Below are 56,065 nucleotides of genomic sequence, written 5' to 3' on the forward strand. Positions count from 1 at the left end.
TCAAGTCATCTCTGTCTTGAAACCCCGTCCAGATTCCCCTCCACAAGCATCTGTTTAACGTCCACTGACTGCCCGACAGCAGACAACCAAAAACTTACTACAGAGTATTTTGCTCTGTTGCTATCATTCCAACTGTTCTTTTTTTGATGAAGCATTAACTGCCTCAATTCCCAACTTACTACTACTTAGAAATCTGTTGCGAAATTGCAAACAAACTTTACGAACTGTTGAGCGATCGCCGCAAAAAACATGAAAAAAGTTAATTTAGGAACGATGGGAAGAACGATAAAAAGGCTTCTTCACCACCGTTGCAGGGTGGGTTTTGCCGCGAATTTCCACTTCGAGAAGCGTGCCTTTTTTAGCAAGCTGTTTGGGAACATAAGCCAAAGCGATCGCCTTCCCCAAAGTTGGCGAAAGAGTGCCACTGGTGACTTCTCCCACCTTTTCCCCTTCAGCAATAATAGGATAGCCGTGACGGGCAATGTAACGTCCCTGCATTGCCAAACCCACTAACTTGCGATCGAGTCCCCCTTGTTTTTGTTGTTCTAAGGCTTCCCTCCCGATAAATGCGCCCTTTTTATCCAAATGTACCAACCAACCCAAACCCGCTTCTAAAGGAGTTGTTTCCTCAGTGATATCTTGCCCATAGAGTGCCATTGCTGCCTCTAATCGTAAAGTATCCCGCGCCCCCAAACCGCAAGGAGTTACTCCAACAGCGAGAAGCGATCGCCATAACTGTCGTCCTGTTTCGGGATCCAGCATAATCTCAAAACCATCTTCTCCGGTGTAGCCAGTACGGGCAATAAATACCGACTCTCCCGCGATCGATGCGTGCAAATGTTCAAACGCCTTCAGTGCCTCGATATCCCCTGTAATTAAAGGCTTTAACACCGCTACAGCTTCAGGTCCCTGTACTGCCAGCAAGACCTTATCCGGAGAGATATCTTGCAAAATAATCCCCGATCCTTGCAAATGTTCTAACAACCAGGCCTTATCGCGCGATCGCGTCGCAGCATTGACGATCGCCACCCCAGATTGTATTCCCGTCGCATCTTCCCCTTGGTAATAGATAATGACATCATCAATGATTCCCCCTCGGGCATTTAGCAGTACAGTATATTGAGCCTGTCCTGGTTGCAAGGATTCCAAATCAGAAGGAAAGAGGGGTTGAAGATGGGACAATAACTTTGCACCCTTGAGGGTAAACTTGCCCATGTGGGAAATATCGAACATCCCCACCGCCTCTCTTACAGCTTCATGTTCCAGCTTGAGTCCCGCAAATTGTACCGGCATTTCCCAGCCCGCAAAATCCGTAAAACGCGCCCCCAGGTCGGAAATTTCCTGAAAAAGAGGAGTTCTCGCACAGTTTGAAGTCTTTCTAGTAGCCACAAGTATTGATATTTCTCTCGTAAATAAACTATCTCTATCCTACCGAGATCCGTCGCAAGCACATCTACTCATCGGTTAACCGTACCAGACAAAGAGGCGATCGCCAGGACAAAATAAAAACAGGACGAAGTTAACAAAAATTAACATTCCTCCGTAAATGTGCGTAATTTAAACAAACAATGGCTATAAAAAACAATCCCAACCCCTCATGGGGTCGCCTCATCGGTAATATTCTTTTAATTACCGGGGTCGGACTGCTGTTAATCAATATCTTATTTCCCCAGATTTTTGCTCCTAGCATTCCCCGCGTTCCCTACAGTATGTTTATCGATCAAATTGGCGCTGGAACCGTTACCCGCGCTTATGTCGGTCAAGACCAAATTCGCTATCAACTGAAAGGAGAAGGCGAAAAACCGGGACAAATTTTAGAAACTACGCCAGTTTTCGATCTACAACTTCCCCAACGTTTAGAAAATAATGGGGTTGAATTTGCCGCAGCACCCCCCAAGGGCAATAATTGGTTTGGAACCCTCCTGAGTTGGGTCATTCCCCCGTTAATTTTTGTGGGTATTTTCCAGTTTTTTATGAGACGGGGTGGAGGGGGTCCACAAGGGGCGCTTTCCTTGAGTAAAAGCAAGGCCAAAGTTTATGTTGAGGATAATGATACCAAAGTAACATTTGAGGATGTTGCCGGAGTTGAAGAAGCGAAAACAGAACTCGAGGAAATTGTCGAATTCCTCAAAAATCCCGATCGCTACACCCAGATCGGGGCGCGTATTCCCAAAGGAGTATTACTCGTCGGACCCCCAGGGACCGGTAAAACTTTAATGGCCAAAGCCGTTGCAGGAGAAGCAGGTGTTTCCTTTTTCAGCATCTCTGGATCGGAATTCGTAGAACTTTTTGTTGGTGCCGGTGCCGCCCGAGTGCGAGACTTATTTGAACAGGCCAAAAAGAAAGCACCCTGTATTATTTTCATCGATGAATTGGATGCGATCGGCAAATCCCGCGCCAGTGGCGGCTTTATGGGGGGAAATGACGAACGAGAACAAACCCTCAATCAATTATTAACCGAGATGGATGGTTTTGCCGCAGGAGGTGCCACAGTCATCGTCCTCGCCGCCACCAACCGCCCCGAAACCCTTGATTCTGCCCTGTTACGCCCTGGACGCTTCGATCGCCAAGTCCTCGTAGATCGCCCCGATCTCCCTGGACGCTTGAAGATTTTGGAAATCTACGCGGGTAAGGTGAAAATTGATACTGAGGTTGATTTGAGGGCGATCGCGACTCGAACTCCTGGTTTTGCGGGGGCTGACTTAGCCAACTTAGTTAACGAAGCTGCATTATTGGCCGCACGAAATCAACGCACAAAAGTAACCCAAGCGGACTTTAACGAGGCGATCGAACGGGTTGTCGCCGGGTTAGAGAAGAAAAGCCGCGTCCTCAACGAGAAGGAAAAGAAAATCGTGGCTTATCACGAAGTGGGTCACGCTTTAGTCGGTGCTTTGATGCCTGGAGGAGGTAAAGTTGCCAAAATATCCATTGTGCCTCGAGGCATGGCTGCTTTAGGTTATACCTTACAAATGCCCACAGAAGACCGTTTTTTAATGTCCGAAGCAGAATTGCGAGATCAAATTGCCACACTTTTAGGAGGGCGAGCAGCAGAAGAGGTTGTTTTTGGTAGCATTACAACAGGTGCAGCCAATGACCTACAACGCGCCACAGACCTCGCAGAACGCATGGTAACAACCTATGGCATGAGTAAAGTCCTGGGACCCCTCGCCTACGAGAAAGGGCCGCAAAACAGCTTCCTGGGAGAAGGAGGAATGATGAACCCTCGCCGTAATGTGAGCGATTCTACCGCCAAGGCGATCGATGCGGAAGTGAAGGAAATTGTCGAAAAAGGTCATCACCAGGCGATCGCCATTCTGGAAAACAATCGGGAATTATTAGAAGCGATCGCCCAAGAAATCCTCGCTGAAGAGGTAATTGAAGGGAAGAAATTGCAGGAGTTCTTGGATCGCGCAAATGCCGTTGAACCTGTAGCTGTTTAATATTTTCTCATCCTTTATCGTTCCCGTACAGAAAGCGGGAACGATTTTTTTGGCGATATTTTTTGGGTTAACCCCTAAAGATTAACCTCATGAAGAAGATTTACTTGAAGCCAGCATTCAATTAAAATAGAAAAGATATTTTGCTCGGGATTGAGTATTTTTGCGAAGTCGTCAAAATTCGGTCAACTTATCTTGAGAAACTGGCAAATTAAACTTATTATCTTTGATGAAGAAAAAAGGAGCATGATTCAATGGATACCTTAGAACACTATCGCGAACTGACTCGTAATATTATTCTCAAATATGCTCAATATAAGCCCTCTCACGGAGAAATAGAACCTGGAGTTATTATCGATTTAGAACGCGATCGCTACGAACTCATGCACGTCGGTTGGGACAAACAACGGCGCGTACATGGTTCTGTTATTCATATTGATATTATCGCTGGAAAAATATGGATTCAACACGACGGGACAAATGTTTCTATTGCAGAGGAATTGGTTGAACTGGGCGTTCCTCCAGAGGATATAATTTTGGGATTTCATCCTCATAATGTACGTCAATATACCGATTTTGGTGTTGCTTAACAACTTCAATAATTTTGGATAGTCATGGAACTAACGTCCTATAGTCTGTTGAATGCCTTCTGCTTGTTCGATCGCTTTTTTCAGTTCGCTAATAACGATCTTGAGGTGTTAGCAATAGCTGCGAGAGAGAGACGGGTTTTAGTGTCTAGCGATCGCCAGACCATTGAATAATTACTTTAATTGAACCGAAGGTGTATCGGGATTGCTGAGATCGATATAATCAATTTGACTGGTGTGAATGCGATCGGGAAGTTGTCGCATCTTAGCTAAAACCAACAATTGTTGGCGAAAATGAAACGAAGAATAGCTACCAAAATGAACATTACCCAATTCTGTTTTCAAAATAAGATTGTTCGGGGATTGTAAATCAATTTCAAAAACCTTCACCCCTGAACGACTCACCTCACGATAAATCTCCGGCCAGTAAGGTTGAAATTGTTCCGTTAAGCCAATCACAATTAATTCAGGAAGTTCGAGAGTATTTTCGAGATCCGCATAACTATTTTTGGGAATCCAAAATCCTTGTGCGTCCACAATACCAACTTCAGGATTATTAGAATTCGGCGAAGAAAAAGCAGGTAAAGCGATCGCCACAGGATTGCGTTCGGTCACTTCAATAGTTAAACTGGGAGGTAATAACCTGCGAATCACCGTTGCTTTGGCGATCGGTGCCTTAGCTTCAATTGCGCGGCTGAGTTTTTCCGGTTCAATCTCGAGAATCGATTGGGGATAAGACAACGGTAACAAGGAACGAATCGCTGTAATAGAGAGAAGTTTATTCCCCTTAATTTTGACCCTTTCCGGCGTATCAATCGTCCAATCCGGTAAAGACACACCCCAGACTATCATCGCCGTTAAACCCACGATGGAGAGCGATCGCCACATCCCCTGCCAAAATCTTATCTGCCGACGGCGCTTGAGTTGCGCTCGGCGATTTTGTAAATCCGTTGGGGAAACAGAAGACATATCTGTCATATCCTTAAAACTTCCCGCTTTCATTGGGATTTGACTGTGATGTTGTCGTTAACTTTTCTGATAATGAGAGTAAAATTGTAATTGTACCATGTCCCATAACTTAAGGCAGCCATTTGGGATTAAAACCAATAAAAGGTAATTCCTCCAATTGAGGTGCTGTATCCATTTCATCAAGAGAAGTGGGAGGAATCAATAACCAAATTGTTCCCGTGGCGATCGTCTCCCCAGAATTGGTTCTGAGAATATTTTCTTCAGTTAGTTGCGGATCGACAATGGTTTGATCGAAAAGTAAGCCCACGGTATCCGGGGAAAGGCTAAGATGAGTATCTTGGTATTGCGGTAATGTCGTCAACGGAATCACTTTTTTGCTGTCAAGATCGATCGTTGCAATATAGGGCTGTTCCACATAGTTAACATCCTCAATTAAGTTAGTCAGCAAACAATAAAGGCGATCGCCGACAGCATCAAATTGACAGTTAAGAATCGAACCTTTGGTATCAAAAATCTTTTCTTCTCGCCCTTGATTATTGACCAAATAGAGCGATCGCGTATAGAGCAAGTCAGGATTATTGCGATTAAAATCCACCATTACCGCCGATGTTCCATCGGGGGTAAAAGCTAAAACCATACCAAATTGGGCGAAAAAGCCTAGGGGTTCCGCATCAGGTTGCGTAGAAAGTAGGGCAATGCCCTCTCCTTGGGCGCTGGCAATGGTTTGATTGTCTGGGGCGATGAGAAAAACACCCCCAGGAGGGTTATTTAAAGCCAAGGGCGCATTATCATCGCGAATTACCCATAACCCGGCATCTTTAGGCTCTTCTCGTTTGACGCGCTGCACCACTAGCATACTCCCATCCGCAGAGAGGTCGAATTTGAGGATTTGATACTCCTTATTGTCCAACACTAAATCAATTTGTCCGGCAATTTCTTTGTCACCCCCATAGAGTCCCGTGGTAACGCGATAGAGTTGTTGTTCGAGGAATCCATCTTTGGTGACTTGGCGATCGGCGGCACCAAAAAGAATGGATTTTCCGTCGGGATAAGGTTCAAATTCTGTAATGACAAGATGGGGGGGAGTGAGGGAAATTTTCTCTTGTTGGGTGAAATTATAGAGAATCAGTCTCCCTCTCTCTTTACCTTCTAAACCGATATAGGCAAAAACACGGTCAGGGGTTTTAAACTCTGCTGTAAAGGGTTGCAGGGTTTTTCCAGGGTGATCGCTGCCTTGAAACTTTTCCGTGGCCCGTTGTAGTTCCACGCGGTAATTATTGCCGTAAGGGGCGGGAAAATCGAGGGTATAAGCCATTCTCCGCCCTGCCCAGCTAATTTTTCCAGGTAAGGGATCTTCTGCCTCTGGTCGCTCGGTAATGGTAATTTTGAGATTATTTTCAACACTTTCCCGAGACATGGGACGATTAAATTTCAACACGAAGGCGGTATCTTCGGCATTGACTATGCGATCTTGCCAACTAAATTCGCGCACTTTCGGACCTGTTTCGATCAAGCACCGATCGCCCCAACAGAACCAACCTCCCAAAATCAATAAAATTGTGATGAGACTGAGAGTTAGTATCGCAATAATAGCAGCGCGATCGATCGCATATAGATCGATAAATTGTTTTTTCATCGGTTATTGATTGCTTATTGTTGGCAGAGAACAAATAATTAGAACTCGTAGGGATTAGAAGGAGTATCGATTTTGTTGGCATCGATCGCATTAATTACTAATCTTCGTTCCCCATTTAGTTCTTCCGTGGTCATAACTCCTTCAATTTTCAACCAAGTATCGGGAGGAAATTGATCTCGAGTTGAGGGCAATTTTACGGGAAGTCCGACGGGATAAGCATCGACGGCACAACAAGTAATCACAAAGCGAGAAATCATGAGATAATCCTCTGGCAGACTGTCTATATGAACGACAAAACCGGTTACATTTGCCGGAAGATCGGTATAGGCATCGGGTTCGGGATACGCATTAAGGGTGCGAATCCAATCCATAAGGCTGCGATCTTCGGGTTTAATGCGGGAGGTAAATGATTGTACTTGGGTGCGGGTAAAGGGCAAGGATTCTGTGATTCCCCGTTGTAGGGCGGTATCGCTGGCGAGAACTTTGGGAGGGACGATCAACCCTGCGATCGCCGCGATCGCCAGCAGTGCCGTAGCGACTCCAGGGGGGAAAATGGTGATATGACGGACTTCTGGTTCCCTCGATCCCCCGCGTCGGAGTTGTTTGAGTAATTGCCAGGTTCTAATTCCACTGAGGGCAATCAGAACTATTCCCGTAATTAACACTAACGTAAAATAATTGGGATGAATGAGTAATTGTAGTTGACCGGTGAAGCGATATTTCACCATCAATAAGCCCCAGTTGAGTAGGGCAAAGACATCGAACCAGGGTAAGATTTTGGTGTAAAAGTCTTTGAAACTAAAGGCTTTTTTGCTTTTCCCTTGGGGACGGGGATTTTTTTGCTTTAGCCTGAGAATGAATTGTTTGAGTTGCTCTAATTTTTTCATGTCCAGTCTCCATTAAAATTTCTCGATTCTCGATTCTCTCTTTCAGAAAAAATAACTATAAGAAAGTGTTAAAACAAAGGTTAATTGTGCTGCGATCGCAAACAAATAAATGATAATACGCGGCTTAAAAATGGAGAGCATCAGCCCGATCGCTTTAATATCGATCATCGGTCCGAAAACCAAAAATGCTAACAGAGAACCTGTTGTAAAAGCGGAGGAAAAAGCCAGCACAAAAAAGGCATCTACGGTGGAACAAATCGAAACCACGGCAGCTAAAACCATCATAGCCAGAATCGAGGTGATCGGGTCTTGTCCCCAGTTTAAAATCAGTTCTCGCGGTGCTAAAACTTGAATGCTGGCGGCGATCGCGCTTCCCAAGACTAACATTCCTCCCAATTCTCGGACTTCCTGGATGACAGTATCGAGAAATAAACGCAGTTTGTTGCGATCGAAGGTTTTTGGTTTATTTTTCGTTAAGGTTGCGGCCAGGGCTTGCTCTTCCATGAGGACGGGAGTTCCCGATTTAGCTAATAGAAAGGTCCCCGATCGCAATAAAGCGGGGGTATTTTCGCTATCTCTGTTGGAGGAAGCCGTTAAACGATTAATCACTCGCTTGGCCAATTCCGTCTGCATCAGGGGTCTGGGGTCTTTCTGAAAGCTAAAAATCCAACCGATGGTTGTGGCGATGAAAAGCGAGAAAATTATCCGAAAAACGACAATTTCCGGTTGATCGCGAAAGGCAACCCATGTCGCCCAGATCACAATCGGGTTAATGGTAGGTGCCGCCAGCAAAAAGCCGATCGCTACAGAAGTGGGTGCGCCCTGGGTCAGCAAACGCCTTGCCACGGGGACATTACCGCATTCGCAGACGGGAAATAAAAATCCGACACAACTGCCAACAAATGACCCCAAAAGGGGATTGCGGGGCATTTTAGAGATTAATTGCCGTTCGTCCACAAAAAACAGCAAGGCACTGGAAAGCAATACCCCCAGTAAGAGAAAGGGTATAGCTTCCACAAGCAAGCTGAGAAAGAGCGTAAAGGCGTTATACAGTTGACTCATCGAGAAAGGTTTAGGTGTGAGGTTGCCTGCGATCGGCGCGTGAGAGCGAATCTAATCTAAGGAGATCTGGTTAGGCGTGTTTTTCATTTTACAGATGCAGGCGCAATTTATGGAATCTTAATCGATTGCCAATGCGTACCGATGAGAGTAAATCTACACTAATAAGCGGAAAATAAGCGGAAAATTCGCGATCGCCCTGCAACTTCCCCCGATCTAAACTCTTAATCATGTTATAAGGCGAGGCGATCGAACTACCAGTAGAATAATGGAGAACATTCGGAGAAGTTTCATGCCGAACGATCGCATTGCTTGGTTAATTCCTTCCGTCGAGTTAGGGGCATACTGGCAGCCTGTTTTACAACATTTTACAAAAGCATTTGAGAACACTATCTTTTACACTGGACAAGTTTGGCCGAATTTCGATGCTAAAATGCCTGGTGCATCGGCAATTCAAATTGTCGGTAAAGCTGATTTTGTGGAGACACAGAAAGTCGAAACGGGATATGGACGAGGATTTATTATTGTTTCTCCCCAGATTATTTTTTATCTCCTCAAATATAAGCCCCGCGTTGTTCTTCCTCAAGCCTTCTCTTTATGGACATTATTAAGTGTTCTTTTTAAGACTATTGGCGGTTGGAAAATTGTTCTCATTTACGATGGAAGTTCCCCCAATACGGATTTCCGCGATTCTACATTTCGCACTTTTGCCCGTCGTTGGTTGGCTCAATTTGCTGATGCTTTTGTCGCCAATAGTCACGCGGGAGAAAGATATTTATTAGAAGCGCTAAAAGTCCCCAAAAATAAGATTTTTGTTAAAACTTACCTCGTTCCCGATGCAGATGCCTTACAGAAGCAATTAACAACCGCAGAACGACCAAACTTAGAAGGGGTACAGCAGCCTATTTTCCTTTATGTAGGGCGAATTACTCAAAGGAAAGGACTAAAAACACTTCTTAAGGCTTGCGGAAAATTGCGATCGCGGGGATATGATAATTACACTCTCTTAATTGTGGGTACGGGAGATCAAAAAGTAGAACTAGAACAACTCATTGCAGAAGAGAAAATCAAAGACAGAATACGCTGGGAAGGTTGGGTGGAATACGGTCGTTTAGGGGCGTATTTTCAACAGTCGGATGTGTTTGTTTTTCCCACTTATGAGGATGTTTGGGGTATGGTTGTTCCTGAAGCAATGGTATTTGGTAAACCTATTCTTTGCTCAAAAGGTGCGGCTGCTGCGGAGTTAATTGTAGAAGGAGAAAATGGTTATATTTTCGATCCTCTCGATCCTGAAGAATTAGCGGAGAAAATGCAATATTTTCTCGATCGCCCAGATTTAATTGACTCGATGGGAAGGCGATCGCAGGAAATTATCGCCCATACTACTCCCGAAACAGCAGCCCAAGGATTTGTTGATGTGATTTCCCAGGTATTGAAACAATGAAAATTTTACTCTCTGCTTTTGCCTGCGAACCTGGACAAGGCTCCGAAGAAGGAGTAGGCTGGAATAATGCAATAGAAACGGCCAAATCTCACGAAGTTTGGGTTATTACTCGCGTGTTTTATCAAGCTGCGATCGAGGCAGAATTAAAACAAAATCCCATTCCCAATCTCCATTTTATCTATGTTGAACCTTTTGACTGGAAAGAGAATTTTAAAGGCAGACAAGGAGGATTACAACTGCATTATTATCTCTGGCAAATTCTAGCCTATTTAGCTGCTCGTAAGCTCCATCAACAAGTTAAACTAGATTTAACTCGCCATGTTACCTATGTTAAATTTTGGTCGCCAAGTTTAGTTTGTTTGCTTCCCATACCGTTTATTTGGGGACCTATTGGGGGTGGAGAAGCTGCCCCAAAATCTTTTTGGCAAGACTTTAGTTTTAAAGCTAAACTATACGAAACTGCGCGAGATATTGCTCAAAAAATGGGGGAATTCGATCCTTTTACTCGTCTCACTGCAAAGCGGAGTGTATTTACTCCTGTTACTACAGAAGATACTGCCAAACGAGTGCGTAAAATGGGGGCAAAAAATGTACAAATTTTCTCAGAAGCAGGTTTATCAGAAGTAGAAATCGAGACTTTAGGGCAATCTCCTTCTCCTCCAGAATCTCCCATTCGTTTTATTAGTATGGGGCGTTTTTTGCACTGGAAAGGCTATCATTTATCTGTGCGGGCATTTGCTTGCGCGAATCTTCCTGATGCTGAATACTGGATGTTAGGAGATGGACCCGAACGAGATAATCTAGAAACAATGGCACAAGAATTGGGCATTGCATCGCAAATTAAGTTTTGGGGAAGAGTACCGCGATCGCAGAGTTTACAACTTCTCGGTCAATCTCATGTTTTGGTGCATCCCAGTTTACACGATTCTGGGGGTTGGACTTGCTTGGAAGGGATGGCATCCGGTCGTCCTATTCTCTGTTTAGCTTTAGGGGGTCCTGATACTCAAGTTACTCCCGAAACAGGCATCAAAGTCCCCGCGATCGACCCCGATCGCACTGTAGAAGGATTAGCAAAAGCTATGACTAACTTAGCCCATGACAAAGAGTTGCGCGATCGCCTCGGTCAAGGTGGCAAAAAACATATTCGAGATGTTTTTACCTGGTCGGTTAAAAGCAAATTTCTCAATCAAGTGTATCAAGATGCTGTTATCAATAAGTAACGAGTAAAAATAAACAACAAATAATTAATTATGTCTATTGCAATTATTACAGGTTCTGCGGGTTTAATCGGTTCGGAAGCCTCTCGATTTTTCGCTTCTCAAGGATTAGAAATTGTCGGCATTGATAACGATATGCGACGGGTTTTCTTTGGCGATGATGCTTCGACGACATGGAATCGCCAACGTTTGGAAAAAGACTTAGGAGAAAAATATACTCACGTTGCCATAGATATCCGCGATCGCGAGGCTATTGAAAATCTTTTTAAACAATACGGAAAAGAGATAATTCTGGTTATTCATACTGCCGCACAACCCTCCCATGATTGGGCAGCCCGCGATCCGCATACGGATTTTAGCGTTAATGCTAACGGAACTTTGAACTTATTAGAAGCGACGCGCAACTATTGTCCGGAAGCTGCTTTTATTTTCACTTCTACCAATAAAGTTTATGGCGATACTCCCAACCGTTTGCCGCTAATAGAACAAGAAACACGCTGGGAAATTGACTCCAATCATACTTATGTAAACGGCATTCGGGAGGATATGTCTATCGATCGCACAACTCATAGTTTATTTGGTGCATCTAAGGTTGCAGCCGATGTTTTAGTGCAAGAATACGGGCGTTATTTCGAGATGAAAACTGCTTGTTTTCGCGGTGGATGTCTCACGGGTCCTAATCACTCTGGGACGCAACTACACGGCTTTTTAGCGTATTTGATGAAATGCGCGGCAACGGGTAAACCTTATACAATTTTTGGTTATAAAGGAAAACAGGTGCGAGACAATATTCATAGTGCAGATTTGATTAATGCTTTTTATGAATTCTTTAAAGCCCCGCGCATTTCAGAAGTTTATAATACAGGAGGAGGACGATATAGTAACTGTTCTATGTTAGAAGCGGTGCAGTTGTGTCAAGAAATTACAGGAAAGGAATTTAAACCTGAGTATTCTGAGACAAATCGTATCGGCGATCATATTTGGTGGGTTAGTGATAATAGTCGCTTTTGCGAACATTATCCGAATTGGAAAATGCAATATAATGTTCCTAAAATTCTGCAAGAAATTTATGAGTTTAACAAAGAAAGGTGGGCAAACGATACAGATTAAATTTCGGTCATAATTGACATCTCCTAATTATTTTCTCGTGTTACATCCGTCACATTTAACCCAAAACTTCCTCGCGCAGCCGCGATCGCCTCTTTGGTTTGTTCCCCCCAAACTCCATCGATCGCCCCATCATAAAAACCTGCTGTTTTTAAGCGTTGTTGTAGGGCGCGAATTTGTTGAGGACTCAAGGAACGTTCTAGGGCGATAATGGTCTGGGATCCGACAATTCCATCGACAGTTAAAGCGCGATCGCGCTGAAATTGCATGATGGCTTGTTGGGTGGTTTCGTCATAGTTTCCCGTGGGAGAAGCGGGGAAATAACCGAGAACTTGCAAGCGTTGTTGAATTTGTCTCACGGCATCTCCCTGACTGCCTAGGGTGAAGGGTGGGGAAGATGGGGAAGCGGGAGAGGGTGGGGGAGAACTGGAACCGGTCTGAGATCGCGCTACAGCAGAGATGGCGGCACGAGTTTGCACTCCCGCGATACCATCTTCAATTAAACCGCGATCGCGCTGGAAACGGCGTATTGCTAGTTCGGTTTGCTGTCCGTAAACGCCGCTAATGGGTCCATTAAATACGCCGATCGCTTTTAATACTTTTTGTAGTTCGCTGACGGCTTCACCGCGATCGCCTGGCCGTAAAATATTAGTTTGGGCGTACAAATATTCTAGGCGATCGCTTTGGGTTGTAAGGGCGATCGCGCCATCGCTTACACCGATAATACTGATAGTAATGCCCAAAACTAACAAACTATTCTGCTTTATCATAATTATTGTCCCTATTTGCGATCGCGACTTCTTCCCATTTTTACACTTGGGGCTGGCGATCGGACAATTTTATTTAGGAGGTGCGATCGCTTTTTGGTTTGATTAATTTTTCTTTTCTGAGGGGTATTTTGGGAACAGTGCGATCGGGCAAAACGTCTAAACCCAAACATTTGTGCATAAAAACTCCTTCTGTAGAGAAATTTCTTGGGGAAAATAGTTTATGCAACTGGAATTTGTAACAAAATATTACAGAGAGCCGAAATTTTGCATAAAAATGGCAATTTTTCCCAGAACACACTATAGATAATTAATATCGCAGGGTTTTTCAGGGTCTATCTTGCAGATACGAATTAAATCAAAGCAGGAGGTTTATCCGCGCAAGGTTTTTGTATAGTTGTAGTGTAAGGAAACTAATGAGAGACATGAAACACTGGAGTAGATCGTTTGCACTTTTAGCAGTGCTGTTGGGGATTGTTGGACAAAGTGCCGCGATCGCAAGTTCCACAGGAAATCGAGGGGAAGGTACGCTACAAACTTCGCCGTCAATTTCTTCTAAAAGACAAAGCACTAACTTCGAGTTAGCGCAAGTTTTAGGTCGTAGTGGAGATTGTCGCCGAACAACAAAAGAAACTCCTTTATTTGAAAGACGGATACCAACAAATATAAGAGACACTGTACGCGAAGGAACAGAAGTAAATCTACTAGAAAATAATGGTGGAGGAATCGATTATATTGAAGTTCAACTCAGACGTTCTCCTCGCATCCAAGGGTATATCAACACAAGCGATCTTGTTCCCTGTTCTTCATCTTCGGTGCAAGCTATACCTCAAGGAACTCCTATTCCAGGAAATTGTCTCAAAATTACAAGTGCTAAAATTGATTTCCGCAGCGGTCCAGGATTCAATTATCCTCTAGTTGACCCTTTCTCTCTTTATGTAAATGAAGAGGTGACAATTACCGGAATAGAAATACAAGATTCGGGTGGACTTGTTTGGGTTCCCGTCTTGACTCGGTTTGGAACTCCCCCAGGCTGGATTGTTCTGGGAATCCCTCGCGAGGGTCGCTATAACGCTATTAGTTGTTCCTAGGTAAATATTTTAAGATAAACAATGAAACTCATGAAACACTGGACAAAAAGATTTTCGCTTTTTATATTAATGCTGGGAATTGTAGGAGAAGGAGGCGCGATCGCGCAAACTTCAACTAATGCCCAGTTAGCACGGGTTAGCCTATCGGCAAGAAGGGGGGATTGTTATGTTGTTGAAACGAGATCGACCCCTGTATTGACTAGACCCGATACCACTGATAGACCTCGCTTTAATTTGCGTGAAGGTGACACTGTTTATCTTTTGGAGGATAATAAAGATTACACCTTCATCAATGTTGAGATACCTGGAGAAAGAAGAGACGGAGGTGACGAAGGTTATGTCAGGGCTGATGATTTAATACCGTGTAGGCAAAGCATTTCTACGACTACAAGTGTATTTTCCGGATGTCGTTTGAGTTTGCGTGGCGATCGCGATAGGGATTTTCTTGAAGTTTATGAAGGTCTTTCGGATGATAATAATTTTCCCCCTAATGGACGTGTAGGAATTAACGACCCTGTTACCATAGACGACGATTATCCTGCGATCCCAATAAGAAACCAAGAATGGGTGAAAATCATACGACCTATAGAAGGGTGGCTAATTAACCGATTTTCTCGGAGTCGTGTCGATAATCTCGAGGGATGCAACATTCGTCGTTGATCGCTTTCGATTTATGTATTCTGTAGGGACGTTTCATGCAACGTCCCTACATCACAAAATCACTAAAATAATCAATCCAAACACTCGAATCTACAAGTATCATCGATCGCACCTCATTTCTTCAAGATCGCCGTCCCATTTCAACTTGCCCTTAAATGCTTTAATTCTCTCTTGTTGTTTGATTTTAATTAAAGTCTTAAGACCCAATTCAACAGCCTCCTGTTGAGTCTTTAAACCAGTCGCTTGAAGAACATCAGCCATGAGGCGATCGTCAATTACAATGTTAGTTTCCATTTAAAATTCCTGTCTCCAATTAATCTTCCTCAATGCGATCGCTATTTCCCGCTTTAACCCAACCTTCCTTATTAGTTCCTGGAATACGAATCCAATCCCATGTTCCATCCTCATTACTTCTTAAAACAATCATTTCAGCATCATAGGGAATAACCTCAAGGCGATCGGCATCAAAATCGGGTTTATCTCGTAAACTCAACCCATCTGGCCAATTGACGCGAACTCGATAAGCACCTTCAGGTAATGGGACTTTAGGGGCTTCGGGTTCAGAAACAACTTCTTCCTCCCCTGTTCCTTCCCCTTCCCCTTCTTTTGCAGAGTCTTCAGAAGACTGGGGACGTTCTTCCGGATAAACAGGCTTGGAAGGAACTACAGCCATCTTACTGAAAAAATAGTAACCCGCCGCCGCCCCACTGATGCCTAAAATTGAAATACCGAGAACGATACCGAGAATAAATTGACCAATACTAGATAACTTCATAAATTTTAGACACTTAAATGGTTTAAATGGTTTGATTGTGTCGGAGCGATCCCCAGTCCAGAATATGTCCTAGCAGATTTTAAAAAATTTGTCAACCTTGGGAGAGATTGAATTTCGCGAGATAATTAGAGAAATTAACCAAAGTTGGCACAATATCACGGATAAAAATGGTAGAGATCAAAAACGGTTTTATTGGGACGGTGGGCAATACACCTCTGATTCGCTTAAACAGTTTCAGTGATGAAACAGGATGCGAGATTTTGGGGAAAGCGGAATTTCTCAATCCGGGAGGGTCCGTCAAAGATCGCGCTGCCCTCTATATTATCGAAGATGCGGAACGAAAAGGACTCCTTAAACCAGGAGGAACCGTTGTGGAAGGAACTGCGGGAAATACAGGCATTGGTTTAGCACATATTTGTAATGCTAAAGGCTATAAATGTTTGATTATTATTCCCGAAACGCAATCGCCGGAAAAAATAGAATTATTGCGGACATTAGGGGCTGAAGTTCGCACAGTTCCAGCAGTTCCCTACAAAGACCCCAATAATTACGTTAAACTTTCTGGCCGGGTGGCCTCGGAAATGGAAAATACGATTTGGGCAAATCAATTTGATAATTTAGCCAATCGTAATGCCCATTATGAAACAACGGGTCCGGAAATTTGGCAACAAACCGAGGGAAAAGTTGATGTTTGGGTAGCTGCGACGGGAACCGGGGGAACTTATGCGGGGACGGCTATGTTTTTGAAGGAGAAAAACCCCGAGTTAAAATGTATTGTTGCGGATCCGATGGGCAGTGGTTTATATAGTTATGTGAAAACTGGAGAAAGTCAACCAGAAGGGCGATCGATTACTGAGGGGATTGGTAATAGTCGCATTACGGCCAATATGCAAGGGGTTCCCATCGATGATGCTATCCAAATTGACGATAAGGAATGCGTTCGCGTTGTTTATCAATTACTGGAAAAGGATGGGCTATTTATGGGGGGATCTGTTGGTATTAATGTTGGGGCAGCTTATGCCTTGGCGAAACAATTAGGATCGGGGCATACAATTGTGACGGTGCTGTGTGATGGAGGTTCTCGCTATCAATCTAAACTCTTTAATCGCGATTGGTTAGTAGAACAAGGGTTGCTTTCTCCTTAATTAACTCAACTTGCTAGTTATTGATTCGATCCCCCCCAGCCCCCCTTGATAAGGGGGGAGAATCTGGAAGCCCCTCTTGATAAGGGGGGAGAATCTGGAAGCCCCTCTTGATAAGGGGGGAGAATCCGAAAGCCTCTCTTTTTATAATTATGCTTGCTAATAATGCTTTTTCCGTTGTTGAACTCACAGACTATATTAAAGATCTTCTCGAAGAAGATGAATATTTGCAACAAATCTGGGTCATTGGTGAAGTGACCAGCGCCCGAGATTACCAAAGTGGGTTATTTTTTACTCTTGGCGATCGCCATAAAAATGCTTCTATTCGTTGTGTTGTTTGGGGAAAATTGCGAACTAAATTAGTGCAAATGCCGACACAGGGAGAACAAGTAGTAGTCTTGGGAAGTCTGCGACTTTACCCCAAACGGGGGGAGTATCAACTCAATGCGGTGCAGGTGCTTCCGGCGGGAGAAGGATTGCAAGCTCTACAATATAAACAACTGCGATCGCGCCTTGAAAGTGAAGGACTCTTCGACCTCGAGCAAAAGCGATCTTTACCCTCACATCCTCAAATTATTGCTGTTGTCACTTCTCCCACCGCCGCCGCATGGGGGGATATTCAACGTACTCTAAAACAACGCTATCCTGGTTTGCAAGTGCTGTTATCTGGGGCGATCGTACAGGGGGATTTAGCCCCTGTATCTATTGTGAAAGCCTTAAAAAGAGTGGAAAGAGACGATCGCGCCGAACTAATCATTGTCGCACGGGGAGGCGGGGCAACGGAGGATTTAAGCTGTTTTAATGATGAACGGGTGGTGAGGGCGATCGCGGAGTGCGATCGCCCAGTAGTAACGGGAATTGGACACCAACGGGATGAATCTCTCGCGGATCTTGTGGCGGATTTTAGCGCCCATACTCCCACGGCTGCAGCAGAGGCGGTGGTTCCTGATGCGCGACAATTGCAAGAAGACCTGTATCGCTGCAAAATTGGCTTATTAGAGTCGGTAAGGGAGAGATGGGGTATTGAACAAAAACAGCAGCAACAGCGCCGAGAAGCCTTTTTAACTGCCATTGAGGAAAGATTTGCCGAAGAGGGCGATCGCCTGCAACAATTGAAACAATATCTCAGTAATTTTCCCGATCGCGCTTTGGCTCTACAACAAATCTTTTCTCATCAGAAACTTTTAAAAGAAAAGCTGTCTGCCCTCAATCCCCAAGCTGTTCTCGATCGCGGCTATGCTGTTATTAGAAATTCAGCAGGAGCCATTATCCGCAACCCTTGGGATCTAGACGGCGAGACGGAATTAATTGTACAATTGGCAACAGGACAACTCAATGTAAAAGTTACAGAAATTCTCAAGGTGGATGACAAAAAAGCTAGTGATGAATAAGCCAGTAACAAATCAGCCAGTGACGAATAAACCAGAATGGAACTACGAAGAAGCAGTCGCAGAAATTGAGGCGATCGCGGCACAAATTGAGTCGGGGGCTTTACCATTAGAAGCTGTTTTTACACAATTTGAAGTGGCGGTTAAACAATTGCGTCAATGCGAAACCTTCTTAAATCGTGGTAAAGAACAGATGGATTTATTAATAGAAACCCTGGAAAATGATTCTGATTTCTAATAGTTGCTATTGCTTCCAAAAAGATAGAGTTCGCGATCGCGTTCAATTCTAACTAACTTACAACCAATCGCTATTCTTTTTTCATGGTAACTAAAGTAATATCATCGTAAATTTTTTGCGTACCAATATAGTCTTGTAAATCTGCGAGAATTGCATTTTGAATTTCTTCTACGCTTTTTTCGCGATGTAATTGGATGACTTGACATAAACGATCTAAGCCATATTGAACTCCGTTACTATCTTCCGCTTCCGAAATCCCATCGGTATAAATAACAATAACATCTCCCGACTGTAAATCTATCTTTGCTTCATCAATAAAAGGAGTAATATCTTCATCTAAACCCACTGGAAAGCCTAAATTTATTGTATCAATTCTTTTTATTTTTCCATCAGCACGAACTAAAATAACTTCCTCATGTTGTCCGCTTAAATACAATGAATTATCCCGATAATCCAATAATAAAAGTGTTAAGATTTTATCGGAATTAATCCGACGAACATTATCAATCACGATACGGTTAATTACATCCCAAAATTTCTCTAAATTGGTTTCATTGTTCGCTAATAAAGTCCGAATTGCTGTTTGTACGACAATGGCTAAAACACCACTTTCTAAACCGTGTCCCGTCACATCACCAATACATATTTTAACGCGATCGCCATAGGTAATGATATCATAATAGTCTCCACCTACTTCCGTTGCAGGTCGCATATAGCCCGCAATATCTAATCCTGGTATGTTTTCTAATTCTTCGGTTTTAGGCAAGAACATTTGTTGCAATACTTGGGTAATTTCTAACTCTCCACTCAGTCGAGAATTTTCCTTTTTTAGACGTTGATTGAGTGCAGAAATCTCTTCCTTGGCTTGTTCTATTTGTTCTGTTCTTTCGAGAACTTTTGCTTCTAAAGTATTAAAAGATTCTTGTAGTTGCAGAATCATTTGATTGAATGCGTCTGCTAATATACCAATCTCATCACGACTTTTAACAGTAACAAATCGATCTAATTTACCTTGGGCAATTGCGCGGGCGCTGTCTACGAGTTCTCGAATTGGAACAGTTAGACTGTGGGTTAATAACCAGCCAACTAATAAAGCAATGGGAAGCGTAACGGAAAAAATAATTAGAGAAGTTCGTCGCGCTCGTTTTTTGCTGTTAATAACTGCTGAGGCATCAAATTCAATAATAACAATTCCTTCTTGTTCCTCAAAATTATTGATCAAAGGTGCATAACCATAAAGAATAAATTGTCCGTTGGGTTTGCGAAATAATTCTGGTTCGACAATTGCTTGAGTAATGGTATTATTTCCTTGGGCAAGTAAAGGAGGAAGTTGATTCACTTCTTTGCCTACAGTAGCGGTAGGGGCGGGTGGTGGTGCATAATCTAAAACAAACACAAATTTGCCATCAGGAAGATGACGAAATGTATAAATGCGTCGAATTGACTCGTTAGTGTTGCTAATTTCTTCTAAACGCTGTAACAAAACGCGATAGTAGGAGGTTTGGGCATCTTGAGGTGTTATCAGTAAACCATGAAAATTAGGGTTAATTTGTAAAGCAGTTAAAGCGGTAATATCTTTCAGGCGATCGCGCAGATCTTGAATTTGGTTTTGATGAAGTTGAAAATAAAGACTTTCCGTTAAAATTCCTACAATTAAAAGCGTCAAAAAAGAGTAAGCTGCCGTTAATTTATAGCGCAAACTCCAGCCCTTTTTCTTTCTATTTTGAACAAAATTTTTAGCTTGTTGGAACATGAAGAAACCGTAGCTGGTAATTAATAATTAATAATTGATAATTGATAATTGATAATTGATACTTGCTTAAAGCCCTAAACTGAAACGATAAGCAATTTTTTGCGACTCTCGCCCAATTTCATTGGTTAAATTTTCCCAACCTTGATAAATTTGTTGCATAGTTTGTTCTGTTGTTATTTTATCTTCTAAAAAATCTGCTAGGGCTGTATCTAAAACCTCTTGTTGATAGTCATGATTTCGGGGAATTCGTAGGTCTAAGACAACATTGGGACTTCGCAAACTAAACCCGATCGCCCCCAAATAGCGGCTTGTTGTTTCCAGACTCATCCCTGCTGCGATCCAGGCCTCGCGATCGCTAAACTGAGAAATGCGATAAGGATTAAATCCTGTCATCGCCAGGGTAACATCTTGATTAGATTGGGCGGGTTGACTGATATAAGATAAAAAAGCATAAGCAGCATCTTTGGTTTTGGCATCGGAGGCGGCATTAATTGCCCCAGACCACCCCCCAAAAGCGGCATAAGGTGCGCGATTAATCCCCTCAATCTCATAAGGACAAATAATATCATTGCAAACAACAAGTTCCCCAGTAGCGCGATCTAAAACCTTCGTTGTACCTGGTAAAATGACTGCACCAAGGCGATCGCTGATCTCCGAGTGTTTGGAATCGATCGCTAAGGGTCCTATATCCCCCCAATCTAAAGTTAAAGCACAACGACCGGAAATAAAGAGATCGCGAGTTTGATCTACATCTAACTCTAATTCATTGTCTGGGGCATAACGTCCCGTTTCTTTATAGATTTCTAGTGCTTTCGCAAAGGCTTTATTATTGACAAGAGGTTTCATAGTATCGGGATCGAAAAAAGCGCCTTGTTCGGTACCTCGACTTTGTAGAAAAGCACTGGCGATAGACCAAAACATCCAATAGGATTGTTTTCCGCGTTTTTTCGGGATACAAGAACCGTAGTCTGGGATGCCGTCAGCATTGAGGTCTTGTTGCTGAAAATGCTTGGCGATCGCCAGATAATCTTCCCATGTTTCCGGGGGTTTGAATCCTCCCTGGGTTAATAAATCTGTTCGATAGTACACCATTTGAAAATCCCCATCTAAAGGAATGGTGTAAGTTTTGCCCTTGTAGTTGGTGCTGAAATTGCGAAAAAAGGGTGCAATATCTTCCCATTGTAAAGCTGAATCTTTGGCAATGCGATCGCCTAAATCTTCCAATTCTCCCAATTCTGCATAATCGACCAACCATTGCGGCGCAAAAACCATTACATCATATTTACCAGACTTCTCCTGCAAATTTGTTTGAATTTCCCCATACAGTTTCTCAAAAGGGACCGTAATCACTTCAATTTCTGCCCCAGTTTTGGCGGTAAATTCTTTGGCGCGACGGGCGATCGGTTCGGCGATCGTTGGCAGATCGCGGGTTAAAACGGTTATTTTGAGATTATCAAATCTTGGCTCGGAAATGGGGGCGGATTGGCCAGATGGGGGATTTTTTACTGTTTCCTTGGGGAGTTGGGGGGACGAAGTACAAGCAGTAAAGGCGATCGCCAGACCCAAGGCGAAGAAACTTTTTCTTATTTCTCTTGTCTTCATTTTCTTCAACGATCGAGGACTCAATTACCCATTACCCAGTATTACTCAATCCCCACAATTTTGTTGAAAATTCCGGAGAGAAGGGCAGGGCGATCGGGTAATAAATGTTAAGATTACTTCGTTTTTCTAAATCAAGGAGTACAAAAATATGAGGCAAAAACGTCTCGCATCCTTAGCTTCCCTGACGGTGCTGATAGCTACGGCGATCGCCCCGATGGGGAATCTCCGCGCCGAAACCTTTGCAGAAGCATCAGAAACAGAAACCTCCATCGCCCAATCTGTGGCAGTGGGAATCTGTCCGAATCAATTACAACAGGCGATCGATACTACAATTGGCAATCCGACATTTTCTGGAGCCAAGTGGGGCATCCATGTGGAAACTTTAGAGGATGGTCGCGTCCTCTACACTCATGGAACCAACCAATATTTGATTCCTGCTTCCAATATCAAAATCCTCACTACAGCAGCAGCTTTGCAATTATACGATCCCCTTTCTCCCATTCAGTCCTCGAATTTAGGGGCTTGGGTTCGCACTATCCTGCAAAGAAGTCACAATGGTTATGCCGATACGTTACTGCGAGGAATTGGCGGTACCCAGGCCGTGCGATCGGCGCTAGGTCGCTTGGGAGTTTCATCTGATTACCGACAGGCAGATGGATCGGGGTTATCTCGAAACAATTTGGTTACGCCTTCGGCATTGGTGGACATTTTGAAAGCGATTGTTCAACGTGGTCATGGTAAAGAAGTATTTTATGCTTCTCTCCCGGTTGCCGGGCGTAGTGGCACCCTGGCGGGACGTTTTCAGTCAACTCCTGCCCAGGGAATCGTTCATGCTAAAACTGGAACGCTGAATGGTGTACGGGCGCTATCTGGTTACTTAGAACACCCAGAATATGGCGTGCTTGTTTTTAGCATTCTTGTGAATCAACCCGGTCAGTCGGGACAGCGATTGCTGAATGCGATCGATAATATTGTAGTTCGTATGGCGAGCATGAATAGTGGTAGCTGTTCGCGCCGTTTCTAAACCTAGTAACGTTTTTATGGTGGTGTTGAGGAGATTTTGTCAGGTGTTGAGGAGTTACTGGGGATGCCCTTCGCATCCCTTTAAAATTTTCGGTTTGGCGATCGCGCTGATTTTGTAAGAGCAGGAATTACGCTTTATAATAGGGTTTCAGCCACAATCTCACTTTAAAACTGCAAAAGTCACTGAGTCTTAAAATATGCTATACCGTCGTTTTGGTCGTACAGAATTGCAAATTCCCGTCTTCTCTTGTGGGGGAATGCGCTATCAATACAAATGGCAAGATGTTAAATGGCAAGATGTCCCTCAAGATAATCAAAGCAATGTCGAAGCTACGATTCGCCGCGCCGTAGATTTAGGGATTAATCATATTGAAACCGCCCGAGGATATGGGTCTTCGGAGATGCAATTAGGAGCGATTTTGCCCAAATTGCCGCGAGATGAAATTATTGTACAAACTAAAGTTGAACCTGTTGCCGATCCTCAAGAATTTCGACAAACTTTCGATCGCTCTTTAGGTTATTTAAAACTCGATTATGTAGATTTGTTGGGATTACATGGGATTAATAATGCCGAATTATTGCATTATAGTCTCAAACCTGGGGGCTGTTTGGCGGAGGCTAAAAAGTTACAAGCGGAAGGAAAAGTACGCTTTATTGGTTTTTCTACCCATGCTCCTACAGAGATTATTATTGAAGCGATAGAATCGGGAGAATTTGATTATATTAATTTGCATTGGTACTATATTTTTCAAGACAATTGGCCGGCGATTGAAGCGGCACGCCGTCAAGATATGGGCATTTTTATTATTAGTCCCTCCAATAAAGGGGGAATGCTCTATCAAGCGCCGCAAAGGTTAGTAGAATTGTGTCAGCCGTTAAGTCCAATGGTCTTTAATGGTTTATTTTGTTTATCTCAGCCTGAAGTTAATACCCTTTCCGTGGGTGCTTCTTTTCCTACTGATTTTGACGAACATTTACAAGTTTTAGATTTGCTCGATCGCAGTGATGAAATATTACCGCCAATTATAGAACGATTGGAACGAGAGGCGATCGCCCGCTTAGGAAAAGATTGGTATTTAACTTGGCGAGAAGGGCTTCCCAAACCAGAAGAAACTCCAGGTAATATCAATATTCCTACGGTTTTATGGTTGCGAAATTTGGCGATCGCTTACGACTTGATCGAATATGGAAAAATGCGCTACAATCTGCTAGGAAATGGAGGTCATTGGTTTGCTGGCAAAAAAGCCCAAAATATTCCTCAATTCGATTTTACGGCTTGTTTACAAAATAGCCCTCACCGCGATAAAATTCCCGAATTTTTGGCAGAATGCGATCGGCTTTTAGGAGGAGAAGAAATTAAACGTTTATCTCAACAATAAAATCTTAGTGATTTTATCACAAAGGATAAATGCAGCTACTAAATGCAGCTACTTCAAGATTCTTTAATTTTGCTTAATAAAACTTAATACTTTTGGTCTAGATCCCTCAAAAGGCTATAGTCTTAGTCAACTGAGTTGACGTAAAAAATGCCATGCACAAAAAACCCTTCAATCTCCTCTTTTGCGCGAGTTTGTTGTTTTCCCTAGGGTCAAACTTAACGATCCCAAAAACGATCGCACAAGAAACGACTCGGGAAACCGCGATCGCCCAAAGACAGACACGCAATAATGTCAGCGAAAGAGTAGCTGCATGGTTTGAAAGCAATCGCGATCGCCCGACCAAATTACGCGCTTTTGTGCAACGGATGCCCAAGGGCGGTGACATTCACTCTCATTTAAGTGGCGCAGTTTATGCAGAAAGCTATCTCGAATGGGCAGCAGAGGAAAATTATTGCGTCAATACAGTAACTTTAGAGCTAATTGAACCCCAAGAGTGCAATGGGAATGAGGCGATCGCCGCAGAGGATCTGCCAAAACGCACCGATATTTATAACGCATGGATCGATCGCTGGTCAACCCGAAACTTAGCATTTGCAGGGGAATCGGGTCATGATCGCTTTTTTAACTCGTTTCAAGGCTTCGATCCGATTTCCTCCTTGCAGGAGCTTCGTGGGAAAATGGTAGGGAACATAGCTAACCGCGCCGCCGCACAACACATTTTTTACCTCGAATTGATGCTTACTTTTCAAGGCAGTGAAGTGAGAAGTTTGGCGAGTGAGGTTTGGGATGGAGATTTTGCCAGCACGCGCCAAAAGTTACTCACTAATGGGTTGCCGCAACTGATCAAGGAGGGACAGAAGGAAGTTGAGGCGATCGCCCAAGGATTTTCCGAGGCTTTGGGATGCGATACACCCAACCCTCAACCCGGTTGCGAGGTGACAGTCCGTTATCTTCAGCAAACCACGCGCTTTAAGTCTCCGGCGGAAGTTTTCGCCCAATTTGTTTATGCTTTTGAATTAGTACAAACCGAGGAACTTGTAGTAGGATTGAATTTAGTTGCCCCAGAAGATCATCCCCTAGCGTTGCGAGACTATACTCTCCAGATGGAAATGTTGCAATTTCTCAACCGTCAATATCCCAATATTAATATTGCTTTGCACGCGGGAGAGTTAACATTAGGTTTAGTACCGCCGTCGGATTTAAAGAACCATATTCGCCAAGCTGTAGAAATTGCTGAAGCCGATCGCATCGGTCATGGTGTCAGTATTTTTTATGAAGAAAATCCCCTACAATTATTAGAAGAAATGAAACGGCGTGGCATATTGGTTGAAATTTGTTTGACCAGTAATGATGTGATTTTGGGAGTCAAAGGGGAGGATCATCCTTTTCCCGACTATCTACAAGCAGAAGTTCCAGTAACCTTAGCTTCTGATGATGAAGGTATTTCCCGCATCGATCTCAGCAATGAATATTTACGGGCAGCACAAACTTACGATCTGGGCTATTTAGACTTAAAGAAACTCGCCCGTAATAGTCTTGAATATAGTTTTATTGGCGGTGAAAGTCTTTGGCAAAGTTCTGATTTTGTGACTATGATTAATGCTTGTGTGGATGATGTACCAGGAGGCACTCTTTCTCAGGGCTGCAATGAGTTTTTACAAACCAGCGATCGCGCCCGAGAACAGTGGCGTTTAGAGTCCGAATTTGCCGAGTTTGAGAATCTTTCTTGGTTGCGTTAGTTGTTATTAGGACTTACACATTAACGGGCAAGATCCCACACTACCATAGCCAGAGGATACAGTAGTGGGAGCGTCTCGCTCCCTAGCTGTGTAAGTTCTAGTTATACTATTCTTCAAAATGAAATGGGCGAATTTTAATCTAAACCTTGCAAAAGTTTGTTAATATGTTCGGGTTCGTGAGTCGTCATAACAGATAAACGAATGCGACTGGTGGGGACAGTTGGGGGACGAATTGCTGGAGCAAAAATGCCTTTTTCTTGTAATTTTTTGGCTGTATCGATCGCCGCTTGCGGACTTTCTAAACCAATACACAAAATGGGGGATTCTGAGGGAAAAAGAGTGAATTTTTGTATTAAGTTTTGTTTAATTATCTTGACATTTTCCCATAATCTTACTCGTCTTTCTGGCTCTTGTTGAATAATATGAATAGCCGCGATCGCCGCCGCAGTATCAGCAGGAGATAAACCCGTAGTATAAATCCAAGTAGAAGCACGATTGCGGAGAAAATCAATTAATAGTTTAGAACCTGCAACATAGCCCCCTAAACTACCCAAGGCTTTACTTAAAGTTCCAATTTGAATTAAGGGTTTTCCCGTACAATGAAAATGCTCAACACATCCCGCCCCGGTTGTTCCTAAAACCCCCGTAGCATGAGCCTCATCAATCAGCAGCATCGCATCATAAGTGTTTGCTAATTCTAATAGTTCGGGCAATGGGCATAAATCCCCATCCATACTAAAAACGCTATCAGTAGTAATTAAACAACGGCGATATTGTGAACGATATTGTTGTAATTTTGCTTCCAAATCTTGGCGATCGCAGTGTTCATATTCTAGTATCGTCGCACCGCTTAAAACCGCCCCATTTTTTAAACTAGAATGATTGTAGCGATCGCCTAAAATTAAATCTCTTTGTCCCACAAGCGCCGCGATCGCCCCCAAATTTGCCAAATATCCCGAACTAAAAACCAGCGCATCTTCCGTTTGTTTCAGGTCTGCGATCGCCTCTTCTAAATCTCGATGTAGTTGGCGATGTCCGCTTAATAAACGCGATCCCGTGCTTCCCGTGCCATAGTCCCTAGTCGCCCTTATCGCCGCTTCAACCAGGCGATCGTCCCCCGCAAGCCCTAAATAGTCATTGCTGGCAAAATTAACAACTTCTCGCCCTTCCAAGTTTACAACCGCACCCCCTCGCCCCGCGATCGTCTTTACCGATCGATACCAATGGGCGCGATGAATACTTTCTAAGGACTTTTCCAGCCAAGAATAGGGCTTATTTCTAGTTATTTGATCCCCCCGGCGATCGCCACCCCCCTTATTAAGGGGGGCAGGGGGGATCGAAGGTTTTTTATTCATTATTAATTGCCAAATCAAGCCAGTTTTTGATCGTTGTCACGACTTCATCTAAAGGAATATCCTGAGATTCTTTAGTCGCACGTTGAACAACTTCTACTTTACCTTCTTTGAGAGAACGTCCGGTAACAATACGATAAGGAATACCGATCAGATCGGCATCTTTAAATTTAACACCTGCTCGTTCCTTGCGATCGTCTAAAAGTGTTTCAATTCCTGCTGAATTTAATTCCTGATACAAGTTTTCTGCCGCTTCCATTGCCGTTTGATCGTTAATATTAGGAACAACAATAATGGCATGATAAGGCGCGATCGCAGGCGGCCAAATAATACCATCTTTATCGTGGGATTGTTCCACCGCAGACTGTGCTAAACGGGAAACCCCCACCCCATAACAACCCATAACAAAAGGCGATGGTTTGCCATCTTCCCCAGTAAAAGTTGCTCCCATTTTCGCCGAGTATTTTGTTCCTAATTGGAAGATATGCCCCACTTCAATCCCTCGCGCCGATTTTAACACTTGTTCTGGGTCACGGACACAGCGATCGCCAGCTTCAGCTTTGCGTACATCTACAACTAATTTAGGAAGGGGATATTGTTGCTCCCAATTAACCCCAAAAGCATGATAACCTGACTCATTTGCCCCCGTAACAAAGTTCTTTAAATCAACAGCAGTTTGATCTACCATGCGAACAAATTGAGGATGAATATTTTTTGCTTTTTTGATGCAATCATCACTCAGATCCGCAGCAATATAACCCAAAGGTAACGGTTTTACTGCCCATTTCTTTTGTGCCACTTCATCAGGAACTTCCAGAGACAGTACAGCATTTGCGCCAAACTCAGAAACTAACTTGCTAATTTCGTTTTGTAACTTGACATCATTAACATCGCGATCGCCGCGAATGCTGACCAAAACTAACACTAACAAATCATTATCCAAAACTGCTTCATAAAGTACATTTTTGAGAATTGCCGTAGGAGAACATTGAGCAAAATCTGCTAAAGTTGCGATGGTAGGAGTATTGGGAGTTTCCCGTTTTTCGTACTCGCTGAAAGGAGAAAGTTCAGCATCAGGAGGAATTGATTCTGCTTTCTCCACATTAGCCGCATATTTGCCATCTTCCGTGTATAAAATCTCATCTTCGCCAATCTCTGCCAAGACCATAAACTCTTGAGAACCCGATCCCCCGATCGCCCCAGAATCCGCTTCTACTGCCACAAAATCCAAGCCACAACGAGAAAACATATTGCGATAAGCGCGATCCATATCGCGATAAGTTTCCTTCAAACTCTCCTCATTGGTATGAAAAGAATAGCCATCTTTCATAATAAATTCCCGTCCCCGCATCAAGCCAAAACGAGGGCGAATTTCATCGCGAAACTTGCTTTGAATTTGATATAAATGAGTAGGAAGTTGGCGATAAGAACGAATCATATCTTTGGCAATTGTGGTAATCACTTCCTCATGAGTGGGTCCGAGGGCAACTTCGCGATCGCGGCGATCTTTAAACGCAAACATGATCCCCTCTGCTTTAGTATAAGTATCCCAACGTCCCGACTCCTTCCACAATTCCGAGGGTTGTAGTTGAGGAAGCAAACATTCTTGGGCACCCGTCGCATTCATCTCTTCCCGCACGATCGCCGAAACCTTTTGCAAAACGCGCCACATGAGGGGAAGATAGCTGTACAAACCACTGCCAACGCTTCGGATGTATCCTGCCCGCAGCAACAGTTGATGGCTGGGAATAACCGCTTCAGCAGGAGATTCCCGGAGAGTGACAAAGAGCATTTGAGACAGTCGCATGACAGATTTCCCTTGAGAGTGCAGTCGCATCGATCTAGGATATCAGTCTTGTTTGCAGATTGGGCAAGGGCTGCATAAAAGTTTGCAATACTGGTTCGAGTTCTGTCGTAGCGCGATCGGGTAGAATGTTCGTGAGAGGTTTTACCAGAGAGGAAGGAGAAATCGTGCAGATTACAGCCATCAAACAGGGTCAAATGTTGATATTCTCAGAAATGCTCGATATTCCTGACGGGCAAAGAGTAACCGTTGAAATTACTGAAGTAGAAAATAATGGCGATCGCAATGGTGGCCAACTGGATTTTTGGGAATCTATCCAAAAATTTCGCCAAGAAAATAATATTGAAGAAGCCGATATTGATGTTGACGAAATTTTTAAAGATGTTCGAGACAAATCCCTCGGACGCGAGGTGATTTTGTGAGTTTAATCTTTTTACTGGATACTAATACTTTATCTGAGCCTTTGCGCCCGCGCCCTAATGAAAATGTTCTCAGACAAATTGCAACTTATCGTCAGGAAATTGCAACGGCGACTCCTGTAATACAGGAAATCTTGTTTGGATGCAATCGATTGCCGCTATCCAAAAAACGCAGACAAATCGAAACTTATCTGCAAAAATCCGTGTTGTCTAAGATTCCAATTTTGCCCTACGATTTGACTTCTGCAATATGGCACGCCCGAGAAAGAGCGCGTTTGGTCAATATTGGCAGAACACCACCATTTGCTGATAGTCAAATTGCCGCGATCGCCAAGGCAAACAATCTAATTTTGGTGACGAATAATGTCGCTGATTATGCCAATTTTAAAGATTTGCAGGTAGAAAACTGGCATTAGTTAAATCAGATTATAACTGTCAAATCATCCCCGATGAATACTCGGTTTTTAATAATATTTAAGCCAAGTCTTAATTATCTCTTTTTCAATTTCTTCTTAGCTTTTGCAGCATTAATAACATTCTTGTTCGCAGTGAATACTATGATACCGGGAACGGTACAATAATCTCCGTCATCGGTAATAACTTGTTTGACATTTTCTTTTTTCATTGCTTCGAGAATGAACAAATCATAGCCATCTAGAGGTTGAGTTTGTAATCGAGTCAATGCAGCATTAGTTGTGGTTTCATTAATGGGAATATCAAGTGAGACCGCAGAATGTGCTACAATTCCCCAAGCAGCTTGTATTTCAGCAACAACTTTTGCTCGCTGTTTTGGATGATTATGGCGGTATTCCTTCGATTTCAGCATAGAATTAAAAATTTCTCTTTCTGTCTTTTCGATAAGATGAGCTACTTCGGCAAGAGAAAGACCACAGTATTTAAGATGAGAATTAAAAGAAAGTGCATTTTTCAAATATGTGGGATAATGTTTTATTTGATAAGATAGAGATGATGCAAGAGGATGACTGGCTTGACTATAGGCTAACCAATACCAAACATTAGTATCTACCAGAAAAATGTCATCCTTTTTCGGAGTATCAGAGCAAATATCGACAACTTCCGCTTGAATATTGTAATAAATTGACATTAAACACCTGTAGCTTGTTCTTCAATAACTTTATCAACTTTACTCCGATACTTTTCATCAGAGTAATATCTTTTAGAATTTTCTATTACTTGTTTCAGAATTGATTTACCAATCGAATTGAGATTAGGAAATGTCAACAGTCGGTTTAGATTATCTGGCTCAATATCTCTGAGTAACTGACCGATCGCAAAGTTAAAGAAGGGCGATGCAAAAATTTCAACCCCTGCAAAGTCTAACTCGACAGGACACTCTGCCAATAATTCGGGGTGGATGCGATCGTAAACAATTTGGCCGTCTTCACAGGTCATGCAGTTTTTGCCAACTAAGGTATGGATTTCGAGTTTCATGGTGGCTGTCTCCCTTAGAAAAGTGGTTCATTGTCTGATTCTGACAAGAGCGGATATAAAGAGTAATAAGACTCATCACATAGCAATGTGATATTAACTAGAGTTCCTTCAAAAAAGTTTTCCCTAATTTTATACTCTTCTTGACTTTCATTAAGTATTGCATACCCATCATGGCTGAAAATCTCCAATTTTCCTTTATTTTTCTTTACAAAATTTCTCAACAAATCTAATCCGATCCCTCTCGCTTCTCCTCGTCGAGTTGTTGTTCCGGCCTTAAAAGCCCATTTTAGCGCTTTGTCTGCGGCAAAATCAGCTTTTTCTAAAAAATCCCTAACATTATGAGGTATTCCGATTCCAAAGTCAACAACAGTGAGTTGTAGTTTATTGAGCTTAGGAAAATGCTGTCCGCAACTAAAAACACCGATATCAGTTTTTCCATGTTCAAAGGCATTCGCGTATATTTCCCAAACTGTTGAGACAATAAGCGTTTTTAAGTCTTGACCAATATTCACCCAACCTCGTCCTAACCACTGTTCTTTAAGATAATCAACAAGAGCATCTTTGTTTTGTTCTCGATCTTCTCGATACGGTACGGAATTTCCTTGCCAAGGTTCTGTATTTGCTCCAAGAATGCCCTCGCTTGCCTAAAATATCCCAAGCATAGGCTTTTTGGAGCATAATGCGATCGCCAGTTTTTGTCTAATCTCCTTTGTCCTTATCTGCTAGATAAAACCATGTCTCTCTGTTTTTGATCTGGGATGAGGCAAGGATTGCGCTACAATCGAGAGCAGAGATAATAGCTGCGATCGCAAAATTCCCATGCCTTTTACCCCCAACCCCATTGCCTTTGGAACCGACGGCTGGCGCGGTTTAATTGCCGCCGATTTTACCTTTGAGCGAGTCACTTTAGTTGCTCCTCTTGCGGCAGAAGTGTTAGCGAAAAATTTTGGCGAAACTACTGGCAGTAACTTAATTGCTGTCGGATACGATCGCCGTTTTCTAGCAGAATCCTTCGCTAAAGCCGTAGCAGAATCCGTGCAAGAAGCAGGTTTTGATGTTCTCCTTGCCGATGGTTACGCCCCAACCCCCGCTTTATCCTGGGCAGCAAAAGAGCGAGGAGCGCTTGGTTCTTTAGTTCTCACAGCTAGTCACAATCCCGCAGGTTACTTAGGCTTAAAAGTCAAAGGAGCATTTGGAGGCTCGGTAACACAAGAGATCACTAAGCAAATAGAAGCATTACTTCCTCGCGGTTTTGTGGGAGGGAAGATGCCTGGAAAATTGGAGTATTTCGATGCTTGGGAAAGTTATTGTCGGGAATTGCGCTCCAAAGTAGATATTGCTAAAATTGCCAATGCCATTACCTCCGGGAAGATCCGCGTTTTTGCTGATGTCATGCACGGTGCGGCGGCGACGGGGTTAAAGCGCTTGTTAGGGGTAGAGATTGAAGAAATTAACGGCGATCGCGATCCCCTGTTTGAAGGAGGCGCACCGGAACCCCTCCCCAAGTATATTCCTAAACTATTCCGCGCTATTCGCGAGGCGGCACGAGAAGGTAAAGAAGAGATTCGCGTCGGATTTGTCTTTGATGGGGATAGCGATCGCATTGCCGCCGTAGATGGAGCAGGAAATTTCCACAGTTCGCAAATTCTCATCCCTATCCTCATGGAACATTTATCCCAACGCAAGGGATTTAAAGGAGAAATTGTGAAAACCATTAGCGGCTCGGATATCATCGCCCGTTTAGCAGAATCCTATCATATTCCCCTTTATGAAACCGCGATCGGCTACAAGTATATAGCCGATCGGATGCTGTCAGCAGAAGTTCTCCTGGGAGGAGAAGAGTCTGGGGGGATCGGCTATGGCTCCCATATTCCCGAACGAGATGCCCTCTTAGCCGCCCTTTACGTCCTCGAAGCCGTGGTAGAATCTGGGCGAGATATCAGGGATCTCTACGCAGATTTACAGGCACAGGCAAACTTTCAATCAGCCTACGATCGCATCGATATTCCTCTTGCCAGTATGGAGGAACGAGGGAAATTATTAGCACTTCTTAACACCAATACCCCCACAGAAGTCGCAGGAAAAGCCGTAACAGACTGTTTAACCATTGATGGTTATAAGTTCCGATTAGAAGATGGCAGTTGGTTACTGATACGATTTAGCGGCACAGAACCCGTTTTGCGTCTTTATTGTGAAGCAACAGATGAGGCGCAGGTTAAGAAAACCCTAGAATGGGCAAAAAATTGGGCAAATTCCGCACTTTAAATCGGTACTTTCAAGATAACAGAGGCATCCTCTCCATGACTGCTCATTACGATCGCATTGCTGAACTTTACGTGAAAACCCAAGACTTACCTTATCGTCCTCATATTGAAGAGTACACCTACTGGCAAATCATTGAGGACATTGCTGGACTATCGGTGCTGGATCTCGCTTGTGGGGATGGACTTTATACCCGACAATTTAAAGAAAAAGGTGCTTCTCGGGTAGTAGGCGTAGATATTTCCTCGAAAATGATCGAACTGGCAAGAGAACAGGAAAATGAGCGTCCTTTAGGTATTGAGTATATTGTTAGAGATGCCCTTAAATTAGGCAAAATTGGTGAATTTGATCGCGTTGTTTCCTCCTATTTATTGGCTTATGCCCAAACGCGATCGCAGCTTTTACAAATGTGTCTGCATATATTCCTCAATCTTAAACCAGGAGGGTATTTTATAAGTATCAATACTAATTATCAATTTCCCCATCAAGAGTCTTCGCGATTAAAGAAATACGGTATAACTTTTACACTACCCACTTCGATACAAGAAGGCGAGGCGATCGCTTTTACTTTAAAAACCATTGGCGATGGTCAAGATGTTGAATTTGATAATTATTATTTTAATCGTAGTACCTACGAAGAAGTTTTTCGAGAAGTAGGATTTTCGGAAATCCATTGGCATCAACTCATTGTTTCTCCAGAAGGGATTGAGGTAAAAGGGCGAGAATTTTGGCAGGATTTTCTCGATTACCCCATCTTTATTGGCATCAAGTGCCTAAAATCAAGATAGAGATATCAGCATCATTCCCGAACTTTCGATTCTTACTCTCTGGCAGAGAGACGATAGTGCCAGTTTTCGCTATTCATCGAACCCACCCAAATTTTATAGACTCCCGCTTTCCAGTCTGTATCGTGAATGGCTGCATCTTCACCAGATGCACCATTATAGCCGCAGCGAAATTGTTTTGCGGAATCGGGTCCTTGAATCACAAGAGTGGTATCTTTACCACCGCTATGAATAATCAGATTTAATTCTGTTATATCTTCTGTGAGTTCCATGATATGATCCGGAATTTGTGAGCCAAAACCCATACAAACATTACCTCGATAATCTCGAGGGGATAAATTATTGGCTAAATCGTAATGTCCGCCAGTATTACCCGTGACTGTTGCATCTGCGCGATCGAACCCTCGGGCGAGATTTAAGGGGTCGAAATTGGCATTTTGCGCTAAAACGGGAACAGAGGTTAAACCCGCAATTAAAAGAATTAAAAAATGATAGCGATTGATGTGAAACATAAACTCCTCCTCTCAACAAACTCTTCGGGATCGAACCTTCTTATGCGATTCCTGTACCAAACTGCCCGCGATCGCAATTTTGTTCGATCTTTATCCTGTTTATTTTAATTGCTCCCGAGAAAGGAAATCAAGAGCAAGGACAGTCCTCAGTTTGACACAAGGGAGGCGATCGCAATTTTGTTAATTGTTATGATCTTTCCCACTGGTTAAAAAAGTCTTTTTATGCTAAAACAGCCAAAATAGTAATAAATCCCATGCCTGCGATCGCCTTACTCGGTTTAATCTTTGTCCTCAATTTGTTCTTTGAATTTATAGGGATATTTTTGCCTCTCGATTTGCTTCACCTGCTTAGTTTTGCGGGGAAATGGTGCGGGATAGTCGCGATCGCCCTGATAGTCGGATGGTGTTTTGGAGATTAAATGCCTAGGTTTTTTCAGCCGATTACCCATTCTCAATAACTCCTTTAATGCAATAGATATTTAGGTTTTGGCGATCGCGCCACTTCTTTTACCCATTTTTTTTAATCGTGCTATAGTACAAATAAATAAGTAGACCAGTAGAATATGATGATGGATTCCCAATTGTTAAACCTCACAAGAGATGATTTCCTCAACTCTGGCTGGAAAAATATCATTAGTAGCTGTGAGAGCAAAAATTGTCACGAGTATAGTAGGGTATTTAGGCGACAAGCAAAACAAGCAGAAGAAACAGGTAAAGTTAAAGAACAGAAAATTTTCGAGCTATTGGCTGCTGTTACCAGTACGGTATTGGGACGACGGGAATCAATGGAGGAGGTTTTTCTTGATAGTTTTCAGCATATTACAGACGAACAGACGGATTTTTTGAGCGCGATCGCACCGGATATTTCCGATCCCGAACTTCAAGCGAGAATTGCCGATCTTCTCTGGTCGATAAAACGCAATTATCGCATGGCTCAATTGGCAATACCTGCTTATTTAAAATCTGCTACTGAATTAGAAGATCCCGAAAAACGGAATCTATGTTTCTATCGCATAGAACGAGCATATCAATTAGCATTGTCAATTACATATCAAATAGAAGCAGTAATTTCTCATATCGAGACAGTTTTAGATCGCTATAACGGAGAAGATCCGCTATGGTTATCGGCAAAGTTGATGAGATTATTGCAAAAAGATAAAGATAGAGTTGACGATCCGGAAAAGTATTCTGCACTTGCTGAAAAAGCAGCAATGCGATCGGAAACTACTCATCAATGGGATATAGCCCGTGAATATTGGGAAATTACGGCAAAATGGCATCGTATGAAAAGCGATCGCGAGAAGGAGTTAACAGCTTCTATGTCTGCTGCGGAGACTTATGTTAAAGAAGCTGAAGGTATAGTTAAGCAAAATCCTCCCAGTTATTTGAGATCATCACATTGTTTAGAAAAAGCGATTGAAGCATTTAGAAGTATCCGAGGAACTAAAGAGGAAAAAATTAGTGTAAATGCAAGGTCTGAAGAAGTTCATAAACTTCTTATTGAGTATCAAGAGCATTCTCAACAAGAGTTGATTCTTATCTCAGTACCCTGCGACTTTGATGTTAGTAAACTAATTAAATTTTGTCAGGAATGTGTTCGGGGCAAAGAATTCCTAGACGCTCTGTTTTCCTTAGCAGTAATTCCTATACCTAATAAGGTGTCTGAACTCCGACAAGAAGTTCTAAATAATTCTCAAGAATATATAGGATTAGCTCTTTTTCGTGAAGTAATAATTAATGAAATGGGTAAAACGATTGCTCGTCAACCTAGTTCACTTTTATCCAAAAATTCAGACGAATCAGAAAAAGCCATTGACTTTCAAATGAATAGACAAGCATCGTTCAAACAAATCCATTTTGCTGACCCTTGTATTAGTGTTGCTAGAAAGCAAATTTATCTCGAACATCCTGTGAGAATTAGCGATTTTTTCCCTCTTGTTTTAAACAATCCTTTTGTACCTCGAGGACGAGAATTATTGTTTGCAAAAGGTTTATATGCTGGATTAACAGGAGATTTTTTTACATCAACTCATATCCTAATTCCCCAAATTGAAAACTCGGTTCGTTATTTGCTCCAAAAAAATGGACATATAGCTTCTGGTTATGACGATCGCGGTATTCAAAACGAGCATAACTTAAACTCTACGCTGTATCGCCCGGAAATTACCGAAATCTTTGATGAAGACACTTTATTTGATTTGAAAAACTTGTTAGTTGAACACTCTGGTAGTAACCTGAGAAACCTCATGGCTCATGGCTTAATCGATGACACTGAATTTAACTCTAATCCAATCATGCTTTATCTTTGGTGGGTAGTTCTTAGACTTTGTTATATTCCAATTTTAAAATATCAAAAAGCAGTTGAACAATCCGATCCCTGGGTTAAGTTTTCCGGAATGTTTCAAGACGATCCGCAATTTGATGAATTTGTCGAAGAGATGGAAGATTATCGACGTAAAATCGATGATGAAGCAGCCGATCGCGAAATAATTTCAGAGGAGAACCCATCAGCGTGAGTCAATATATTTTAGATACAGATTGCGTGACGTTATTTCAACATTTTCATCCTGAAATTGCCAAACGAGCAAAAGCGATCGGTCATTCTAATATTTTCATTACAACGGTGACATTACAAGAGCAATTACAAGGTAGATTAGCTGTGATGAATAAGGCAAATGCAAAACATCCCGATCGCCTCGCTATAGCTCATAGAAATTTACAAGCAACGCTCATTTACTACTGTAATGTTAATTTACTTCCTTTTGACGATGCGGCCTACTTTCATTATCAAAATTTGCGACAACAGAAAATTAGAATTGGTACTAATGACTTAATAATTGCTGCGATTGCCTTAACTCATCAAGCAATTCTTGTCACAAAAAATCAAAAAGATTTTAATAAAGTTCCCGATCTTTCAATTGAAGATTGGACACTTGCTTAACTAAAACTCTGCGTGCGATCGTTTACTTTTTAAGCTATACTTTGAATCAAGTTGAATTGAGCAGAAAAGGCGCAATGAGTGCGCCCTTTAATCTACACTTTCAATAAATCCACGGATAAGCGTTTAAACACTAATCGATCATCCTCGACATCAACAAAGATTGTATCTCCCGCAGTGAAATTCCCTTTTAAAATTGACTTGGCGATATCGGTTTCTAAATATCGCTGTACTGCTCGTTTCAAAGGTCGCGCCCCATACACTGGATCGTAACCTAATTCTGCCAGATAATCCAGCGCTGCTTCTGACAATTTGAGAGACAGTTTTTGCTCTGCTAGGCGACTTTCTAAACGCTGGACTTGTAGTTTGACAATATGTTTTAATTGTTCCTTCAGCAAACTGCGGAAAATAATCAATTCATCCACCCGGTTGAGGAATTCGGGACGGAAATTCTCCTGCATTGCTATCATCACGCGCGATCGCATTTCCTCATAGTTGGCATCATCTCCCGCTATATCCAAAATATACTGAGAACCGATATTACTGGTCATAATAATGATGGTATTCTTAAAGTCTACCGTATGACCTTGAGAATCGGTTAAACGCCCATCATCTAAGATTTGCAGCAACACATTAAAAACATCATGATGTGCCTTTTCAATCTCATCAAACAGAATCACGGAATAAGGACGGCGGCGAATGGCTTCGGTTAATTGTCCCCCTTGTTCGTAACCTACATAACCAGGAGGCGCACCCATTAAACGAGAAACGCTATGTTTCTCCATATATTCCGACATATCGATACGAACGATCGCATCTTCCGTATCAAAAAGACTAGCAGCTAATGCCTTACCTAATTCTGTTTTTCCTACCCCTGTAGGACCGAGGAAAATGAAACTAGCAATGGGACGATTGGGATCTGCTAATCCTGCCCGAGAGCGTTGAATTGCGTCGGAAACGGCGGTAACTGCTTCATCTTGTCCTACAACTCGTTCGTGTAATTCATCCTCTAAATGCAGCAATTTTGCCTTCTCTGACTCTACCAACTTACTGAGGGGAATTCCCGTCCATTTAGAGATAATTTCGGCAATATCTGCCTCTAAAACTTCCTCTCGTAATAAGGATTTTCCACTGGTTTGAATGTCTGTAAGTTGGCTTTCTGTTTCTTTAATTTGACGCTGTAGGTCTATTAGTTTACCGTAGCGCAACTTGTGCATTTGTTTCAGATCGGCGGTGCGTTCTGCTTGTTGAATTTCTAAATTAACCCGGTCAATTTCTTCCTTAACCCCATTGATTTTATCAATAACATCTTTTTCAGATTGCCATTGAGCGTTAAGATGGGATTGTTCTTCTTTAAAATTGGCTAATTCTTTTTCTAAAATTTCCAATCGTGCGATCGCGGCTTCGTCATTATCTTTTTGCAGAGATAACCGTTCCATTTCCAATTGCAGAACTTTGCGATCGATCTCATCTAACTCCTCGGGTTTGGAAGTAATTTCCATTTTTAACTTTGCTGCGGCTTCATCTACCAGATCGATCGCCTTATCGGGAAGGAAGCGATCGCTAATATAGCGGTTGGAAAGCATGGCCGCGGCAACTAAGGCACTATCGGCAATTTTCACGCCGTGGTGAACCTCGTAGCGCTCTTTCAGCCCTCGTAAAATGGAAATAGTATCAACTTCTGTAGGTTCTCCCACAAACACTTCCTGGAAGCGTCGTTCTAAGGCGGCATCTTTTTCGATATACTTGCGATACTCATCCAAAGTTGTTGCACCGATGCAATGCAGTTCTCCTCGTGCTAACATGGGCTTGAGTAAATTTCCGGCATCCATCGCCCCTTGAGTCGCCCCGGCACCAACAACAGTGTGAATTTCATCGATAAAGAGGATAATTTGACCGCGAGATTCCATTACCTCTTTTAAGACAGCTTTGAGACGTTCCTCAAATTCGCCGCGATACTTAGCTCCGGCAATAAGCGCTCCCATATCGAGGGCAAATACTCGCCGATCTCTAAGTGAGTCTGGTACGTCTTTATTGATAATGCGTTGCGCCAACCCTTCGGCGATCGCGGTTTTTCCGACTCCCGGTTCCCCAATTAAAACGGGGTTGTTTTTCGTGCGACGGGAGAGAATTTGGATGGTACGGCGAATTTCATCATCCCGACCGATAACGGGGTCAAGTTTGCCTTCTCGGGCGAGATCCGTGAGTTCTCGGCCGTACTTTTCCAATGCGTCGTATTTGCCTTCTGGGTTCTGATCTGTCACTTTTTGATTGCCTCGAATTCCTTTAATAATTTCTCTTAATTGATTTTCCGTCAAGCCGAATTCTTGAAAAACGGCGCGACCGAAGCGATCGTCTTTAGGATAAGCGAGAATGAGATGTTCGATGGAAATATAGTCATCGCCAAATTCTTTGCGAAAGGCTTCGGCGCGATCGAGCAGTACATCTAAACTGCGCCCTAAATAGATAGAGTCGCTGGTTTGGGTGACTTTTGGCTGACGGTTAATAAAATCGTCAACGCGATCGCGCAGTTTTTGGACGCTAATATTGGCTTTATTAAAAATACTGCTGGCGAGTCCTTCTTCTTCCAGAAGTGCTTTGATTAAATGTTCGCTTTCAATTTGTTGATTTTTATTTTGTTTGGCAATTTCCGGGGTTTTAACGACGGCTTGCCATGCTTTTTCGGTAAACTGGTTGGGGTTGGTGGGCTGCATTTTCTCTCCTCCTGACAGCGTGCGATCGCCTTAGTTTCTTGTTTGGGTCTCTTGTTATTGTAGAATTCTCTCGATGGTTTCCTTTGGGGGAAATACTCCCTTTTAAGGGTGGGTTTCCGTTCCAACTACTGCGATCGCTTCTCAGTAAACCGACCCGAAAATCATTTTACCATCATTGTATGAATGCCGTCCCAACTTTCGGGAGGAGGGGTTTCCAGATAACTTTGACAGCGATGTAAGTGCATTAATAAAGGTTTATCTTGGGGACGAATATCCTCGGCTTGCTGGAAATAGTTTAAGGCTTCAGAAAAATTGCGTTCTAAATAGGCATTTCTTCCCCCATGATATAACTCTAAAAATCGTTCTGTCTGAGGATCGATACCCTCCGATCGCCTGCCAATTAATTCGTAAATATCAACTGCTTTGCTTTTTCCTTTGACGCGAGTTTTGTCTAATTCTCGCACAATGAGGCGATCGCTTCCACCACACAATTGATAAGTTGATTCGCTGATAATAATATCACAATGATATTCTTTCGTCAGACTTTCTAAGCGAGAACTGAGGTTTACACCATCACCAATTACAGTATAGTCCATGCGCTTCTGAGAGCCAATATTTCCCGAGACAACTTCTCCGGAACTAATTCCAATACCGAAACGAAAATGAGGTTGATTTTCTAAGATATGCTGTTGATTAAATTCCGCTAATCTACGTCGCATATCTAGGGCAGATTGTACCGCCATTGAAGCATGATTTTCTAAGGGTAATGGCGCACCAAATACCGCCATAAGTGCATCACCAATAAATTTATCTAATGTTCCTTGATAATGAAAAACCGACTCTACCATTGTTTCAAAATAACGGTTAAGTAGGGTAACAACTTCAGTTGCTTCTAGATTTTCCGTCATGGTTGTATAACCGCGAATATCGGAGAAGAGAATTGTAACTTCTTTTCGTTCTCCTATCATTAAAGCATCGTCTCCTAATGCCATCACTTGTTCGGCAACACTGGGGTTCATATAACGATATAATGTTGATTTAATGCGCTTCTCGTTACTAATATCTTCTAAAATAACCAATCCTCCGCGCACTTTTCCTTCCGAGTTACTGAGGGGATTTACTGTTAAGTTTACACTGCGTTCGATCGGTTGAACTTCTTTGCGATCGCGGTGTAATCGATCTGATTCTCGCTGCATTTCGTTCCAAGGAATATAAACATTATTATCTTCTGGGTTTGGAAAAGCCAAAAGCGGTAGAAATCCTTCAGAATTCGGACTATCAGCAATCCCAAGCAGTAATGTTTGTTCGGGAACATAATGTTTTGTTCCCGATCGCAAACTTTCGATAAGACGATCTTCTAATGTGTCGATAGGAAAGATTTCCCAAACATGGCGATCGAGGATTTTATACTCCCATATTTGTCGCACGCGCTCTTCATGGAGAAGGTCTTCCGGACAGCCTAATAGTTTAAATGCTGCATCATTAATTGTAACAATTTTTCCCTGGAGATCGGTGGAAACGACTGCATCCGAAAGACTTTCTAAAATATCTTTTTGATATTGCTTTTCCGTTAAGACACTTTCAAATAGTTTTGCATTTTCGAGAGCAATTCCTGCCTGGATATTAAACGCCTGCATGAATTCTTCATCGGAAGGGGTAAAACTTCCCTCTTTTTCTTTGTTAATTAACTGCGTCACGGCAATTAATTCTGCCCTCGAATTATAAACGGGCATACAAAGAATACTTCGAGTGCGATACCCAGTTCTTTTATCTGTTGATGGGTCAAAACGATCGTCAAGATAAGCATCGGAAATATTTAAAGTTTGTCCGCTTTTAGCCACATATCCTGCAATACCGCGATCGGCAGGAATACGAATTTCGAGGAGTTTCATTTCATCTGCTGTAGGGATTTTACTCCAAAGCTCATTAGTTTCTTTACTGAGCATAAATAAAGTGCTGCGATCGGCTTTCATTAGCTTCCGTGCTTGTTCCATTACCGACCTTAAAGTGGCTTCTAAATCGAGACTTTCTCCTAAACTAGCCGTTGCTTTTAAGAGGGCGGAAGCACCGCGTTGATTTCGCGCGGCCATGTAAAAAGATTGACAAGTTTCGAGGATAATGCCAATGGAAGAAGCAAAGTCTTGAAATTGGCGTTCGTCGTCTTGATTAAAAGGAAGATAATCGGCTTTATTTAATAATTGAACGACGGCCACAATGCGATCGCTACTACTAAAAATAGGCATACACAGCAGCGTTTGTGTACTATAACCTGGCAGTCCGTCAATTTGATTATTGAAGAGGGGATGTTTTTCTGCGTTAACGAGATTTAAAAGTTGTCCGGTAACAGCAACTCTTCCTGCAATACCTACATTGAGAGGAAGACGTAAATTCTTAGATGTATGAGGATCGTCGTGGTTAACTTTTGCCCAAAGGTGATTTTTTTCACTATCTACCAAAAAAACGATTGTGCGATCGGCCTGCAAAATTTGCCCAATTTTCAAGGTTAGCGCATCAACGATTTGATCCAGCATTGTTTCGAGGGCTTCACTGTTAAGTGCGTCGATCGCCCGCAAAAATTGCTGGAATTCCGCCGTAATAAAATCCAGTAAACAGATAAACTCGTTAATGGAGAGGTCTTTAACGCGGTTGCTCAAGACGCTCGTGCGATTAAATTGGGTGAGTTGGGTTAGGGATGCTAAGATACTCCCAGTATTTGATAGTGGCATAGAATCCCATTTCAAGTTTTGGGCAATACAAGGGATGAGAAAGACAATCTTATCGTCACCAATCTTAACAATACTTCAAAAATGTCTCTGTGATCTGGAACATTTCTCATTGTCAGCGATCGCCAAATCCCAGAAAGAATCTTTAAAAGTCCGACTTGTCATTAAGAATTTCAAGAATGAATGAAAGACAATGAATGTTACGATCGATGAAAGAGAAATTAAATCTCGTCTCGCGGTGATTTTCCATCTATGGAGTCATTCGCGATAAATCTTGGTGATTATAGATAATAACAGCAATGACAACAACAGCATGGGTTTTTCCAGGACAGGGATCGCAAAAAATTGGGATGCAGGCGGATCTCGAAAATATTCCCGTCGCGAAAGCCAAACTCGATCGCGCCGAAGAAATTTTAGGTTGGTCTGTCCTCGAAGTGTGTAAAAATGAACCGGAGAAACTCTCTCGTACTCTCTACACTCAGCCCTGCTTGTACGCGATCGCCTCCATTCTTGCCGATTTGCTCTTTGCAGCAGGTCAAACTCCCCAATACGTCGCCGGACACAGTTTAGGGGAATACGTCGCCCTCTACGCAGCCGGAGCCTATGATTTTGAAACCGGGTTGCAGTTGGTGAAGCGTCGCGGGGAATTGATGGACGCAGCAGAAGGAGGGAAAATGTATGCCCTGATGGGGTTCGATCGCGAACAACTCCAAGCTAAAATTGACGAAACCGCCGATGTTGTCCTCGCTAACGATAATAGTGCCGCTCAAGTGGTCATTTCTGGAACCCCCGAAGCCGTCGATCGCGTCGTCGCTACCGTTAAAAGCAAACGCGCGATCGAGTTAAATGTTTCCGGGGCATTTCATTCTCACCTAATGAAAGAAGCCTCACAAAAATTCAATGAGATTTTAGACAAAGTAACTTTTAATGAGAGTAAAATCCCCGTTTTGGCCAATGTCGAACCCACTCCAACAACCCATGCAGAGGAATTAAAAGCACGGTTGCAACAACAAATGACCGGATCGGTACGTTGGCGAGAAATTATGGACGCGATCGCCGCCAATAGTGTCGAACAAATCATAGAAGTGGGTCCAAGTCAAGTGCTAACTGGGTTATTCAAACGAGCCTATTCTAAGATTCCTCGCAGCAACATCAGCAGCATGGCTGATATTGCTGCGATCGACTAGAAAAGACGATCTTCTCGGATTTTCCGATCCCCTTTTTTTCTGATATCCTTGCCGAAACTTTGCTAGACTGTTCTCTAGTCATTACTACAGCAATTTTCCCTTTTGATGAGATTATTGCTGGCTCAATTGACCAAAAACCTTAAAATCATTGCATTAATTCGGATTGATCCCCAATGGCTAAACGGCTACCTTTCGACCCTTCTGAAATCATGTCCCGCGCTGATGAGTTAATGGCTGCAGCCTCCAACCGCTATCGCATTACCGTACAAGTTGCCCATCGCGCTAAACGCCGTCGCTATGAAGAATTTGAGAGTCTCGACGATCCTGCAATGAAGCCTGTAATTCGCGCAGTCATCGAAATGTCCGACGAACTGACCCAGCCGGAAATTATTGGGGATTAATTGCCGAAAATAACTAAGATTAGAGGAGGAAGGATGAAACAGAATTTATGGCGTAATTTTGCTAAATTCTCTGTTATTTTAGCACTTGCTTTAGTGGTTGGCGGCGATCGCCCTCCTGCTTTTGCCCAAACTCGACAAGCGATTAAAGATGCTGAAGATGTTTACCAACTACTCCCTAATTTCCCCCAAGAAAATCAATATATTTCTCAGGATTCTGGTGAGATAGCATCGCAAAACACTTTGGTTGCTCGCTTAATTTACTATCACATTTATCTCAAAAATCGCCCCCCACAATATCGCTTTGATTGGAAACTCACTCTTGCGGATTATTTAGGCGCAAATGAAACCATTCTTTCGAGTCGATATTCTGGGACGCGAACCTTGCGAGATAATCCTTTAAAAGGAGATATCGCGATTATCGATCGCCTAACTCGACAACAGCGAGAAGAACTTATTCAAACCCTCGTGCGAGTTTTCAACCCCAATATTGATAACAACAATCAAGATTCTTCTTCTCCTCTACCCGATAATAGCGAATCGCAACCCAATTCTCCCGATTCATCTGGCGATCGCCGCTTCCCCAAACCAGGGGATGCTCAATTGCTTCTTTAATAACTCAATTTGGAGCAACATTTCATGTTGGTAAAAACGAAGTTCAAACAGATTTTTCTATCCTTTTGTTTTGCAATCCTACTGTTTTTAAATACGGGTTGCGTTGCTATTGAACGCATTGATGATGAAACCGTTTTGTTGAAGTTTCCTGTGATGAATGAGGATATTTTTCCATTTAATGGTAAGATATTTCCTCTATTTAAAAAAGATGAGGAAAGTTCAGTATCAGATCAATCAGAGGTTATAGATAAAGTTATAGAAGAAAATGGATCGGAAGAAGCATCAACATCTGAAATAATAGAATTAGAATTTTCTCAAGAACAAGAGGAAAAAATTGCACCGGATATAGAACCTGTAGAAGAGGCGATCGAAACAATAGAAGAAACTGTTACATCGGAAAACGAGGAAGAAATTGCTTCAGAGATAGAACCTGTAGAAGAAACTGTTGCATCGGAAAACGAGGAAGAATCTTCAATTCCTATTATTTCTGCTGAAGAACAAGAGGAAGAAGTTAGTTCAGATATAGAACCTGTAGAAGAGGCGATCGAAACAATAGAAGAAACTGTTACATCGGAAAACGAGGAAGAAATTGCTTCAGATATAGAACCTGTAGAAGAAACTGTTGTATCGGAAAATGAGGAAGAATCTTCAATTCCAATGATTTCTGCTGAAGAACAAGAGGAGGAAATTGCTTCAGATATAGAACCTGTAGAAGAAACTGTTGCATCGGAAAACGAGGAAGAATCTTCAATTCCAATGATTTCTGCTGAAGAACAAGAGGAAGAAATTGCTTCAGATATAGAACCTATAGAAGATGCGATCGCAGTCCCGAAAACAGAAAAAGATTTTACGCTTATTTTATTTCCTAAAAGCGATCGCCAAGAATCCGTTATCCTCAATCAAGAAACCTATAAAAAGATTTTGAGGATTCTAAGAACATCTGAATAGTGCCAATTTAAAAACAATAAGCTCTCAAAAGTTCTCAAAATAGTAAGGGAAGCATAAAAGCTACCATTAAGACCAAAAACACAAACAAAGAATGCTTGCTATGAATATTTTTAACGCTTGGTTCTTTCGCAAACCACATCGCAGGCAAGGCTTCTTTCTACTACCATTTCTGCTTTCCCTGCTGTTTTTCCTAACATTTTCTTCCCTTGCTCCTTCTGTCTCCCAGGCCAAACCTTCTCGTGTAGATACTCTTCTCGATCGCGGCGAGATATCAGAAGCGATCGCAATGGTAGAAACGGGTTGGAAAAAAGACTATCAAAACTTCTATCGGCACAAATATGAACAACCGATTCAACAAACCGAGGCGATCGCCCAAAAACTCCTCGATATAGCTCGAGAAACCGGGGAAAATCCCGCCGTCATCTGGGCATTTTCTCGCCCCGAAGACCTAGTTATTCTGCTGATTACTCCTGGAAATGAACCCATTAGTTTCACCATTGCCGAGGCAGATAGCGAAGAACTTGATATTATGGCAACAACCTTTCGCCGGGAAGTTGCTAACCCTCGTAGAGTCAATGGCTTTGCCTATAGAAGAGCCTCCCAACAACTTTATCAGTGGTTGATTGCACCGATCAAACCTATCCTCGAAAGCCAACAGATCGACACCCTTTTATTTTGCGTTGGCGAAAACCTGCGATCGCTTCCATTTGCAGCACTTCACGACGGAGAACAATTCCTGATTGAAAAATATAGCCTCGCGACAATCCCCGCCTTTAGCCTCACAGAAACTACCTACACCGATATCCGCAACGCTCGAGTTTTGGCCATGGGAGCCTCAGAATTTCAAGAACAAATCCCCTTACCGGGAGTGGAAGTCGAACTGTCGGCGATCGTGCCAGAATTGTGGCCGGGGTCAGCCTTCCTCAATCAGAACTTTACCATCGCTAACCTGCAAGCCGAACGCCAACAAGACCCAGTTCAAATTATCCATCTTGCTACCCACGCGGAGTTTAAATCTGGAGCCCCCGATCGCTCCTATATTCAATTTAGCGATCGCCAACTTTCCCTCGATCGCCTTGAGGAACTGGGCTGGAAAGATCCTCCCGTAGAATTGTTAGTTTTAAGTGCTTGTCAGACAGCATTAGGCGATCGCGACGCAGAATTAGGGTTTGCAGGATTGGCAGTACAAGCAGGAGTGAAAACCGCGATCGCCAGTTTGTGGTCTGTGAGCGATATCGGGACTCTCGCCTTAATGAGCGAATTTTATCAGCAATTAAGAACCGCCCCCATTAAAACCGAGGCACTGCGACAGGCTCAACTTGCCATGATTCGCGGCGATATTCGCTTAGAAGGGGCAACTTTGGTCAATTCCGGAGGCGCGATCGAATTGCCTTCAGATTTGCCCTTTGCTCGCGTTAATTTGGCTCATCCTTATTATTGGTCGGCTTTCGTGGCGATCGGCTCTCCGTGGTGATTTTGCTAAATAACGATCGATTTCTAGAGAAAAAAGAAGGAGTAAAACCTAGGATTCTCAAACATTGACAAAGATTGTCAATTCAGGCAGCATGGAAATGTAATCATGCAATCTGACCATGCACATCTCTCTCACTCCCCATCTTGAAAAGATGGTTAAAGAAAAAGTGGCTTTTGGCTCTTACAACAACGCCAGTGAGGTCATTCGCGAAGCCTTGCGCCTGATGGAGCAAAACGACCAAATGCTTGATGTCAAGCGTCAAGCCTTAAGAGATGCTGTTCTCTTGGGTTTTGACCAAGCCAAACGAGGAGAATTCAGCGATCGCTCGGTAGCAGAAATCATCGCTACCGCCAATAGTTCTACTGTAGAAGAGAATGCCTGAATATCGCCTGACGCGACTGGCCGATGCGGATCTTGTCGGAATTTGGCAGTACACTTATCAAACTTGGGGCAAACAGCAAGCGGATCGCTATCTCGGGTAGCTAGAACGCAGATTTATCGATCTTGCCCAAAATTCAGCGAAAGGGAGTCCGAGATCGGAATTATTTTCCTCTTGTCGAATGTACCCAGAAGGCAAGCATCTCATTTTTTACCGACCGTCGGATAATGGGATCGAAGTCGTTCGTGTTCTCCACGAGCGTATGAATGTTCCTCAATATTTCTCTGACTCCGCAACAGAAGAGGAGAAAAATTAATGCGTTACGCTATTATTAATGACTCGCCAACCCCACGATCAATTCGCTAAACAATATCTTGAAGGACTACTCTCACCTCTCGGCGAAGTCAAAATCAGCCAAGAGGTGTCCTCAGAAGTGCGTCAAGTGGATGTTTACTTTTCTCCCTCACCCACTCCTCCATCGTCACCCCCAGACTTGGGATTACTCGGGCAAATCGTCGCGACTCCTTGTTCTCTCGAACCCTTCCGCAACCAACCCAGTAACACCGATATTCGTAATTGTATGTTGAAACTGTACTCTCTCCACAGTCAACTACAGCGCCAAGCCAAACGAAGCAATCGCACTCTCACAGAAAACGATCTCCCGCAATTGTGGATTCTCACCCCTTCAGCCAGCGATCGCCTTCTCAAGAGTTTTTGTTTCTCCCGCAAGGACAAATGGGAACAAGGAGTATATTTTCTTGGAGAAGCGCCAAAAACAGCCCTCATCGCCATCAACTGCTTACCCGAAACCCCAGAAACTCTCTGGCTGAGAATATTAGGCAAAGGCAAAATTCAAGAACGCGCTATCCTAGAATTAGTCGCACTCGCAAGAAATAATCCCTTGCGAAGTCACGCCCTAGAACAAGTCGCCATTTGGCGAGTTAATTTGGAAATGCAAGCCAATCCTACCGCAGAAGAACGGGAGTTAATCATGACACTATCCCCAGCTTATCTCCAATGGCGAGAAGAAACCTTACAACAGGGATTGCAACAGGGATTGCAACAAGGACAGCGTATGATGTTAGAAAATATCGCGATCGTGCGCTTTGGGTCGGTAGATGAAGAATTAACAAACATTATCGATCGCCTCTTACAATTGCCCTCCCGAGAAGCCGTTTCCCTGCTCCTGCAATCCACCCGCACAGAACTATTAGAATGGTTGAGAAACCCAGAATTGAGAAATAATAACTAATCCAAAACGCAAATCTTAAAATTACTTCATCAACGCGATCGCATTTTTGATTAAGCGGAAATAACAGTAACGCGATCGGATTCTGACGCGATCGCGCAAATTCAGCAGAAGTTAAATTTCACCCCAAATCTCACTTTAAAGAAAAGAGAAGAGATGTAAAGAAGTCTGATTCTTCCTCTCAGCAAAATTTTTCAGCAAAATTTTTTCCTTCTTCCCCATTTTTGTTGGGATATGGTATTGATAGGAAAAAGCGGCACAAATGCAGAATCATGTTTTGCTTATAGTCTGTGCAGGGTAATCGTCTACCCCAAGCCCTTTGTAGGGGCGTTGAACTCAACGTCCGTATATTTATCATTAACGCTAATGTCAACCCTTGTTATTGTCGAATCGCCCACTAAAGCGCGGACTATCCGCAATTACTTACCCAATGGCTACCGCGTCGAAGCCTCAATGGGTCACGTTCGCGATTTGCCTTCCTCTGCTGATGAAATTCCCCCCGCCCACAAGGACAAGGACTGGGCGAAATTAGGTGTTGATGTCAAAAATAAGTTTGCCCCCCTCTATGTCGTCCCCAAGACCAAAAAGAAGGTCGTTAAGGAACTCAAAGAAGCCCTGAAGGTGGCTGACGAACTCATCCTCGCTACTGACGAAGATCGCGAGGGAGAAAGCATCTCTTGGCACTTGCTGCAACTCCTGAAGCCAAAGGTGCCGACTAAACGCATGGTTTTCCACGAAATTACTGAGGATGCGATTCAAAAAGCATTGCAAAATTGTCGGGAAATCGACGAAAACTTAGTTCGCGCCCAAGAAACTCGCCGCATTCTGGATCGCCTAGTCGGTTATACCCTCTCTCCCCTCCTCTGGAAGAAAATTGCTTACGGTTTGTCCGCCGGTCGCGTTCAGTCGGTATCAGTACGTTTGCTCGTCCGTCGTGAACGAGAACGCCGCGCTTTTATGTCTGGGGGATATTGGGATTTAAAAGCCACCTTGGACCAAAATCAGAACCTGTTTGAAGCTAAACTGGTCACATTGAAGGGTAAAAAACTGGTGACAGGGAGTGATTTTGACTCCAATACCGGACAAATTGCCAAGGGCAAAGATGTGGTGTTGTTGAATGAAGAAGAAGCCACTGCTTTGCACGATCGCCTGATTGATAAAACTTGGAAAGTTGCCAATATTGAAGAACGTCCCACCAAACGCCGCCCCTATCCTCCTTTTACCACCTCTACTCTGCAACAGGATGCCAACCGCAAATTAGGCTTATCGGCGCGGGATACCATGCGGACGGCGCAGAAACTGTATGAGGAAGGTTACATTACCTATATGCGAACCGACTCCGTGCATTTGTCCGATGAGGCGATCGCGGCGGCGCGATCCTGTGTTGAGAAAAAGTACGGTAAGGAATATCTCAGCCCCAAACCGAAGCAATATACCACCAAAAGTAAAGGGGCGCAGGAAGCACACGAAGCTATTCGCCCGGCGGGTTCTACCTTTCGCACCCCCAAAGAAACCCGGTTAAGCGATCGCGAATTCCGACTCTATGACCTGATTTGGAAGCGGACGGTGGCCTGTCAGATGGCGGATGCTCGTCTCACACAAATCACGGTCAATATTGATGTAGAAGATGCAGGTTTTCGCGCTAATGGCAAGCGCATTGATTTTCCCGGTTTCTTCCGCGCCTATGTGGAAGGGTCTGACGATCCCGATGCTGCTTTGGAAAATCAAGAGGTGTTGTTACCGACTTTAAAAGCGGGAGATACGCCTAAATGTAGCGAACTCGAAGTTCTGCAACATGAAACCAAGCCTCCCGCCCGTTATTCGGAAGCATCTCTTGTGAAAATGCTGGAAAGTGAGGGGATAGGTCGTCCTAGCACCTATGCGAGTATTATTGGCACCATTGTCGATCGCGGCTATGCCCAAATCCGCAATAAAACCCTGATTCCTACCTTTACCGCTTTTGCTGTCACCAGTTTATTAGAGACACATTTTAACGACTTGGTAGACACTCGTTTTACCTCCCGCATGGAACAAACCCTGGATGATATTGCTACGGGAGAGGTGAAATGGTTGCCCTATTTGGAAGAGTTTTATTTAGGGGAAACGGGGTTAGAAAATCAAGTTAAAGTTCGTGAGGAAGAAATCGATCCCGGTGTTGCTAAAGCCGTTAATTTAGAAAATCTCGAGGCGAAGGTCAGAATCGGTCGTTTTGGTCCTTATATTGAGGTAGAAAATGGTGAGGAAAAGGTTGCTGCATCTATTCCCCCCGATTTAACTCCGGCAGATTTGAATCCCGAACAAGTTGAAATTTTGATCCGGCAAAAATTGGAAGGTCCTGATAAATTGGGATTACATCCGGAGACGGGAGAACCGATTTATATTCTCACGGGAAATTACGGACCTTATGTACAGTTAGGGGAAAAAACTGAGGAGAATAAAAAGCCCAAACGTGCCTCGCTTCCGAAGGGAATGAAACAGGAAGATTTAACCCTCGATATTGCTGTTAGTTTATTGGCTTTGCCGCGAACTTTGGGGGTTAATCCCGCAACAGAAGCGAAAATTCAGGCTAATAATGGACGTTTTGGACCTTATGTCGTTCAAACTCAAGGCAAGGATAAAGATTATCGTTCAATTAAGGCTCCCGATGATGTTTTAACGATTACTTTAGAACGTGCTTTAGAACTTTTGGCGCAACCGAAAAAAGGACGCGGAAAGGGTTCTAAAACACCGTTACGGGAGTTAGGTAAACATCCCGATGATGATGTGCCGATTAATATTTATGAAGGTCCTTATGGGAAATATATCAAGCATGAAAAAATTAATGTTGGTATTCCTGAAGGAGAAACAGTAGAAAGTGTTACCTTAGAAATGGCTTTGAAGTTGTTGGCAGAAAAAGCAGCAACGAAGAAAACAACGCGAAAATCGACCACGAGGAAATCCACAACTACTAAAGCTAAAAAAACGACCAAAGCTAAAACCACAAGGGCGAAAAAGTCAACTAAAGCGAAGGATGAAGAAAAATGAGTCAAACCCTAGCAAGTATTCCCTGGACGAGTCGCGATTTAGAAGCACTTTCCGATAATGAATGGGTCCGTTATGAAATTATTAATGGAGAACTTTTTATGACGCGATCGCCTCATCGCAGACACCAACAAATTTGTTTTCGGATTGCTTTACAATTAGATACTTGGTCTGAGTCTAATAATTTGGGTGAAGCGATTATTATGCCTGGTTTGATTTTCTCTGATGCTGATAATGTCTCGCCGGATGTAGTTTGGGTGAGTCGTGAACGATTAGAAGAAATAGAAGATGATGCGGGGCATTTATGTGGTGCGCCCGAGTTGGTGGTAGAAGTGATTTCCCGAGGAGGACAAAACGAATATCGCGATCGCACTGCTAAACTGAAACTCTATTCGCTACAAGGGGTAAGGGAATATTGGATCGTCGATCGCTTTAACCAAAAAGTGGAAGTTTATCGGCGAGAAAATGCCCAGTTAAGTTTAATGGCAACTTTATTTGCTGAAGATGAAATAAATTCCCCCATTTTACCGGGATTTTCCAGCGCGATCGCCTGCTTTTTTCCGCATTAAAGGTTAAAACAATCGAACAATCCTAGAAAGTGAAGCTCTTTGGCTTAAACTGTGGGAAGTTGGCTCATTTTTTCGAGATCAAGAACTTTGGCTAACTCCTCTTCTGTCATTAAGCCTTTTTCGAGAACAATTTGACGGATAGATTTCCCTGTTTCCAAAGACTCTTTAGCCACCGATGCTGCATTCAAATAGCCAATATGAGGATTTAATGCCGTCACCAACGCTAAACTTCCCTCGGCATAGTCCAAGCAGCGATCGTCTTGCACCGTAATTCCCTGGATACATTTCTCGCTTAATCCCGAAATTGCCTGACCTAAAATTTCAATCCCATTAATGAGATCGTAAGCGATCAATGGCATCATCACATTTAATTCTAACTGTCCCGCCTGTCCTGCCAAGGCGATCGCGCTATCGTAACCCATCACCTGAAAACACACCATAGAAAGCATTTCCGCCATTACTGGATTGTATTTTCCAGGCATAATCGACGATCCTGGCTGTACCGGAGGCAATTGAATCTCTTTTAATCCTGTCTTTGGTCCCGAATCCATTAAGCGCAAATCATGGGAAATTTTCACTAAATCCTGTGCTAAATTTCTTAATGCTCCCGAAACACTCACAAAAGGAGACATACTCTGCATTGCTGCCATTAAATGAGGCGCACTACTAAGAGGATGGTCGATATACCCTCCCAGCAACTCCGCCACCCGAAAGCGATATTGAGGGTGAGTATTCAACCCAGTCCCCGAAGCACTTCCCCCCAAACCCAATACACACAAATCCTCTGAAGCATACTTGATCCGTCGCAAATGATCGCCGAGAATTCTCGCCCAGGCGCGGAATCCTTCTCCCAAACGAACCGGGACAGCATCCTGTAAGTGAGTTCTTCCGGACTTAACCACATCTTGAAAAGCGATCGCCTTTTCATTCAGTGCCGCGATCGCCGAATCTAAAGCCGGATACAAAGAATGAGTCAAAGCCAGTAATCCTCCAATCCGAATCGCAGTCGGAATGACATCATTAGTAGACTGACCGTAATTAACATGGTCATTGGGACTGACGCGCTGATAATTTCCTTTTTCTGCTCCCAAAAGTTCTAGAGCGCGATTACCCAGCACCTCATTCACATTCATGTGATGAGAAGTTCCCGCCCCAGCCTGATAAACATCGACGACAAACTGATCGCGAAACTGTCCTTGCAGTACCTCATCAGCAGCTTGGGCGATCGCCCTCGCTATCTCATCAGGAATACAACCGAGTTCCCCATTGGCGATCGCCGTCGCTTTTTTGATTAAAATACAGGCATCAATGTATGTAGAAAGGGGCTTAAGTCCGCTAATGGAGAAGTTTTCCGTCGCTCTGAGGGTTTGAATCCCATAGTAAACATCTTTGGGGATTTGGCGCTCCCCCATAGAGTCGCGTTCGATGCGATAATCTAATTCAGTCATGGATCTTTTAAATTCGGGTCGCAATGGCTGTAAAATTAATCCTATCAGGTTGTGCGATCACTGTTTCTGCAATACTCATAACTCTCTATTCTTCAGCAACAAATCGAGCCTGTAAGGGATTATCTCTCTAATCAACTGCGATCGGTCGAGTTTTGATAAGATATAAAACAAGACATTTCAACAAAAAACATGATGAATTACCTTTTAGAAACTGCGGTAGTGAGTGGAAGACAATTTCCCTTGGCTTTTACTGCAGTTTATATTGTTGGTTTTATTGCCGCCGTGGGAATTGGCTCCATTGCTTGGTATAATTCAAAACGTCCCCCTGGATGGGAAGATAGAGAGCGTCCTGATTTTATCCCCAATGTAAAATCGGATGACAAGTCTGAAAAACCACCAAAATCGTAAATCAATCAGCTTGTATTCAATCAGTTTGTATTCAAATTTGCTTTGACTCTTCTCAAAAAAAACATTTGCCTCTCTAATCACATCTGGAGGCAGATTACAAGCTCTATCCTTAGACAATTATCTCTTCAAATAATTAAACATTAGAAAATTAAGTGTTGTTTCGCAAGCAAATCTGACAGATGTTTAATAATAATGCTTTGACCCAAAAACTATTGGACAATTTAAAAGATTCTCAAGAAAGCATTCGCGAGAAAGCAACTGCTAAATTGTGGATGCTTTGGTTTCGGCAAAAAGGAGAACTCGGTTTGGAAACCTTACGACGCGCTCAATCTTTTTTGGAAGAAGGGGATGTTCAACGTGCTAAAAATATCCTCAATGATACGATTGCTATGTATCCGGATTTTGCCGAAGCATGGAATCGTCGTGCTATTCTGTATTATTCTCAAAAAAAGTTTCTCAAGTCTCGTGAGGATTGCAAACAAGTTGTGCGTTTAAATCCTTCACATTTCGGGGCATGGCACGGTTTGGGATTATGTAATGCTGCTTTAGGAGAATACAAGGAAGCAATTTTTGCCTTTAGAAAAGCACTGGAAATTCAACCTCATGCGATCGTCAATCAAAAATTAATTTTAGAATGCACGATGCGACTTTGACAGTCACTCGTTACCCGTAATTCAATTATTGACTTATCGGTAATAGTGAAGATTGCAGCAGATATCGAAACACAAAATTGGAGCAACTTTGATGGCAAACGATCATCTGGACATAGATATTGCTGAATATATTGACCATGCGCTGCTTAATCCAGCAACAACTTTACCAGAAGTTAAGCAAGGCTGTTCGGAAGCAGTACAATATGATTTTCCTGCCGTATGTGTTTATCCCAATGCAGTACGAGAAGCCGCAGAGTTTTTACATAATAAACCCCCTCGAGTTTGTGCTGTAATTGGTTTTCCTTCTGGTGCAACAACCTCTGCCGTGAAGCTCTATGAAGCAAGAGAAGCGGTAGACAATGGTGCGACGGAATTAGATGTTGTTGTTAATTTGGGCTGGTTAAGAGTTGGCAAAACAGAGGAAATTTATCGAGAAATTTCCGAGATTTGTGGAGAAACTGGGCAAACGATTAAGGCTATTTTAGAAACTTCACTTCTTAGCAAAACTGAGATTCGTTTGGGGGCAGAAATTTGTATGGATGCGGGAGTTGCTTATGTAAAAACCAGTACGGGTTGGTTTGGTGGAGCAACAGTAGAGGATGTAAACTTATTAAAAGAAATTACCAAAGGACGAATTGGAATTAAAGCATCGGGGGGCATTCGTACCCCCCAACAAGCTCTCGATTTAATTCTCGCGGGGGCAACTCGTTTGGGAACTTCTCACGGTGTTGAATTGATTCGCCAAAGAGCAAGGTAATGTAGTTGATAGTTGATAGTTGATAGTTGATAGTTGATAGTTGATAGTTGATAGTTGATAGTTGATAGTTGATAGTTGATAGTTGATAGTTGATAGTT

53 protein-coding genes and 1 pseudogene are annotated in these 56,065 nt (G+C 43.0%); 34 read left to right on the plus strand and 20 right to left on the minus strand.

Annotation, left to right across the window (positions count from 1 at the left end; translation table 11 throughout):
• Window positions 1-264: 264 nt before the first annotated feature.
• Window positions 265-1,389 carry a glycine cleavage system aminomethyltransferase GcvT gene (gcvT, locus tag JUI58_RS23460; protein WP_204106276.1) on the minus strand — a complete coding sequence of 375 codons (1,125 nt, stop codon included), beginning with the start codon at window positions 1,387-1,389 and terminating at the stop codon, window positions 265-267.
• 179 nt (window positions 1,390-1,568) lie between these two features.
• Here gcvT and ftsH4 point away from each other — a divergent pair, with 179 nt between their 5' ends.
• The 3 genes from ftsH4 (at window position 1,569) to JUI58_RS23475 (ending at window position 4,198) form a co-directional block, all read left to right on the plus strand.
• Window positions 1,569-3,440: an ATP-dependent zinc metalloprotease FtsH4 gene (ftsH4, locus tag JUI58_RS23465; protein WP_204106277.1), complete on the plus strand. Its 1,872-nt coding sequence runs from the start codon at window positions 1,569-1,571 to the stop codon at window positions 3,438-3,440.
• 251 nt (window positions 3,441-3,691) lie between these two features.
• The gene (locus tag JUI58_RS23470) at window positions 3,692-4,027 is read left to right on the plus strand and encodes a XisI protein (protein ID WP_204106278.1); all 336 of its coding nucleotides are present in this window, start codon (window positions 3,692-3,694) and stop codon (window positions 4,025-4,027) included.
• A gap of 24 nt (window positions 4,028-4,051) precedes the next feature.
• On the plus strand, window positions 4,052-4,198 hold the full coding sequence (locus tag JUI58_RS23475) for a hypothetical protein (RefSeq protein ID WP_204106279.1): 147 nt from the start codon (window positions 4,052-4,054) through the stop codon (window positions 4,196-4,198).
• Here JUI58_RS23475 and JUI58_RS23480 read toward each other — a convergent pair whose 3' ends face one another.
• The 4 genes from JUI58_RS23480 to JUI58_RS23495 form a co-directional block, all read right to left on the minus strand.
• Window positions 4,199-5,026: an FtsQ-type POTRA domain-containing protein gene (locus JUI58_RS23480; protein WP_239121674.1), complete on the minus strand. Its 828-nt coding sequence runs from the start codon at window positions 5,024-5,026 to the stop codon at window positions 4,199-4,201. It lies immediately after the preceding gene.
• Window positions 5,027-5,102: 76 nt separating this feature from the next.
• Window positions 5,103-6,629 carry a hypothetical protein gene (locus JUI58_RS23485; RefSeq protein ID WP_204106280.1) on the minus strand — a complete coding sequence of 509 codons (1,527 nt, stop codon included), beginning with the start codon at window positions 6,627-6,629 and terminating at the stop codon, window positions 5,103-5,105.
• Window positions 6,630-6,667: 38 nt separating this feature from the next.
• A complete protein-coding gene (locus JUI58_RS23490) occupies window positions 6,668-7,516 on the minus strand; it encodes a TIGR03943 family protein (protein ID WP_204106281.1) in 849 nt (282 codons plus the stop codon).
• A 42-nt stretch (window positions 7,517-7,558) separates the two neighbouring features.
• On the minus strand, window positions 7,559-8,578 hold the full coding sequence (locus JUI58_RS23495) for a permease (RefSeq protein WP_204106282.1): 1,020 nt from the start codon (window positions 8,576-8,578) through the stop codon (window positions 7,559-7,561).
• Between the two features lie 289 nt (window positions 8,579-8,867).
• Between JUI58_RS23495 and JUI58_RS23500 the strand changes: the two genes are divergently transcribed.
• Genes JUI58_RS23500 through JUI58_RS23510 form a run of 3 tightly spaced genes read left to right on the plus strand, consistent with a single transcriptional unit; the run spans window position 8,868 to window position 12,346 of the window.
• Entirely contained in the window at window positions 8,868-10,019 is a 1,152-nt protein-coding gene (locus tag JUI58_RS23500) for a glycosyltransferase family 4 protein (RefSeq protein WP_204106283.1), read from the plus strand.
• Window positions 10,016-11,239, plus strand: coding sequence for a glycosyltransferase (locus tag JUI58_RS23505; protein ID WP_204106284.1), 1,224 nt, complete (start codon window positions 10,016-10,018; stop codon window positions 11,237-11,239). The genes JUI58_RS23500 and JUI58_RS23505 overlap by 4 nt, the downstream gene beginning before the upstream one ends.
• A 30-nt stretch (window positions 11,240-11,269) precedes the next feature.
• Entirely contained in the window at window positions 11,270-12,346 is a 1,077-nt protein-coding gene (locus JUI58_RS23510) for an NAD-dependent epimerase/dehydratase family protein (protein WP_204106285.1), read from the plus strand.
• Between the two features lie 23 nt (window positions 12,347-12,369).
• On the opposite strand, the gene JUI58_RS23515 is transcribed toward JUI58_RS23510, so the two are convergent.
• On the minus strand, window positions 12,370-13,113 hold the full coding sequence (locus JUI58_RS23515; protein WP_204106286.1) for a peptidoglycan-binding protein: 744 nt from the start codon (window positions 13,111-13,113) through the stop codon (window positions 12,370-12,372).
• Between the two features lie 422 nt (window positions 13,114-13,535).
• On the opposite strand from JUI58_RS23515, the gene JUI58_RS23520 reads away from it, so the two are divergent.
• Together JUI58_RS23520 and JUI58_RS23525 are read left to right on the plus strand one after the other, a co-directional pair.
• Window positions 13,536-14,201, plus strand: coding sequence for a hypothetical protein (locus tag JUI58_RS23520; RefSeq protein ID WP_204106287.1), 666 nt, complete (start codon window positions 13,536-13,538; stop codon window positions 14,199-14,201).
• Window positions 14,202-14,222: 21 nt separating this feature from the next.
• Entirely contained in the window at window positions 14,223-14,861 is a 639-nt protein-coding gene (locus tag JUI58_RS23525) for a hypothetical protein (protein ID WP_204106288.1), read from the plus strand.
• Window positions 14,862-14,960: 99 nt separating this feature from the next.
• Here the strand turns inward: JUI58_RS23525 and JUI58_RS23530 are convergent, their stop codons facing one another.
• On the minus strand, window positions 14,961-15,155 hold the full coding sequence (locus tag JUI58_RS23530; protein WP_204106289.1) for a type II toxin-antitoxin system VapB family antitoxin: 195 nt from the start codon (window positions 15,153-15,155) through the stop codon (window positions 14,961-14,963).
• Window positions 15,156-15,174: 19 nt separating this feature from the next.
• Window positions 15,175-15,636 (minus strand): SH3 domain-containing protein, encoded by a 462-nt coding sequence (locus JUI58_RS23535; protein ID WP_204106290.1) that lies wholly within the window; start codon window positions 15,634-15,636, stop codon window positions 15,175-15,177.
• Window positions 15,637-15,803: 167 nt separating this feature from the next.
• Here JUI58_RS23535 and JUI58_RS23540 point away from each other — a divergent pair, with 167 nt between their 5' ends.
• From JUI58_RS23540 to xseB, 3 genes are all read left to right on the plus strand, one after another.
• On the plus strand, window positions 15,804-16,781 hold the full coding sequence (locus tag JUI58_RS23540; protein WP_204106291.1) for a cysteine synthase A: 978 nt from the start codon (window positions 15,804-15,806) through the stop codon (window positions 16,779-16,781).
• Between the two features lie 149 nt (window positions 16,782-16,930).
• A complete protein-coding gene (gene xseA / locus JUI58_RS23545) occupies window positions 16,931-18,169 on the plus strand; it encodes an exodeoxyribonuclease VII large subunit (RefSeq protein WP_204106292.1) in 1,239 nt (412 codons plus the stop codon).
• Window positions 18,162-18,404: an exodeoxyribonuclease VII small subunit gene (xseB, locus tag JUI58_RS23550; RefSeq protein ID WP_204106293.1), complete on the plus strand. Its 243-nt coding sequence runs from the start codon at window positions 18,162-18,164 to the stop codon at window positions 18,402-18,404. The genes xseA and xseB overlap by 8 nt, the downstream gene beginning before the upstream one ends.
• Before the next feature lie 70 nt (window positions 18,405-18,474).
• On the opposite strand, the gene JUI58_RS23555 is transcribed toward xseB, so the two are convergent.
• Together JUI58_RS23555 and JUI58_RS23560 are read right to left on the minus strand one after the other, a co-directional pair.
• Window positions 18,475-20,157: a SpoIIE family protein phosphatase gene (locus JUI58_RS23555; RefSeq protein WP_204106294.1), complete on the minus strand. Its 1,683-nt coding sequence runs from the start codon at window positions 20,155-20,157 to the stop codon at window positions 18,475-18,477.
• Window positions 20,158-20,223: 66 nt separating this feature from the next.
• Entirely contained in the window at window positions 20,224-21,759 is a 1,536-nt protein-coding gene (locus tag JUI58_RS23560; protein WP_204106295.1) for an extracellular solute-binding protein, read from the minus strand.
• Between the two features lie 148 nt (window positions 21,760-21,907).
• Here JUI58_RS23560 and dacB point away from each other — a divergent pair, with 148 nt between their 5' ends.
• The 3 genes from dacB to JUI58_RS23575 all read left to right on the plus strand — a co-directional run bounded on the left by dacB (window position 21,908) and on the right by JUI58_RS23575 (window position 25,900).
• Window positions 21,908-22,783 (plus strand): D-alanyl-D-alanine carboxypeptidase/D-alanyl-D-alanine-endopeptidase, encoded by an 876-nt coding sequence (dacB, locus tag JUI58_RS23565; RefSeq protein ID WP_204106296.1) that lies wholly within the window; start codon window positions 21,908-21,910, stop codon window positions 22,781-22,783.
• 196 nt (window positions 22,784-22,979) lie between these two features.
• Window positions 22,980-24,161, plus strand: a complete 1,182-nt coding sequence (locus JUI58_RS23570) for an aldo/keto reductase (protein WP_204106297.1) — start codon at window positions 22,980-22,982, stop codon at window positions 24,159-24,161.
• A 152-nt stretch (window positions 24,162-24,313) separates the two neighbouring features.
• Window positions 24,314-25,900: an adenosine deaminase gene (locus JUI58_RS23575; protein ID WP_204106298.1), complete on the plus strand. Its 1,587-nt coding sequence runs from the start codon at window positions 24,314-24,316 to the stop codon at window positions 25,898-25,900.
• Window positions 25,901-26,034: 134 nt separating this feature from the next.
• Here JUI58_RS23575 and bioF read toward each other — a convergent pair whose 3' ends face one another.
• Both bioF and proS read right to left on the minus strand, forming a co-directional pair.
• Complete coding sequence (bioF, locus tag JUI58_RS23580; protein WP_204106299.1) at window positions 26,035-27,255, minus strand: 8-amino-7-oxononanoate synthase; 1,221 nt, start codon at window positions 27,253-27,255, stop codon at window positions 26,035-26,037.
• Window positions 27,248-29,059 carry a proline--tRNA ligase gene (proS, locus tag JUI58_RS23585; RefSeq protein ID WP_239121675.1) on the minus strand — a complete coding sequence of 604 codons (1,812 nt, stop codon included), beginning with the start codon at window positions 29,057-29,059 and terminating at the stop codon, window positions 27,248-27,250. Before proS ends, bioF begins: the two co-directional genes overlap by 8 nt.
• A 125-nt stretch (window positions 29,060-29,184) precedes the next feature.
• Between proS and JUI58_RS23590 the strand changes: the two genes are divergently transcribed.
• On the plus strand, window positions 29,185-29,478 hold the full coding sequence (locus JUI58_RS23590; protein WP_204106300.1) for a hypothetical protein: 294 nt from the start codon (window positions 29,185-29,187) through the stop codon (window positions 29,476-29,478).
• Complete coding sequence (locus JUI58_RS23595) at window positions 29,475-29,891, plus strand: type II toxin-antitoxin system VapC family toxin (RefSeq protein WP_204106301.1); 417 nt, start codon at window positions 29,475-29,477, stop codon at window positions 29,889-29,891. Before JUI58_RS23590 ends, JUI58_RS23595 begins: the two co-directional genes overlap by 4 nt.
• Window positions 29,892-29,965: 74 nt before the next feature.
• On the opposite strand, the gene JUI58_RS23600 is transcribed toward JUI58_RS23595, so the two are convergent.
• The 3 genes from JUI58_RS23600 to JUI58_RS23610 are packed head-to-tail and all read right to left on the minus strand — an operon-like array spanning window position 29,966 to window position 31,439.
• Window positions 29,966-30,580 (minus strand): hypothetical protein, encoded by a 615-nt coding sequence (locus JUI58_RS23600; RefSeq protein WP_204106302.1) that lies wholly within the window; start codon window positions 30,578-30,580, stop codon window positions 29,966-29,968.
• Entirely contained in the window at window positions 30,580-30,927 is a 348-nt protein-coding gene (locus tag JUI58_RS23605) for an STAS-like domain-containing protein (protein WP_204106303.1), read from the minus strand. The genes JUI58_RS23600 and JUI58_RS23605 overlap by 1 nt, the downstream gene beginning before the upstream one ends.
• 14 nt (window positions 30,928-30,941) lie before the next feature.
• Complete coding sequence (locus JUI58_RS23610) at window positions 30,942-31,439, minus strand: ATP-binding protein (RefSeq protein WP_204106304.1); 498 nt, start codon at window positions 31,437-31,439, stop codon at window positions 30,942-30,944.
• A gap of 307 nt (window positions 31,440-31,746) precedes the next feature.
• On the opposite strand from JUI58_RS23610, the gene JUI58_RS23615 reads away from it, so the two are divergent.
• The gene (locus JUI58_RS23615; protein WP_204106305.1) at window positions 31,747-33,192 is read left to right on the plus strand and encodes a phosphoglucomutase/phosphomannomutase family protein; all 1,446 of its coding nucleotides are present in this window, start codon (window positions 31,747-31,749) and stop codon (window positions 33,190-33,192) included.
• A gap of 35 nt (window positions 33,193-33,227) precedes the next feature.
• Window positions 33,228-33,977: a class I SAM-dependent methyltransferase gene (locus JUI58_RS23620; RefSeq protein WP_204106306.1), complete on the plus strand. Its 750-nt coding sequence runs from the start codon at window positions 33,228-33,230 to the stop codon at window positions 33,975-33,977.
• Window positions 33,978-34,009: 32 nt separating this feature from the next.
• Here JUI58_RS23620 and JUI58_RS23625 read toward each other — a convergent pair whose 3' ends face one another.
• Complete coding sequence (locus JUI58_RS23625; protein ID WP_204106307.1) at window positions 34,010-34,486, minus strand: hypothetical protein; 477 nt, start codon at window positions 34,484-34,486, stop codon at window positions 34,010-34,012.
• A 278-nt stretch (window positions 34,487-34,764) separates the two neighbouring features.
• On the minus strand, window positions 34,765-34,935 hold the full coding sequence (locus JUI58_RS23630) for a hypothetical protein (RefSeq protein ID WP_204106308.1): 171 nt from the start codon (window positions 34,933-34,935) through the stop codon (window positions 34,765-34,767).
• A gap of 120 nt (window positions 34,936-35,055) precedes the next feature.
• Between JUI58_RS23630 and JUI58_RS23635 the strand changes: the two genes are divergently transcribed.
• Together JUI58_RS23635 and JUI58_RS23640 are read left to right on the plus strand one after the other, a co-directional pair.
• Complete coding sequence (locus JUI58_RS23635; protein WP_204106309.1) at window positions 35,056-37,002, plus strand: DUF4209 domain-containing protein; 1,947 nt, start codon at window positions 35,056-35,058, stop codon at window positions 37,000-37,002.
• On the plus strand, window positions 36,999-37,427 hold the full coding sequence (locus JUI58_RS23640; RefSeq protein WP_204106310.1) for a type II toxin-antitoxin system VapC family toxin: 429 nt from the start codon (window positions 36,999-37,001) through the stop codon (window positions 37,425-37,427). The genes JUI58_RS23635 and JUI58_RS23640 overlap by 4 nt, the downstream gene beginning before the upstream one ends.
• Before the next feature lie 92 nt (window positions 37,428-37,519).
• Here JUI58_RS23640 and clpB read toward each other — a convergent pair whose 3' ends face one another.
• Both clpB and JUI58_RS23650 read right to left on the minus strand, forming a co-directional pair.
• Window positions 37,520-40,138 carry an ATP-dependent chaperone ClpB gene (gene clpB, locus JUI58_RS23645; protein ID WP_204106311.1) on the minus strand — a complete coding sequence of 873 codons (2,619 nt, stop codon included), beginning with the start codon at window positions 40,136-40,138 and terminating at the stop codon, window positions 37,520-37,522.
• Window positions 40,139-40,299: 161 nt separating this feature from the next.
• Window positions 40,300-42,864 carry an adenylate/guanylate cyclase domain-containing protein gene (locus JUI58_RS23650; protein WP_204106312.1) on the minus strand — a complete coding sequence of 855 codons (2,565 nt, stop codon included), beginning with the start codon at window positions 42,862-42,864 and terminating at the stop codon, window positions 40,300-40,302.
• Window positions 42,865-43,160: 296 nt separating this feature from the next.
• Here JUI58_RS23650 and fabD point away from each other — a divergent pair, with 296 nt between their 5' ends.
• The 11 genes and pseudogenes from fabD to JUI58_RS23705 all read left to right on the plus strand — a co-directional run bounded on the left by fabD (window position 43,161) and on the right by JUI58_RS23705 (window position 52,701).
• Window positions 43,161-44,048 (plus strand): ACP S-malonyltransferase, encoded by an 888-nt coding sequence (gene fabD, locus JUI58_RS23655; protein WP_204106313.1) that lies wholly within the window; start codon window positions 43,161-43,163, stop codon window positions 44,046-44,048.
• 173 nt (window positions 44,049-44,221) lie between these two features.
• The gene (locus JUI58_RS23660; protein ID WP_204106314.1) at window positions 44,222-44,449 is read left to right on the plus strand and encodes a DNA-directed RNA polymerase subunit omega; all 228 of its coding nucleotides are present in this window, start codon (window positions 44,222-44,224) and stop codon (window positions 44,447-44,449) included.
• Between the two features lie 33 nt (window positions 44,450-44,482).
• Entirely contained in the window at window positions 44,483-45,061 is a 579-nt protein-coding gene (locus tag JUI58_RS23665) for a hypothetical protein (protein ID WP_204106315.1), read from the plus strand.
• 24 nt (window positions 45,062-45,085) lie between these two features.
• A complete protein-coding gene (locus JUI58_RS23670; protein ID WP_204106316.1) occupies window positions 45,086-46,009 on the plus strand; it encodes a hypothetical protein in 924 nt (307 codons plus the stop codon).
• Between the two features lie 100 nt (window positions 46,010-46,109).
• A complete protein-coding gene (locus tag JUI58_RS23675; RefSeq protein ID WP_204106317.1) occupies window positions 46,110-47,483 on the plus strand; it encodes a CHAT domain-containing protein in 1,374 nt (457 codons plus the stop codon).
• A gap of 118 nt (window positions 47,484-47,601) precedes the next feature.
• Window positions 47,602-47,865 (plus strand): type II toxin-antitoxin system ParD family antitoxin, encoded by a 264-nt coding sequence (locus JUI58_RS23680; protein WP_204106318.1) that lies wholly within the window; start codon window positions 47,602-47,604, stop codon window positions 47,863-47,865.
• On the plus strand, window positions 47,858-47,965 hold the full coding sequence (locus JUI58_RS23685; RefSeq protein WP_204106319.1) for a type II toxin-antitoxin system RelE/ParE family toxin: 108 nt from the start codon (window positions 47,858-47,860) through the stop codon (window positions 47,963-47,965). The genes JUI58_RS23680 and JUI58_RS23685 overlap by 8 nt, the downstream gene beginning before the upstream one ends.
• A gap of 12 nt (window positions 47,966-47,977) precedes the next feature.
• A pseudogene (locus JUI58_RS23690) lies at window positions 47,978-48,178 on the plus strand (type II toxin-antitoxin system RelE/ParE family toxin); the annotation flags it as partial.
• Window positions 48,179-48,196: 18 nt separating this feature from the next.
• Window positions 48,197-49,114 carry a hypothetical protein gene (locus JUI58_RS23695; protein WP_204106320.1) on the plus strand — a complete coding sequence of 306 codons (918 nt, stop codon included), beginning with the start codon at window positions 48,197-48,199 and terminating at the stop codon, window positions 49,112-49,114.
• A gap of 363 nt (window positions 49,115-49,477) precedes the next feature.
• Complete coding sequence (gene topA / locus JUI58_RS23700; protein ID WP_204106321.1) at window positions 49,478-52,135, plus strand: type I DNA topoisomerase; 2,658 nt, start codon at window positions 49,478-49,480, stop codon at window positions 52,133-52,135.
• Window positions 52,132-52,701, plus strand: a complete 570-nt coding sequence (locus tag JUI58_RS23705) for a Uma2 family endonuclease (protein WP_204106322.1) — start codon at window positions 52,132-52,134, stop codon at window positions 52,699-52,701. Before topA ends, JUI58_RS23705 begins: the two co-directional genes overlap by 4 nt.
• Window positions 52,702-52,745: 44 nt before the next feature.
• On the opposite strand, the gene JUI58_RS23710 is transcribed toward JUI58_RS23705, so the two are convergent.
• Window positions 52,746-54,149 carry an aspartate ammonia-lyase gene (locus tag JUI58_RS23710; protein ID WP_204106323.1) on the minus strand — a complete coding sequence of 468 codons (1,404 nt, stop codon included), beginning with the start codon at window positions 54,147-54,149 and terminating at the stop codon, window positions 52,746-52,748.
• Window positions 54,150-54,341: 192 nt separating this feature from the next.
• On the opposite strand from JUI58_RS23710, the gene JUI58_RS23715 reads away from it, so the two are divergent.
• The 3 genes from JUI58_RS23715 to deoC all read left to right on the plus strand — a co-directional run bounded on the left by JUI58_RS23715 (window position 54,342) and on the right by deoC (window position 55,967).
• The gene (locus tag JUI58_RS23715; RefSeq protein ID WP_204106329.1) at window positions 54,342-54,557 is read left to right on the plus strand and encodes a hypothetical protein; all 216 of its coding nucleotides are present in this window, start codon (window positions 54,342-54,344) and stop codon (window positions 54,555-54,557) included.
• A gap of 179 nt (window positions 54,558-54,736) precedes the next feature.
• Entirely contained in the window at window positions 54,737-55,210 is a 474-nt protein-coding gene (locus JUI58_RS23720) for a tetratricopeptide repeat protein (protein ID WP_204106324.1), read from the plus strand.
• Window positions 55,211-55,301: 91 nt separating this feature from the next.
• Window positions 55,302-55,967, plus strand: a complete 666-nt coding sequence (gene deoC / locus JUI58_RS23725) for a deoxyribose-phosphate aldolase (protein WP_204106325.1) — start codon at window positions 55,302-55,304, stop codon at window positions 55,965-55,967.
• Window positions 55,968-56,065 lie beyond the last annotated feature (98 nt).

Source organism: Spirulina sp. CCY15215 (genome assembly GCF_016888125.1).
Taxonomy (GTDB): domain Bacteria; phylum Cyanobacteriota; class Cyanobacteriia; order Cyanobacteriales; family Spirulinaceae; genus CCY15215.

Coding starts and splice junctions, on each gene's coding strand:
- JUI58_RS23590 (WP_204106300.1), top strand. CDS start 29,185: ATGTTCGTGAGAGGTTTTACCAGAGAGGAAGGAGAAATCGTGCAGATT.
- JUI58_RS23555 (WP_204106294.1), bottom strand. CDS start 20,157: ATGTTCCAACAAGCTAAAAATTTTGTTCAAAATAGAAAGAAAAAGGGC.
- JUI58_RS23660 (WP_204106314.1), top strand. CDS start 44,222: ATGGCTAAACGGCTACCTTTCGACCCTTCTGAAATCATGTCCCGCGCT.
- JUI58_RS23705 (WP_204106322.1), top strand. CDS start 52,132: ATGAGTCAAACCCTAGCAAGTATTCCCTGGACGAGTCGCGATTTAGAA.
- JUI58_RS23490 (WP_204106281.1), bottom strand. CDS start 7,516: ATGAAAAAATTAGAGCAACTCAAACAATTCATTCTCAGGCTAAAGCAA.
- deoC (WP_204106325.1), top strand. CDS start 55,302: ATGGCAAACGATCATCTGGACATAGATATTGCTGAATATATTGACCAT.
- JUI58_RS23475 (WP_204106279.1), top strand. CDS start 4,052: ATGGAACTAACGTCCTATAGTCTGTTGAATGCCTTCTGCTTGTTCGAT.
- JUI58_RS23510 (WP_204106285.1), top strand. CDS start 11,270: ATGTCTATTGCAATTATTACAGGTTCTGCGGGTTTAATCGGTTCGGAA.
- JUI58_RS23515 (WP_204106286.1), bottom strand. CDS start 13,113: ATGATAAAGCAGAATAGTTTGTTAGTTTTGGGCATTACTATCAGTATT.
- JUI58_RS23575 (WP_204106298.1), top strand. CDS start 24,314: ATGCACAAAAAACCCTTCAATCTCCTCTTTTGCGCGAGTTTGTTGTTT.
- JUI58_RS23480 (WP_239121674.1), bottom strand. CDS start 5,026: ATGAAAGCGGGAAGTTTTAAGGATATGACAGATATGTCTTCTGTTTCC.
- JUI58_RS23570 (WP_204106297.1), top strand. CDS start 22,980: ATGCTATACCGTCGTTTTGGTCGTACAGAATTGCAAATTCCCGTCTTC.
- JUI58_RS23485 (WP_204106280.1), bottom strand. CDS start 6,629: ATGAAAAAACAATTTATCGATCTATATGCGATCGATCGCGCTGCTATT.
- JUI58_RS23540 (WP_204106291.1), top strand. CDS start 15,804: ATGGTAGAGATCAAAAACGGTTTTATTGGGACGGTGGGCAATACACCT.
- JUI58_RS23470 (WP_204106278.1), top strand. CDS start 3,692: ATGGATACCTTAGAACACTATCGCGAACTGACTCGTAATATTATTCTC.
- clpB (WP_204106311.1), bottom strand. CDS start 40,138: ATGCAGCCCACCAACCCCAACCAGTTTACCGAAAAAGCATGGCAAGCC.
- JUI58_RS23650 (WP_204106312.1), bottom strand. CDS start 42,864: ATGCCACTATCAAATACTGGGAGTATCTTAGCATCCCTAACCCAACTC.
- xseA (WP_204106292.1), top strand. CDS start 16,931: ATGCTTGCTAATAATGCTTTTTCCGTTGTTGAACTCACAGACTATATT.
- JUI58_RS23675 (WP_204106317.1), top strand. CDS start 46,110: ATGAATATTTTTAACGCTTGGTTCTTTCGCAAACCACATCGCAGGCAA.
- JUI58_RS23625 (WP_204106307.1), bottom strand. CDS start 34,486: ATGTTTCACATCAATCGCTATCATTTTTTAATTCTTTTAATTGCGGGT.
- JUI58_RS23525 (WP_204106288.1), top strand. CDS start 14,223: ATGAAACTCATGAAACACTGGACAAAAAGATTTTCGCTTTTTATATTA.
- bioF (WP_204106299.1), bottom strand. CDS start 27,255: ATGAATAAAAAACCTTCGATCCCCCCTGCCCCCCTTAATAAGGGGGGT.
- JUI58_RS23520 (WP_204106287.1), top strand. CDS start 13,536: ATGAAACACTGGAGTAGATCGTTTGCACTTTTAGCAGTGCTGTTGGGG.
- JUI58_RS23495 (WP_204106282.1), bottom strand. CDS start 8,578: ATGAGTCAACTGTATAACGCCTTTACGCTCTTTCTCAGCTTGCTTGTG.
- ftsH4 (WP_204106277.1), top strand. CDS start 1,569: ATGGCTATAAAAAACAATCCCAACCCCTCATGGGGTCGCCTCATCGGT.
- JUI58_RS23670 (WP_204106316.1), top strand. CDS start 45,086: ATGTTGGTAAAAACGAAGTTCAAACAGATTTTTCTATCCTTTTGTTTT.
- topA (WP_204106321.1), top strand. CDS start 49,478: ATGTCAACCCTTGTTATTGTCGAATCGCCCACTAAAGCGCGGACTATC.
- JUI58_RS23505 (WP_204106284.1), top strand. CDS start 10,016: ATGAAAATTTTACTCTCTGCTTTTGCCTGCGAACCTGGACAAGGCTCC.
- JUI58_RS23530 (WP_204106289.1), bottom strand. CDS start 15,155: ATGGAAACTAACATTGTAATTGACGATCGCCTCATGGCTGATGTTCTT.
- JUI58_RS23715 (WP_204106329.1), top strand. CDS start 54,342: ATGAATTACCTTTTAGAAACTGCGGTAGTGAGTGGAAGACAATTTCCC.
- JUI58_RS23630 (WP_204106308.1), bottom strand. CDS start 34,935: ATGGGTAATCGGCTGAAAAAACCTAGGCATTTAATCTCCAAAACACCA.
- JUI58_RS23620 (WP_204106306.1), top strand. CDS start 33,228: ATGACTGCTCATTACGATCGCATTGCTGAACTTTACGTGAAAACCCAA.
- JUI58_RS23720 (WP_204106324.1), top strand. CDS start 54,737: ATGTTTAATAATAATGCTTTGACCCAAAAACTATTGGACAATTTAAAA.
- dacB (WP_204106296.1), top strand. CDS start 21,908: ATGAGGCAAAAACGTCTCGCATCCTTAGCTTCCCTGACGGTGCTGATA.
- JUI58_RS23710 (WP_204106323.1), bottom strand. CDS start 54,149: ATGACTGAATTAGATTATCGCATCGAACGCGACTCTATGGGGGAGCGC.
- JUI58_RS23615 (WP_204106305.1), top strand. CDS start 31,747: ATGCCTTTTACCCCCAACCCCATTGCCTTTGGAACCGACGGCTGGCGC.
- JUI58_RS23500 (WP_204106283.1), top strand. CDS start 8,868: ATGCCGAACGATCGCATTGCTTGGTTAATTCCTTCCGTCGAGTTAGGG.
- JUI58_RS23685 (WP_204106319.1), top strand. CDS start 47,858: ATGCCTGAATATCGCCTGACGCGACTGGCCGATGCGGATCTTGTCGGA.
- JUI58_RS23635 (WP_204106309.1), top strand. CDS start 35,056: ATGGATTCCCAATTGTTAAACCTCACAAGAGATGATTTCCTCAACTCT.
- JUI58_RS23535 (WP_204106290.1), bottom strand. CDS start 15,636: ATGAAGTTATCTAGTATTGGTCAATTTATTCTCGGTATCGTTCTCGGT.
- JUI58_RS23680 (WP_204106318.1), top strand. CDS start 47,602: ATGCACATCTCTCTCACTCCCCATCTTGAAAAGATGGTTAAAGAAAAA.
- proS (WP_239121675.1), bottom strand. CDS start 29,059: ATGCGACTGTCTCAAATGCTCTTTGTCACTCTCCGGGAATCTCCTGCT.
- JUI58_RS23560 (WP_204106295.1), bottom strand. CDS start 21,759: ATGAAGACAAGAGAAATAAGAAAAAGTTTCTTCGCCTTGGGTCTGGCG.
- JUI58_RS23695 (WP_204106320.1), top strand. CDS start 48,197: ATGACTCGCCAACCCCACGATCAATTCGCTAAACAATATCTTGAAGGA.
- JUI58_RS23600 (WP_204106302.1), bottom strand. CDS start 30,580: ATGTCAATTTATTACAATATTCAAGCGGAAGTTGTCGATATTTGCTCT.
- JUI58_RS23665 (WP_204106315.1), top strand. CDS start 44,483: ATGAAACAGAATTTATGGCGTAATTTTGCTAAATTCTCTGTTATTTTA.
- xseB (WP_204106293.1), top strand. CDS start 18,162: ATGAATAAGCCAGTAACAAATCAGCCAGTGACGAATAAACCAGAATGG.
- fabD (WP_204106313.1), top strand. CDS start 43,161: ATGACAACAACAGCATGGGTTTTTCCAGGACAGGGATCGCAAAAAATT.
- JUI58_RS23605 (WP_204106303.1), bottom strand. CDS start 30,927: ATGAAACTCGAAATCCATACCTTAGTTGGCAAAAACTGCATGACCTGT.